Origin of the sequence: Iodidimonas gelatinilytica, assembly GCF_008579125.1 — a bacterium.
Classification (GTDB): domain Bacteria; phylum Pseudomonadota; class Alphaproteobacteria; order Sphingomonadales; family Rhodothalassiaceae; genus Iodidimonas; species Iodidimonas muriae.
This window is the reverse complement of the sequence record NZ_BKCL01000005.1, coordinates 114419-170867: the sequence shown is the minus strand read 5'-3', so window position 1 is coordinate 170867 and position 56449 is coordinate 114419. Positions and strand designations below refer to the sequence as shown.

Here is a 56449-nt window from a genome sequence, read left to right as displayed (position 1 = left end):
AAAGCCTTTTTGCCCGTGGGTTTCTAAATGCCACCCTCGATCTTCAAATTCCAGACGGGGAAAGCTGTCGTCCATGGATTTCAGCTCTTGCAGGCACACCACATCCGCTTCGCAGATGTCGAGCCACTCCAAAAGGCGGGGCAGGCGGGCTTTGACGCCATTGATATTGAAGCTGGCGATTTTCATGGGGTGCCCCTTTTATTCAACAGGATCGGCATTGAAACGATCCAGATCCAGTTCCCCTTCCGATTTGGCAACCAGAACGGAAATCGTGGCGTCGCCTGTTACATTGGTAACGGTGCGCATCATGTCCATCAGCCGGTCAATGGGGAAAAACAGAATGATCGCCCCAAGCGGCAGTCCAACGGAGGACAGAACCACAGGCATCAGGATCAAGCCGGCGCTGGGAATGCTTGCGGCCCCGATAGACGCCAAAGTGCCTGTCAAAATAATCGTTATATATTGGGCCATGCTCAGATCAACGCCAATGGCTTGTGCCGTAAACATGGCGGCTATGCCCATATAAATCGCCGTCCCATCCATATTCATGGTGGCCCCAAGGGGCAGCACAAAACTGGAGATTTTTTTGGAAACCCCCAGATTGTCTTCCACATTGGACATGGTGACAGGAAGTGTTCCGGCGCTGGTGGCGGTGGAAAAGGCCACGGCTTGGGCATCAATTATGCCACGGAAGAATTTGATGGGATGCAGGCGCCCGGCAAGAGTTAAAAGCCCCGTATAAACAAGGCCGATCTGCAAAAAACAGGCGAGATAAAGCGCCACGACAATCCATAACAGGCTGACCAGTTCATCGACCGCCAATGCGCCGATTACCCATATGATCAGGGCGAAAATGCCGAAAGGAGCCAGTTCCATAATCATATGAACCAGCTTGAAAATCACTTCCGTTGCAGAGTCGAAAAAGGCTTTGACAGGCTCGCCCTTTTTTCCGGCCAGATTGATGGACAGGCCAATGAAAATGGCGAAAACGATGATCTGCAGCACATTGCCATCAGCCATGGCGGCAACGGGATTGGCGGGGATCAGCCCAACCAGAAGATCGCGCACACTGATGGCGGCATTTGGGTCCGGTGCATTTTGCCCGCCGCTTGCCGCATCGGGCAAGGTAATCCCGGCACCCGGCTCAATGATGCCGCCAACAATAAGGCCGATCAGCACGGCAAACGCGGTTGTCAGGAAATAAAGCCCTAGCGTTTTGCCGCCCATGCGGCCCAGCTTGCGGCCATCTTGTAAGGAGGTAATGCCCGAAACGATGGTCGTGAACACGATGGGCACCATGAGCATTTTGATGGCATTGATAAAGACAAGGCCGACCGGCTGCATTGCAATGGCAATATCAGATAGCCCTGCAGCCTTCAGGCCCGCCCCGAAAATGATGGCCAGAGAGAAAGCGATCAGAATCCGCTTCCATAATTTCATGCTTTTCCAGCCGTTCCACATGGTGCATCCATCCCTTTTGTGCTTTTTTATGTTGTAGAAATATCTTCTAGACCATATAATTATACGCTTGTTTCGTTACCGGAACATTCTTTAAGGATCAATCCCTCCCCTTTTAACGCACGAGCCTAGGCGGTAAAAAGGCATTTCTTTTCCATGACAAACGATTGAGCCATGAAACGCAAGCTGACCTTTTTGAGTGTGCTTTTGGTCTGGTCCTTTCAGACAGTGGGTGCTGTGGCGCAAAATCTGGGCGACGGGATCGCGGCCTTTAGCCTGCAAGACTATGAGACCGCCCGTGCGATCTTCGAGCCTTTGGCCGAAAATGGTGATGGAGATGCCGCTTTCCGGTTGGGCTGGATCTATGAAGGTGGCTTTGGCGTGGCGCGTGATCCGGTGCAGGCGCAGGCATGGTATGGCCTCGCCGCACAGCACGGCCATAGTGAAGCAAAACAGCGCTTGCTGGAGCTTCAGATGGCCGACCCCAAGGCCATGTCCGTTGCCCGATTGGAAGAGGCTGCGGCGGAAGGGTCTGTTAAGGCAAAAATTGAACTGGCGCGGCTTTATGCGGCGGGAGATGGTATGGCCTTGGATAAGGACCGAGCCCGATCCTTGCTTTTATCTTTATGCCAAGAGCAGACTTCAGAAACTATTCGAGCCTATGCTCAGGTTGCACTTGAAGCATTTGGTGATGAAACACATGTTTGCGTAGAACAATGATAGCCATAGGAAAAAGATGTGGCTTTAAACACTTCTCTTTGTGTGAGTTCTCGATTAGGCTGAATTTGTCTCTGCTTGAGCCGCGATGGGGGGCGGCAAAAGCATATCCGGTTAAAAAAAACAACGGAGACCAAAGTGGTTCGTGGACCTAACCCCATTGATGTGCATGTCGGATCTCGTGTCCGGTTGCGCAGGACTTTGCTTGGGATGAGTCAGGAGAAACTTGCGCAAGCACTGGATCTGACCTTTCAACAAGTGCAAAAATATGAGCGCGGGTTGAACAGGATTGGATCCAGCAATCTTTACAAAATCAGCCAGGTTCTTGATGTTCCTATCGAGTTCTTTTTCGATGATATGAGCGAAGATCTGGCGACAAAGCTCATCCCGCCCAAGCCTGAAGATACCTTTGATATGCGGCAAGTCGGTAAGCGCGAGACCGTTCGGTTCGTGCGCGGATTTTATGCAATCAAAGATTCCCAGACGCGTCATCAGATTTTCGAATTGATGAAACGCTTGGGTGGCGAAGGCGAAAAAACCAGCAATTGATGAGAGTATGAAAATGGGGTTGTTGTCTTCCAACAGGAGGCATGACCCCATTTTTACCATTCCATGCCGGCTCATACCGTGAAAATGGCCGCATTTCCATTAGCCATTTGGGTAATCGTGGGATCGTCTGGTTTGTGGTTTAATATAGGCTGTTTCCATTGCATGAAGCCGATATGCCCATTGATCCTTTACATAATCGCCTGAAGCGGGTGCGCGATGCGCTTGAAACGCTGAGTCATGAAGAGCGCGAGCATATGGTCAGGCTGGCAGAGCGGGCGGGGATGCTTTCTGAAATGCGCGATAATGGAGCCTTGGGGGAAGAGCGGATTGAAGATCTGCTGGCCCGTTTTCATCCTATGGCATCAGCTCGCTTATAAAGCTGCTCTACAGCTTATTTCGATCCCGCGAATACACGGCCATTAAGAATTTATGGCCGTGCTGTTTTTCTGTCAGGTTAATGCACGCAGATTGGATCGGGAAATCCATCGGGATCATTATTCGCGGTCCCATCAAAGACCGCCGGACCGAGAAGCAAAATACCAGCCACATGTGGTGTCGCCATGGAGGTCCCGGAAATAGTGTTCAGCCCTCCATCATTCCAAGTGGATAGAATCGATACGCCTGGAGCGGCGCAATCCACCGGCGGATTGCCAAAATTGGAAAAGCTGGCAAAGACATCATTACTGTCTGTTGCGGACACCGTATAAACATTGGGATGCTCGGTGCTTCCCGGTGATACATTGTTGGTATCCTGCGCTTCATTCCCCGCGGCAATGGCAAATTTTACGCCAGTATCGGCGGCGGCGATCACTGCATCATTCAATGCCTGGCTGAAACCGCCTCCCAGCTCATATTCGCCACATCGCCGGGGGCACCATTTGCTGCCACATAATCAATACCCGCGATCACGCCGGAAAAGCTGCCCGAACCGCGATTGTCCAGCACACGAACAGGGACCACTGTAGCTCCTGCGGCAACGCCGACCACGCCAACGCCATTATCGATGGCGGCAATTGTTCCAGCCACATGGGTGCCATGGCCATTGCCATCATTGGGTGTATTCTTTCCGCTGGAAACGAAATTGGCGGCACGGGCTGTATCCACATTCAGGTCTTCATGATCGAGATCAATTCCACTATCAATGACCCAGGCCGTAAGTCCGGTTCCGTCCACGCCGCCATTAACGCGGGCGATGCCCCATGGTGTTGTTTGCGGAGGCAGATCGCTGCCACCGCCACCGGGCTTGCCCATGGTAGCGAAGACAAGGCCATCAGGCTCATAATAGGCGATTGACGGATTATTGGCCGCAAGCCGCTGTGCAGCGGCCGGTGACATTTTTGCAGAAAACCCCTTGATGGCGGACTTGTAGACATGTTGGGGCTTTGCATTGGCTTGCGCGGCAAGCATATTTGCACGCCCGCGCGCATCGGCACTGTCAACACCCGGCTTGAATACGAAGATATAATTGTCCTGGATATACTCTCGCATCTCAATGGAGACAGCGCGATTGTCGGTCTCTGATTGGGCAATGCAGGCCTGTGCAAACACAGTCATAGAGCAAGAGCCGTCCCAACGACAAAGCGTGATGATATCTTATTCATATGTCACTCCTTCTACTTGGATAGCTTATGATGCACAAATGAAGGAGACACGCAATAGGAGAATTAAATAAGACTTATTCACTTATTCCGGACTATTTTTTCCTGTTGACTATGGAATGCGTGCTATAAGAATGACCTACCTATCAGTGTGTCGTGGCATTGAATATCTATATTACGATTGTCATAATTTATGTGTGTAATTCATTCATTTTGAACAGTTAATTTAACAATATTCTAAGCACGAGAATCGTAAAATATTAGCACAATCAGTTTATTATAGAAATTTTTATATTTAAAGTTTATTCCCTAAAACAAGAATATCATATAGTATTAATCAATTTTTACGGGAAAAATATATTGCAATAGCGCGTACCAAATTCAGCATGGGACCATCGACAACACGCACTTTAGGGAGTGTCTCATGAAAAAAGAAATTGGTCTCGCTTCACTGATTGCCATTGCGGCATCCGCCGGTATGGCTTTGGCGCAAGAGGGCGAACGCCCTGTACAATATGGTATTTCTGCCGATCTTCAGCAAAAAGTGGACGGCAATTATATCTTTGTTTTGAATGATGAAATTCCGGCAAATCGCGTACGCGGCGTGGTGCGGCGCATGGCAGCCCGTGCCGGTGTCAAGGTCGGGCATATTTACGAACATTCGATCAAGGGCTTTTCCGCCAAGATGCCCGCCGAAACAGCCGCGGCCATGGAAGAAGATCCGATGGTCTCTTATTACACCCATGACGGGGTTGCCTTTTTGAGTGATACAGAGGTGGGCACCGCTGCGACCGGCGATGTGTCGGCGCAGGCCCAAAGCACACCTTGGGGAATTACCCGTGTTGGCGGCCCGGCTGATGGCAGCAATCTTGGAAAATATGCCTTTGTTATTGATACGGGCATCGATATGGATCACCCCGACCTCAATGTGGCCACGTCCCTAAGCCGCAATTTTGTTAGCGGGCTCAGTTCTCCTGAAGATCAGAATGGCCATGGTACCCATGTGGCTGGCACGATTGCCGCCTTGGATAACGGTATTGGCGTTGTCGGTGTTGCGGCTGGCGCAAAAGTTGTTGCCGTTCGGGTGCTGAATGCACAGGGCAATGGATCCTTTGCCGATATTATCGCTGGCGTGGATTATGTGGCGCAGGTGGGCCTTGCTGGCGAAGTGGCGAATATGAGCCTTGGCGGTCCGGCAAATTCCGCGCTGGATAATGCGGTTCGCAATGCGGCAGCCAAGGGCATATTTTTCTCGCTTGCTGCGGGCAATGAAGCACAGAATGCCAATAATGTGTCCCCGGCACGCACCAATGCCGCCAATGTTTACACAATTTCGGCCCATGATAGTCAGGATCGCTTTGCCAGCTTTTCCAATTTTGGCAATCCGCCGATCGATTGCGCCGATCCGGGGGTGAATATCCAATCCACATGGCTGAATGGTGGCTATAACACCATTTCCGGCACTTCTATGGCGGCTCCCCATGCGGCAGGAATTTTCCTGATCAATAACGGAACGGCGTTCAGTGGCGGGGTTGTGTCTGGCGATCCCGATGGCAATCCGGATCCCATCTGCCATCTTTAAGGCTTTGCCTAAAATCATATGGGGCGGTCTGTTCTGATCTGATCGCCTTTGGTGCCGCGCTCCGTGCTTCATGCCGGGGCGCGGTTTTCTTTTGTTTGATTTGCGGCCTCTTGCTGCCCTTAATGGAAAAGGTGTGTTTATTCGCTTTTTTTTATAATATTATGCCTTTGATCTGCAGATAAATTGCCTTAAAGATCCCAGATTCATCCTTTGGGCGATATGATTTTCTCAAGCTGGGGCCTTTTTCTTCTATGGATAATGAATTCGTCTTGCTTATGCGCTGTGCGGATCAACCGGGAATTCTGGCGCGGGTGACGGGCTTTTTATATGACCGGGAAGGGGATGTGCGCGATGCGGCGCAATTTGGCGATCCGTCTACGGGGCTGTTTTTTGTACGTATTCACTTTCGTTTGCCCGATGGTGCGGATAGTTCCGCGGTGCGACAGGATTTTGAAGCCTTTGCAAAGCCGTTCGGTATTCAATGGGTGATCCGCCGCTGGGAACGACGATTGCCGGTGATGATTGCGGTTTCGAAGGCGGGGCATTGCCTGAACGATCTGCTGCACCGGTGGCGCATTGGTGCCTTGCCTATCAAGGTGATGGGGGTGATCTCGAACCATGAAACCATGCGGCCTTTGGTGGAATGGCACGATGTTCCATTCCATTATGTGCCGGTGCAGGCGGACACCAAGCGGGAACAAGAAGCCGCCATGCTGGATGTGTTTGAAAGCAGTGGGGCAGAGCTTTTGGTTCTAGCGCGTTATATGCAGATTTTATCTCCCGAGATGTGCACGGCATTGTCGGGGCGGTGCATCAATATTCATCATTCCTTTTTGCCCAGTTTCAAAGGCGCGCGTCCCTATCATCGCGCTCATGAGTTGGGGGTGAAATTGATCGGCGCAACGGCGCATTATGTGACCCCCGATCTGGATGAAGGCCCGATCATCGAGCAAGATGTACGCCGGGTTTCCCATGCCCATTCACCTCAGGATCTTGTCGCCATTGGGCGGGATACCGAAGCCAGTGTGCTGGCGCGGGCTGTGAAATGGCATGCGGAACGCCGGATCATGCTGAATGGCCGAAAAACGGTGGTATTTACCTAAAAGCAGTGAAGAACGGCCATGCGATTTGCTGTTCAGGGCCTAAGACTTTGCGATAATCATATTTAACATATTGTTAATGTGTTATATTGCGCGAGGGTTCGGAACAGTTAAGGGTAGCCATATGTCGTTACAGGTGAAATATGTCGGTCTTGCTGGCATCGGGGCGCTTTGTTTTGCGATTTTGGCACCGGATGCCGAGGCGCGTTTGATCCGGTCGGGAGGGCTTTCCACCGGTAGCGCCATTTGCGATTATACCGGCCCCACCTTGGGCCCCTTTGTGGGGCTTTGGGCCTTGGATGAAAATGGCGCGCCCACTGGTCGTGCGGTCAGCTTTTTCAATAATGGCGTGGCCGATGTTCTCAACAGCATTCCCACGTTCGAGGATTGTGAAGGGCAATCTTACGAGTTTTTCACCAGCGAGACTTTGGAGTTTTTCACCATTGTCGATCCGGGCGTGTTCCTTTTTGCGCAAAATCCCGATGTGGACTTTGTCTTTACCTGGACGCTGGGCGGCTTCACCTTTGAAAGCAAAGACCCAACGCCGACTTTCGCTATGCCAGAGGCGTTGAAAGCGTTGAGTGATGGTTTGGGGGCTTCCCGTTCGACGAGAGCGCCCGGCCCAAGCGCCGTGGCTGCAAACCTGACGGGCGGGCACACCAGTATTTCTCTGGACCTTACCGTTCGGCTGAGTATCAATGCCAATGAAAGCTTCGGATTTTTCGATTGTGCGGGTCCGTTATTGGACCCTTGCGGCACTGTTGGCGGGAATTTGGGGACGGGATTGAATTTCGATGGTGTGGCGGCCACCAATGTGGTGATCCTCGATGTGCCTTTGGCTTCCACCATATCGTTCTTTTTGTTGGGGATCGGGGCGCTTGGCCTTAGGGCTCGGTGGACCAATTCGCTGCAATAGGCGTTAAGATCTGACGCTGGCGGCCCAGATCTGCGGTGATCTTGTCCATGATGTCTTGATAGCCGGACATGTCACGCAGGCTGAACAACAATGGGTCACGGGGGGTCCAATCCTCGCGCCAGCCATGGTCATAGGCGGTGTTCAAGGCCGAGATGGCCTCGTCATTACGGCCTTCCAAAGCATTGATACGGGCCGAAAGATAATCAAGCTCGGCAGAAACCAGACCGTATTTCCGTTCTTCAAAAAGAAGCTCTGTGCAGTGTTGAAGACGGCTTTGCGCTTCATCTTGTGCGCCGCGTTCTTGATAAATATAGGCAGCTTCAATGGCCGGCGAGCAATAGGGCATGTAAAAGCGCTCTTCATCAGGCAATGCGCTGTCGGCTGTCAGCAAGAAGTCCGCGGCTTGCTCTTGTACGCCATAAAGCAACGCATACCAGCCTGCTTCCAGCGCCACATAGCTGTCATCGGGATTGGCCTCGACGGCAAAATCGAGCTCGGCCAAGGCCTCTTTAAACTGGCCGCGGGCGAGCATCAAATTGATGCGGAAATCCTGCGATGCGTAAAGCCCGGCCATATCGGGCATCCCCAAGGACAGCAATGTTGCCGTGAGGCTTTCGCGATATTGAGTGCTGTCGGGGGAGGCAGCCAAAGCCTGTTTCCAAAATTGTGCGCTTTCGGCCAGATTGCCTTCACGCCGTGCAATATCGGCCAAACCGCGCAGGCCAAGGGGCGAACCGGGGGACAGTTCCAAAAGGGCGTTGAAATGCTTGCGGGCTTCTTGAGGATGGCCGCGCAGGCCTTTTTGGAAGCCGATATTATACAGAACCACCGGCGACAGGGGATCAAGGCTGAAGGCGGTTTCCAGACTGTCCATCGCCTCTTTGTGGCGGGATTGACGGGCCAATAACAAGGACTGCCATAAATAGGCATCGGCATAGCTGGGGTTAAGGGCAATGGCTTTGGCATAGGCATCCAGCGCGGCCGGGGCATTGCCTTCCATATCCTCGATCCGGCCCAGCACCGCATGGGCTTCTGCCATATTGGGATCGCGCATCAGGGTTTTATCCACATTGTTGCGGGCAATGGTGGCGGCAATGGCAGGGTCCAGCGTGCCGAAATTCTCCGATCCTTCCCCAAGCAGCAAAATGGTTGCGGCAAGCCCGGTATAGGCAGCGGCATTTTCCCCGTCAGCCGAGATGGCCTGATCGAAAAAAGTACGTGCCTCGCGTAGGCTATCGACGGTGCGTTTGCGCATGGCAGCGCGCCCGCGCAGATAAAGATCATAGGAATCGCCTGCCACCGGCTTTCCCAGCAAATCATTGTCGTCGTCTAAAAAGCGGTCGAGCATGATGCCAAGAATGGTGCGGGCAATTTGTTCTTCTACCGTCATCACATCGGTCAGGGTGCGGCTGAAGGCATCGGTCCAGATGGTCAGGCCATCGGCGGCATTGACCAAGGCGGCCGTTACCCGCAAACGATCGCCAGAGGTGCGCACGCTGCCTTGCAAAATGGCCGCCACGCCTAATTGTTTGCCGATGGCGCGGTTATCTGCACCAGATATGGCGGCACGGAAGGCCGATTGCGGTGCGGCGATACGAATGCCGCCGAGTTTCCCCAAGGCCACGGTCACCTCTTCGGCAATGCCTTGTGCCAGATAACCAAGATCCTGCGCCGGGCTCAGATCATCAAAGGGCAACACGGCGATGGACTTGTCTTCGGGAAGGGCCGCCAAGCGCCTTGTGCCATCACGATTCTGACCATCGATCATCAGGCCGACCGCGATATAGCTGGCGGCAAGAGCCAGCGTTACAGTTGCGCCAAATCCCAACCAGCGGGCCATGCCCAGCTTGTGCACGGGGTGTGTTTCATCAAGCTTGGGCGTTCGGACCAATCCTTGCGGCGTGATGTCGAAAAACCACGCCACATAAAGCACCACCGGAAAACCGGCGATGGACAAGATCACCACAAGGGACGAAACCCAATGGGGCATGGCCAAAGCCGGGCCAATGGTCGCTGTGATCTGGATCACCAGCCACGCAATGACTGCATAAGGTGCCATCAGACGCAGAACACGGCGTCGCCTGATTTCGGATAACAAGCGAGCGGCCATTCTTATTTTCCCCTAAATTTGATGTGAAATAATAGAAGGATCAAAGCCATAAAGCAATGAAAGCCTATGGCTATTCTGCGCATCTTGTTCGGGCTGTGTTTCAATGCACCAGCAGGCCAAGGGTTGCTGGTAAATCCGGTGCGTTACCTGTTGGTGGCGAAGGACGCTTGGGGCCCGGGACGAGGACCAGCAGCCGCGCCAGGCTTTTTATGATGAAGGCTTGTTCCATATGGCGGGCATAAGCCTTTCCCGCTGCGGCCCTTTCCAGCGCTTGCGGGGCATAAAGTGCTACGTCCATGAATTTCATCAAAGCGGCCAAAGAGGGGCAGGCATGTGTTTGCGCCCTTTTACCCCCTCCTTTTTGTGGCCTTCAAAGGTCGGGTTTTATGACCAGTTTGATCTTTATTCCTTGGAGCGCGCGACCTGTATGCATTTGCTGGCGATTTTTTCCGTTTTTTCAAGTGCATCCAACAGCTTGGGATTGCCAAAGGCCCCCCATGGCCATCACGCCGCCAGTTTCATAATCTGTTTCATAATATCGTACCTTTCCATCATATTGGTCAGGCGTGCGCAGCATTTCTTTTTGAATGTGCAATGAAGGCGACAACCCCAGCCGCAATGAGCAGCGCGGTGAAAATAAAGGTCTGTGGCGCGAAAAGCGGGGGAAGAATACCTGCGCCCAGCATCAAGCCGCCAGCGAGGGCATAGCGTTCCTTGAGCGACATGAAGGCGCCCGCAAGGCCCACGAAAAATCCGGCGATCATGATGAAGGAGGCCGTGATCATTTTGTCGAGCGAGCCGCCTTGAGCCGCGAGCTGGGCCTGTGCGGCAAAACGCTCCATCTCGTTGAGCGAGCCGAAATCGGACATCCATTTCATGCCCAGAAAGCCGACGGCCAGTGCGCCGAGAATACCGAGAATGATGCTTGCCATTTTCATCGTTCCATCTCCTGTTCATTTGCATCCTCCCGAGGGATTCAGGAGGATTGCCAACCGACAAAGAGCTTGGCACCCGCGCAGGCGGAACTCTTCACGCAGTTCTAACGAATTCCTAACGCTATGAATTCGCATGGTTAATCAGATGGTTGATATAAACATTCAATCATTGTAAAATTTGTTTCGGTCTTGTTCGGCTCGGTCTTGTTCGGCTCGGGCTTGTGGCTTGGAATACAGGGGGTCGCAGATGAGCGACTCGGCTCTGTCGCAATCTGGTAGCTTATATCTCTATCGTTTCGGTTCGGCGGAGTTCGACGAGGCGCGTTTCGAGCTGCGCATGGGTGGGCAGCCGGTGGAGCTGGAGCGCCGCCCGCTGGAGGTATTGCGCGCGCTCTTGCACCATGCGGGCGAAGTCGTCACCAAGGAAGAACTGTTCGAGACGGTCTGGGCCGGGCGCATCACCGTCGAGAATGTGCTGGCCAATGCCGTGGCCAAGCTGCGCAAGGCGCTGGGCGAGGGGAATGCCGCCTTCATCGTTACACAAGCGCGGGTGGGCTATCGCTTCGATGGCGAGCTGGAGCGCATCGCCGCAGGGCGACGACTGATCAGCCGCCTTGAACTCAAGCCCGGCGAGATCGTGCCCGGCCGTCCGCATTTCCGGCTTCTGGAGCAGCTTTCCATCACCGACGGCAGCGAGGTCTGGCTGGCGCAGCATGAAAAGACCGGTGAGCGCCGTGTCTATAAATTCAGCCCCGATGGCGAGCGTCTGGCGGCGCTGAAGCGCGAGGCCACGCTCTCGCGTTTGATGCGGGAATCGCTGGGGGAGCGCCCGGACATCAGCCGCATCATCGACTGGAATTTCGAAGCCGAGCCCTTCTTCCTTGAATGTGCCTATGGCGGGCAGAGCCTGCCGGACTGGGCGGAGGAGAAGGAACGGCTGGCCGCCATGTCAGCAAGCGAGCGGTTGGAACTGGCTTTGCAGGTGATCGACGCCATCGCCGCTGCCCATAGCGTGGGGGTGCTGCACAAGGATTTGAAGCCTGCCAATGTTCTGGTGGATGCAGATGGCCAAGGTGGCTGGCAGGTGCGGGTCACCGATTTTGGCAGTGGCCGCCTGATGGAGCCTGCCGTGCTGGCGGAACTGGGCATCACCCCGCTTGGCCAGACCATCGCGGATGATTCATCAAGCAATTCGAGTTATGGCACGCCCCTTTATATCGCGCCTGAGGTGATAGCCGGTGCGGTCCCCACAGCACGCAGCGATATTTATGCATTGGGCGTTCTTAGCTATCAGATCTTGGCGGGTGATCTGAAAAAGCCGCTGACAACCGGCTGGGAGGATGATCTGGAAGGCGCCCTGTTGCGCGAGGATATTGCGCAGGCAACGGCGGGTGATCCCACGCGGCGCATGGCTTCGGCGGCTGAACTGGCCCAACGCCTGCGTTCTTTGGAAGAGCGGCATCTTGAACGGCGACGGCTGGCGGCGGTGAAACAGCGCGCATTAAAAGCACAGGCAGCTCTTCAACGCAGCCGGGCGCGGCGGCCTTGGCTTATCGGGGTGATTTCCCTTTTGGCGTTGGGCGTGGCAGCCAGCACCGGGCTGTTCTTGCGTGCCAGCGAGGCGTGGCACAGTGCACAGCAGCAAGCAACGCGCGCCGAAGCCACCGCCGCCTTCTTGCGTGATATCATGATCAATGCCGACCCGCGCGAATCCGGTGCGGGCCATGATGCCAGCCTGCGCGATGCACTGACACAGGCCACAAAGCGCATCGAAGCGCGTTTTGCTGCCGATCCTGCCATGGAGGCCTCGGTCCGCTTGACGGCGGGGGAAATCTATACCGGCCTTCAGGATTTCCCAACCGCCGTTCTGCATCATCGCCGCGCTGCTTTGCTTCTGGCCCATATGCTGGGCGAAAGCCATCCGCGCACGCTGGAGGCTCGCTATCGCTTGGGCGAAGCGCTTAGCAATGCCTCGCTTTATGACGAAGCGGGCGAGGTGCTTGAGGCCGCCGACGGAGATGCGGGCGCGCGACTCGACGAGGATGACGCACTAGGGCTGGCCGCTGCCCGGGCGCATGGGCGCTTTGAGCTTCTTCAGGCCAAAAGCGAAACGGCAACAGACCATTATGAAGAGGCATTGCGGCGTCTTGCCCGTGTTGCGCCGGATGATGCGCGCAACTTCCATGCACTCAGCCTTGATCTGGCGCAGGGCTATGTCCGCATCGGGCGGCAGGAAGAGGCGGTGGTCCTTCTGGAAAAATTGCAAGAAGAGGCGCGCTTTGCCGATGCAGGCGTCAGCGATGCACGCCGCGCCACCGCAAAATTGCATTATGGTGCCGCCCTTCTTCATTCGGGGCGGCTGGAAAAGGCGGAAAGCGTGCTGGCCGAGGCCTTGCCGGCATTGGCCGCCGCCTTCGGGCCGGAATCGACCCAATTGGCCGAAGGGCGCGGGGTATTGGGCAATCTTTATGCCGCCAGCGGACGCTGGGCCGAAGCTGCGCCCTTGATTGCCCACGTGCGCGAGACGACCTGCGCCTCCCTTGGCCTTGAGCATCTCAATTGCCTGATGGCGGGCGGCAATGAAGGCGTCATTCTGGTGCAATTGGGAAAGGCCATGGAGGCGATTCCCCGGCTGACAGCGGCGCGCGATGCTTTCGACCGCCTGATGGGGCCAGCCTCACCCGGTGTGCATGTGTTGAATTATTATCTGGCGCAGGCCCTGCTGGATATGGGCGATGGCGGTGCCGCTGCGCCGATCGTGGAGGGGCTTGATCCCGCCTTGCTTGCAGCCGGTAGCCCCGGAGATGAATGGTCGGTACGACTGGACGCGCTGCGCGGCTGGGCAATGATCTTGAACGGCGAACCTGAAAAGGGGCGTCGCCTGATCGAGGCTGCCTTGGCGCAAATGAAAGGTGCGGCGATGCAGAGCTGGATCATTGATCCCTTCCGCCGGGTGCTTTCCTCTGAAAATCTTTGAATGAAGCGCCAGTGAGGCTGCGGCGTGCCGCTGGTCTGGGAAGGCGTTTTGTCGCCAAAATCTGTGCGGCGAGGGCTGGTTTCGGGGCGATATGGGGAAGGGGCAAAAGAAAACCCGACAGATGCTGTGCACCTGTCGGGTGATTGGCTCCCCGGGCCGGACTCGAACCAGCGACAAAGCGGTTAACAGCCGCTCGCTCTACCAACTGAGCTACCGGGGATCAGGGCCTGCTGTGTGCATATTCGTGTCTGAACACAGCTGGTCCGGAAACCGTATATCGTGCGACCGTGGCCGCGGGCGGATCGTATAGGACGAAAAATTCATCCTGCCAAGTCCTTCTTGCGAATATTTTCGCAAAATGATGACAATCCGCCGAAAGTCACCGAAAATCTGGAGGCCCGGGCCGGAATCGAACCGGCGTGCAAGGATTTGCAGTCCTCTGCGTAACCACTCCGCCACCGGGCCGCAGGTCGGTGTGGGCGGCGTAATAGCAAAGCCTTGGCTGATGTGCAACGCAATAGTTGCGATTTGTCATTTGCTTCGATTTTGTTCAAAGACGCGGCTCAAATGATATTTGAAGGCTTAGAGTGCGTCTGGCCGTTGTCAGCAGGGATTGCCATGGTTATAAGTCCAGCCTGAAACAGCTTTATCAAGGGACTGAACTGTGATGAGAAACGCAGCCATGAGCAAGGCCAGTGCCGAGGACTCTTCAAAGGCCGTGCGCCTTGCCATGATCGAAGGGCAGATTCGCCCCAATCGGGTTTCCGACGAACGCGTGCTTGATGCGATCAGGACTGTCCCGCGTGAACAGTTCGTACCCAAGTTTTTGCGTGGCGTCGCTTATCTGGATGAAGATCTGGAAATCGCCGAAGGTCGCTATCTGATGGAGCCGATGGTGTTCGCGCGTCTTGTGATGGCTGCCGACATCAAACCCGATGATGTGGTGCTCGATATTGGTGCAGCCACCGGCTATTCCACCGCTGTTTTGTCGCGTTTGGCGGAAACGGTCGTTGCCGTTGAGGAAGACGCGGACTTGGCTGGTAAAGCCTCGACCAAGCTTTCAGAGCAGGGCTGTGACAATGCCGTGGTGATCGAAGGAAAATTGGTGGTTGGCGCTCCCGATCATGGTCCATTCGATGTGATTGTCATCAATGGCGCGGTGGAGACGATTGCCGATAGCCTGATGGCGCAGCTTGCCGATCATGGCCGTTTGGTCTGTGTGCGCCAGCAAGACGGGGTGAGCCGGGGGGTGGTTTTCACCAAAACAAGTGCAGGCGACGGAGCGGAAAAGGCTGTGGGCGCGCGGGAATTGTTCGATGCATTTACACCGGTCCTGCCCGGATTTTCTAAAAAAGAGACATTCCGTTTCTGATTTTTGTGGCAAAAATGCAGAACTTTGAGGTGAATTTCTGAAAGTATGCTTGTTTATCTATATCTCTTACCGATATGGTTGAGCCACAAAAGAACACCCTTGATTATGGGGTGTTGCGACAACAAACATGACAGCGAGACGGCCCGTAAAAACAAGGGCCATACGAAGGATAGACAGGATATGAAACGCGCACGATTTTTATTGGCCACAACGGCACTTGGCTTGAGCGTGAGCTTTGCAGGGGCCGTTCACGCAGAAACCTGCGGGAGGCTTTGGCCGCAGCATATTACAGCAATCCCGATCTGGCCGCAGCCCGGGCGGAACAACGCTCGGTGGATGAAGCGATTCCGGCGGCGATTTCCAACTGGCGTCCCAATATTTCCGGTCAGATTCAATTGTTTGAATCGGATATTTCCTCCACCACCGTTCGCGGAACCGACGGCACGATCGTCAATGACAATGATTTCAACGGCAGCAATGAAGCGTATTCTGCCCGCGTGGATCAGCAGATCTTTCGCGGTATGCGGAATTTCAACCAATATAAGGGCGCCAAATCCGAAGTGATGGCCGGACGGGCCAATTTGCTGTCGACGGAACAGCAGGTGCTTTTGGATGCTGTGACCGCATATATGGATGTGCTGCGGGATATGGCCGTTGTGCGGCTCAATGATAACAATGTGCAGGTTCTCACCCGTCAATTGGAAGCGACTCAGGATCGCTTCCGGGTGGGGGAAGTGACGCGCACCGATGTGGCGCAGGCGGAAGCGGCCTTGGCCGGTTCCCGCTCCACACGTATTCAGGCGCAGGCAACCCTTGAAACCAGCCGCGCCATCTATCGCCGGATCATCGGCATGTATCCGGGTACTTTGGAAGATGCGCCCGAACTGCCGCCATTGCCGCAAAGCGAAGATATGGCTGTCGAGGTGGCTTTGGATGAAAATCCGTTGGTGGTATCCGCCCGCCATGTGGAACAAGCGGCGAAATATGATGTGAAGGAAGCCAAGGGCGGCGTTCTCCCCACGGTTAGTGCCTTTGCTGACTGGTCCCGGCGTGAAAGTCCGACACTGACTTTCGACCCGGTTCCCAATAGCTTTGTGAATGCTAGCAATGTGGGCGAAACCACCCGTTATGGTATCACCATCGATATTCCACTTTACCAATCCGGTGCGGAATATTCCACCGTGCGGCGCGCCAAGCAGGTCAACAGCCAGCGGCGTTTACAGATCGTTTCGGCGGAACGTCAGGTGATGCAGAATGTGCGGGTGGCGTGGGAAAATTACCGGGCGGCTCAAGCCAGTATCGAGGCAACATCCGCTCAGGTGCGCGCCAATGAGATTGCCCTTGAAGGAGTGCGCCAGGAAGCCTCTGTCGGGTCGCGCACCACTTTGGACGTTTTGGATGCGGAACAGATCCTGCTGGATAGCCGGGTGAATCTGGTAACGGCACGCCGTAATGAATATGTGGCGGGCTTTTCGGTTTTGGAAGCGGTGGGTCGATTGAATGCCGCATCGCTTAATCTGCCGGTTGAATTGTATCAGCCGGAAGAATACTACAAGTCTGTGAAATGGAAGTTCGTGGGATGGGGAACGGGTGATAAAGACGATTCTGAATAATAAATGGGCCTTGGCCTAAGTGTTGACAGAAATTTTTATCACAATTAACCATCTCTAAGGATATTTCGCGGCTATTCTATAGCGTAACAACAAACAGCCGCAGGGCCGGTGATTGTCGCCTATGACTGAGACGGTCGAAAAAGAACCAACGATGGAGGAGATTCTTGCCTCCATCCGCCGCATCATTTCAGAAGATTCGGCGGATGAGGGTGAGTCATCTTCCGATGAGTCGCGTCCGGTTGAAGAAACGCAACCAGAGGCAGATAGTGCGCTGGATCAGGCCGATATGGAGCCGGAGCCAGCGCCTGAACCTGAGCCTGAGCCTGAGCCCGAACCGGCCTTTGAGCCGGAGCCAGAGCCGGAAGACGATGTTCTGGAGCTGACTGACTTTGTGGAAGCGGAACCAGAACCAGAGTCCGAGCCAGACTTTGACGAGCCGGATAGCCTTGCTGAGGATCTGGCTGATAAAATCACCGAAGAGGCTTTGGTTTCCAGCAGTACCGAAGAGCGGTCCAGCGCCTCTTTTGCGGAATTGTCGGCCATGTTGGTTGGCGGGTATGAAGGGGCAGGCAATACCTTGGAAGGCTTGGTGCGGGAAATGCTCAAGCCGATGTTGCGGGCCTGGCTGGATGAAAATCTGCCCCGCATCGTCGAGGATATGGTGGAGCGGGAAGTGGCGCGCATCGCGGCGCGTGGCGGGCGTAAATAAGCCACAGTCCGGTATTCTTTCACTCTGTTTTTAAAGCTTGTCTTTTTGCATGGATTAGAGCCAATGCAGCCGTTAGAGTGCGCCAAACTCTTTTGACGCCCTTGGCAAACCTATTGAGCTGGATACATGGACAAGCATTACGATCCGTCGGATATCGAGAAAAAATGGTTCCCGCATTGGGAAAAAAGCGGGGCCTTCAAAAGTGGCCGCCGCCCCGATGCCCAGCCTTATTGCATCGTGATTCCGCCGCCCAATGTCACCGGCTCGTTGCATGTGGGGCATGCGCTCAACAATACCTTGCAAGATGTGCTGTGCCGTTTCGAGCGGCTTCGCGGCAAGGATGTGTTGTGGCAACCCGGTGTGGATCATGCGGGGATCGCCACCCAAATGGTGGTGGAACGCCAATTGGCCGCCGAGGGGCTGGACCGCCGCGATATGGGGCGCGAAGCCTTTTTGGAGCGGGTCTGGAAGTGGAAAGAGGAATCGGGCGGGACCATTGAAAACCAATTGAAGCGCCTTGGTTCATCGGCGGATTGGTCGCGCTCGCGCTTCACCATGGATGAGGGTTTGTCCAAAGCGGTTGTAAAGGTATTCGTGCAATATCACCGCGAGGGATTGATCTACCGCGATAAACGGCTGGTAAACTGGGACCCGAAATTCCGCACCGCCATTTCCGATCTGGAAGTGGAACAGCGCGAGGTAGACGGCAATTTCTGGCATTTGGCCTATCCGGTGGATGGCAGCGATGAACGCATCATTGTCGCCACCACGCGCCCTGAAACCATGCTGGGCGATACGGCTGTTGCCGTGCATCCGGAAGATGATCGCTACCGCCATCTGGTGGGCAAAATGGTGCGCCTGCCGTTGACGGATCGCCTTATCCCCATCATTGCCGATGAACATGCGGATCCCGAACAAGGCTCCGGAGCGGTGAAGATCACGCCCGCCCATGATTTTAATGATTTCGAAGTGGGCAAGCGCAATGATCTGGAGATGATCAATATCTTCGATCAACATGCCGCCATCAACGAAAACGCCCCGGAAAAATATCGTGGCATGAGCCGGGAAGAGGCGCGTAAAGCGGTGGTGGCCGATCTGGATGCCTTGGGTGTTTTGGTGAAAATCGAGCCCAAGTGTATCATGATGCCTTATGGTGATCGGTCCGGCGTGGTGATCGAGCCATGGTTGACCGATCAATGGTATGTGGATGCGAAAACGCTGGCTGGGCCTGCCATTGAGGCGGTGCGTTCTGGAAAAACAAAGTTCGTGCCGGGTAATTGGGAAAAAACCTATTATCAGTGGATGGAGAATATCCAGCCCTGGTGCATTTCGCGACAACTTTGGTGGGGCCATCAGATCCCAGCATGGTATGGCCCGGATGGGACCGTTTATGTGGCGGAATCGGAAGAAGAAGCCCAGGCACAAGCGGGAGAGGGCGTTGCGCTTACCCGCGATGAAGATGTGCTTGATACATGGTTCTCATCGGCTTTGTGGCCGTTTTCCACGCTGGGCTGGCCCGAAGATACGCCGGATGTGAAGCGTTTTTATCCCACGGCAACGCTGGTCACGGCCTTTGACATTATCTTCTTTTGGGTTGCCCGGATGATGATGTCCGGCCTGCATTTCATGAATGAAGTGCCGTTCAAGGATGTCTATATCACCTCTTTGGTCCGCGACGAAAAAGGAGACAAGATGTCGAAATCCAAGGGGAATGTGATTGATCCCCTTGATTTCATCAATAAATACGGAGCCGATGCCCTGCGCTTCACCATGGCGTCTTTGGAAACCCAGGGCCGCGATATCAAGCTGTCGGAAAGCCGTGTGGAAGGCTACCGGAATTTCGGCACCAAGCTTTGGAATGCGGCGCGTTTTTGTGAAATGAATGGGATTGGCGGCAGCCGGGATCTGGCTCCGCCGCCGGCCACTTTGTCGGTTAATCGCTGGATTATCGGCGAGATTGGCAAGGCGGCAGAACTGGTGACAAAATCGCTGGAAGCGTTCCGGTTCGATGCAGCGGCAAATGCCATTTACCATTTCACATGGGGCACCTTCTGCGATTGGTATCTGGAGCTGATCAAGCCCACTTTGATGGGGGAAGACGGCGCGGAAAAGGACGAAACCCGCGCGGTTGCCGGTTGGGTTCTGGATCAGATTCTGGTGCTGTTGCATCCTTTCATGCCGTTTATCACCGAAGAATTATGGCATGCGCTTTTTGAAGGCGACCGCGCTGATCTGATCGAAGCCCGCTGGCCGGTGGTGCGCGCCGATGCGGTGGATGCCGAGGCCGATGCGGAACTGACATGGATCGTTGATCTGATCAGTGCCACGCGCTCGGCCCGGTCGGAAGCCAATATCCCCGCTGGGGCCAAGGTTTCGGTCTTGGTGCAGGAAACCCGCGAGGAACGGCTTTCATGGCTGGCCCGTAATGGTGATTTGATTTTACGGCTTGGGCGTTTGGCCAGCATCACCCCCACCGAGCATCTGCCGAATAAAGGCGCGGTGCAATTCGTGATGGACGGGGCTTCTTTCGCTATTCCGCTTGAGGGTGTGATCGATCTTGGGGAAGAACGGGCACGCCTGGACAAGGCCATTGCCAAGACCGAGAAGGAAATCAATGCCCTGTCAGGGCGGCTTTCCAACGAGAAATTCGTTGCCAATGCGCCTGATGAGGTGGTGGCGGAAGCCCGTAACCGCTTGGAGCAAGAGAGCGATCAACTTGAAAAGCTGAAAGCGGCCAAGGCACGTCTTGGCTAAGTGAAACCGTAAAAAGGGGGCAAATATATGAGACGGATGGGACGCATAGGGATTTTGGGTGCGGTACTGTCGGCGACGATATTTGCCACCACTTGCGCGCGCGGTCAGGATGATGTGTGGCGCAGGCTGGACCCTGAAAATACGCTTTATATCGAGATGGATCGGGGGCGGGTGATTGTGGAACTTGCTCCCGATCTTGCGCCGAAAAATGTCGAGCAGTTAAAGCGTTTGGTGCGCGAAGGGCGCTATACGAACACCAGCTTTTATCGAGTGATCGAGAATTTCGTCGCCCAAGGCGGGCTTGAGGTTGATGTGGAGGATATTCCCGCACTTCCTGCAGAATTTGAATGGGAGATGGGCCGGCTAGACGGGGTGACGCCGGTAGAGAGCAATGACCCCTTTGCCGACAAAACCGGCCTTTATCAAGGCTTTGCACTGGGATATGACAGCAAGGAGGGTCGGGAATGGGCGATCCATTGTCCCGGTGTTATGGCGTTCGCGCGGGAAAATGAAGCGGACTCCGCCACGTCGGATTTTTATTTCCCCATTGGCCAGGCGCCGCGACATCTGGACCGTAATCTCACCATCGTTGGTCGGGTGCTTCAAGGGTTTCGCTTTATCCAAGGGGCCTATCGCGGTGATCGGGATATTGCAGGCGGGGTGATCGGTAGCAAAACCTTGCGCACGGCGATCAAATCCATGGCCATTGCCGCCGATCTTGATCCTGCCGATCGAACAAGGCTGGAAGTGATCAATACCAGCCATCCAAGATTCCTCGAACAGCTGGATGCGCAAAGGAATCGCAAGGGGGCTTTCTGGCATCACGGTCCCACGTCTTTTGTTGACGTTTGCACCGTGCCGGTTCCTGTCCGCCCCGGAAATTGATGGCCGGTTCCGTGGTTATGCGGCCTGTTTGGCTTTTTGAGCCACCTTTGAAATGCCAAGTGCCAGTTGCTTGACCACCTTCAGGCGCCGTTCCACGCTGTCGATCCGCGCCAGATAGACCAATTTGTGATCGGGCCGCAATTTGGCGGTGACTTTTTGTTTGGAAATAAACTCCACCAGTCCGCCGGGATTGGCGAAGCGATCGCGGTGGAAACTTACCGTGATGCCCTTTGGTCCGGCATCGATCTTGGAAATTCCAGCGGCCATACAGGCTATCTTGATCTCGATCACCGATAGCAATTGGTCTACTTCGGTGGGGATGGGGCCAAAGCGGTCAATCAATTCGGCGGCGAATCCTTCGATTTCCGGCTTTGAGTCAAGGTCTGCGATGCGCCGATAAAGGGCCATGCGCAGATTGAGATCTTCCACATATGTTTCGGGGATCAAGACGGTGGCCCCCACATTGATCTGCGGTGACAAGGCTCCGTCATCCTGCGCATCTTCGGCCCCGCCATCGCGGGCGGCGGCCACGGCTTCTTCCAGCATTTGCTGGTAAAGCTCTACCCCCACTTCCTTGATATGCCCCGATTGTTCATCGCCCAAAAGATTGCCAGCACCGCGGATGTCCATATCGTGGCTGGCAAGAGTAAAGCCGGCCCCCAATGTGTCCAGTGATTGCAGCACTTCCAGCCGCTTTTGCGCACCAATGGTCATGATGCGGTTGGCGGGGTGGGTCAGATAGGCATAGGCCCGCACCTTTGAGCGCCCGACGCGGCCCCGCAATTGATAAAGCTGGGCCAGTCCAAACATATCGGCGCGGTGAATGATCAGCGTATTGGCCCGCGGAATATCCAGCCCCGATTCCACAATAGTGGTGGATAAAAGTACATCATAACGCCCCTCGTAAAACGAGGTCATGGTGTCTTCGATCTGGGCGGGCGACATCTGCCCATGGGCGGTGATAACTTTCACTTCCGGAACGCTATCGCGCAGAAAGGCTTGGGCCTCTTCCAGATCAGCGATGCGCGGCACCACATAAAAGCTTTGCCCGCCCCGGAAATGTTCCCGCAACAGGGCTTCGCGGATCACCACATCGTCAAATGGCATAACAAAGGTCCGCACCGCCAAGCGATCCACCGGTGGCGTGGCGATCAAAGACAGGTCGCGGATGCCCGACATGGCCAATTGCAAGGTGCGCGGAATGGGGGTGGCGGTTAAGGTCAGTACATGCACATCGGCCTTCAATTGCTTGAGCTTTTCTTTATGGGCAACACCGAAATGCTGTTCTTCATCGATGATCAAAAGGCCCAACCGCTTGAATTCAATGGTCTTTCCCAATAGTGCATGGGTGCCCACCACAATATCCACCGTGCCATCGCGCAGGCCATCCTTGGTGGTGCGGGCTTCTTTGGGGCTGATAAGCCGTGAAAGCTGTTCGATACGCACCGGCAGGCCGCGGAATCGTTCGGTGAAATTTTGGGCATGCTGGCGGGCGAGAAGGGTCGTGGGTGCGACGACAGCCACCTGTTGTCCAGCCATTACAGCGATAAAGGCGGCGCGAAGCGCCACTTCGGTTTTGCCAAAACCCACATCGCCGCAGACCAGACGGTCCATGGGTTTTCCCGAGATCAAATCGCTGGACACATCTTCAATGGCGCGCAGTTGATCATCTGTTTCCGTATAGGGAAAGCGCGAGGCAAATTCATCATAAAGCCCGGCGGGGGCAGAAAATGTTTCGGCATGCTTTAAAGCGCGGGTGGCGGCGATTTTGATCAGCCCTTCCGCCATATCGCGGATGCGCTTTTTCATGCGGGCTTTTTTGGCCTGCCAGGCATGGCCGCCCAATTTGTCCAACTCGTTGTCGGTGCCTTCCGAGCCATAGCGCGAGAGAACGTCGATATTTTCGACCGGCACAAACAGCTTGTCGCCATCGCGGTAGGTGAGTGCCACACAATCATGGGGGGCGCCGGATACCTCGATGGTTTCAAGGCCTTCAAAGCGGCCAACCCCGTGATCCACATGCACCACCAGATTGCCGGGTGACAAGGCAGAGGCATCGCGCAAGAAATCATCACCGCGCCGGGCTTTGCGGCCTTTGCGGATCAATCGGTCGCCCAAGATATCCTGTTCGGTGACCACCGCCAGATCGGGGGTGTCAAAGCCGTGCTCCAAAGCCATGACAGCAAGGGCAACGGTTTGTTTGGGCAAAGCGCGGGCCTCGTCCCAGTTTTGCGCCGGGGCGGTTTTGTGTAATTTGTGATCGGCCAGCACCGTTTGCATACGTTGGCGCGCCCCATCGGAATAGGTGGCCAAAACGACACGTTTTTTGTCTTTTAAAAGCCCGGACACATATGTGCGCAGGGCATCATAGATATTGATGTCGCGATTTTGCCGTTCCGGTGCGAAATTGCGGCCCACCTTTCCATCGAAATTCACCACGATGTCGGACGAAGGGGCGGCAAAGGGCGAGAAAGTGCGGGCCGCCCTTTCTCCCAAAAGATCATCCCATTCATCATGGTCAAGATAAAGGGTGCCGGGCATCAAGGGTTTATAGGGGGAAGACAGCGCCGTCTTGACCTTGGCCTTTGTGGCTTCCTTGCGCGTTTCATAATAATCGCAGATGGATTCAATGCGCTGGGTGGCGGCTTCCGATGCCTGATGGTCAAGGCTGACAAGGGCATCGGGCAGATAATCGAACAGGGTTTCCATGCGGTCATGGAATAAGGGCAGCCAATGCTCGGCCCCTTGATAGCGCCGCCCTTCGCTGATGGCTTCATAAAGCGGATCAGAGTCGGTCACCGCCCCGAATGTTTCCACATAAGTCTTACGGAAGCGGCGGATTGCGGTTTCATCCAGAGCGAACTCGCCAACCGGACGAAGGTCGATCCGGTCCAGTTTGCCCGTGGTGCGTTGGCTCAAAGGATCAAAACATCGCAGTTGATCCAGTTCGTCGCCAAACAGGTCCAACCGGATAGGGCTGCGCGCATCGGGCGGGAAAATGTCGATCAAACCGCCGCGTTGGGCAAATTCGCCGGGTTCGGTCACTTGGCTGGAACGGCTATAGCCGCCTTTGGTCAAGAAGGCGGTAAGGGCCGATATGTCGATGCTGTCACCGGGCTTTGCGCAAAAACTTTGCGAGGTGACAAAATCGCGCGCAGGAACCCGCTGCAGGGCCGCCGAAATAGTGGTCAAAACAATGCGCGGGCCAGACGGCTTCGTGGTGGCAAGGCGGGTGAGCGCTGCCATGCGCCGGGCCATGATTTCGCCATTGGGAGAAACCCGGTCATAAGGCAGGCAATCCCATGCAGGGAGGGCGATCACCTCTATTTCCGGCGCGAAAAAGGCGATTTGCTCCGTCAGTTCACTGATGCGGCGATCTTCGCGGGCAATATGCAGCAAAGGCACGGCGCCAAGGCGCGATTGGGCGGCCTGTGCAAGATCGCCGAGCACCAACGCATCAAAGCCTTCCGGCACGCCCGCAAGGGTTTGAGGACGGTCGGCTTTCAATAATGTAGCCAGATCCGCCATGGCCTAATCCCCGATGCTCACATAATCCAGCTTTTGCATGTCGTGAAGGCAGGGGGTGTCAAAGATGTCAGGCACCGGTTCGGATTTCATGATCCAGGCCAGAATATCACGGTCGCTTTCTTCCAAAAGCCGCTCAAACCATGCAATCTGTTCGTGATCCCAGCTTTCCACATGGGTGCGCACGAAGGTGCCGATGATGATATCGGCTTCCTTCACCCCCCGGTGCCAGGCACGAAAGACCAGCCGTTTGCGACGGTTTTCGAGATCGATATTGGCAGTTGGCAGATTTTCAGACATGGGGATCTCATCAAGAAAAGAAGGGGCCAAGGACGAAGCGTCAGGATCAAAGACGCGGCGGACTATAAAAGCGCGAAGGCCGCCGGTCCAGCGCCAAGGGGGCAATATGGTCTTGCAGCTTGCCAAGACGGGCATGGCGTTTCAGGATAGCCGCCAATTGCGGTACAGGCCGTTTGATCATTTGATGGGATAGGACACGCCATGACCACCCGAACGCCAACACTTGAAAAAAATGCCCGGCTGCTTTTACGGCCTGTGGATGACTGCGACATAGACGCTTTGGTGGCGGCCCGCACCGGCGTTGAGGCCAATCGCTATACCGGCTGGGAGAATCCCGATACCGAAGGATGGGCGCGGGATGTGGTTTTGGAAATGAAAACGAAAAAACCCGGTGAACAAGGGCCTTCAGGCGGCTGGTATCAATATGCCATCGTCGATCGACCCACAGGAAAAACGGCGGGAGACATAGGCGTGGGCTTTGGTATTCCCGGTCCCCAACAAGCGGAAATCGGCTATCGGCTTTTGGATGAATTTCAGGGCCGTGGGATGGCGGGCGAAGCGGTGGGGATCATGGTGGATCATTTGTTTGGCGATCATGGCCTGCACCGCCTTGTGGCCACTATTGCCGCTCCCAACCGGGCATCGAGCCGCCTTGTGGAGGCTTTGGGCTTTCGCCGCGAAGGCATCTTCAAGAAAAGTTTTCTATGCTATGGCGAATGGCTCGACGATCATTATTATGCGCTTCTTGAAGAAGAATGGCGCAATCGGCCGGGTCGTCGCTAAGCCACTATAGTCTTTGGATCGACCGCTCATGCGCCCCACCATCCTGTTTCCCTTGTTTGCCGATGTCACAACGCTGCCGGGTGTTGGCCCGCGCAATAAAGCTTTGTTCGAGCGCCTGACCGGCGGGCGGGTGGTGGATTTGTTGTGGCATTTGCCCACCGGCCTTGTGGACCGTCGCGCCCGGCCAAAAGTGGCGCAAGTGAAAGAAGGCGAGGTGGTCACATTATCGCTGGTGGTGGATCATCATCAGCCGCCCACACGGCACCGCGGGCCATATCGGGTCATCATGCGCGATGACAGCGGCTTTTTAACGCTGGTATTCTTTCATGCCCGCGCCGATTGGCTTGTCCGCACCTTGCCCGAAGGCAGCACCCGGTTGATTTCGGGGCGGGTGGAACTGTTTCAGGATCGCCCGCAGATCACCCATCCCGATTATATCGTCAAACCCGAAGAAGAAGACAGCCTCCCTGCTTTGGAGCCGCTTTATCCGCTCACGCAAGGATTGGGGCAAAAGCCGGTGCGCCGGGCGGTGGAAGGGGCGCTTTCTTTGGCACCCGATCTGCCGGAATGGTCGGACCCGGATCTGGTGGCACGGGAAGGCTTTCCTAGCTGGAAACGCGCCCTTGACGCCGCCCATGCGCCGCAATCCCAAGCAGAGCTTGAAGCGGATACCGCCACTCGGCGGCGCTTGGCTTACGATGAATTGCTGGCCAATCAATTGGCATTGGCACTGGTCCGGCATCGGGCCCGTAAAAGCCGGGGGCGGTCCTTGCAGCCTTCGGGTAGGCTGAAACGCGCTATTCTTGATGCCTTGCCATGGCAACTGACCAATGATCAGGTCCGTGTCTTGGCAGAGATCGAAGCGGATATGGCCGATCCCTCTGCCATGTTGCGCTTGGTGCAAGGGGATGTGGGGTCGGGTAAAACCATCCTTGCCTTGCTGGCGATGGCGGGGGCGGTAGAGGCAGGCGGGCAGGCGGCCTTTTTGGCTCCCACGGAAATTCTCGCCCGCCAGCATTTCGACACATTGAAATCCATGGCCGATAAGGCGGGCCTGCGGATGGAGATTCTGACAGGGCGCATCAAGGGTCGGGCGCGCGCCGATATTCTGAGCCGCTTGGCGGGCGGTGAGATTGATATTTTGGTGGGCACCCATGCGCTGCTGACGGGGGATGTGGATTTTGCCGATCTGGCCTTTGTCGTGGTGGATGAACAGCACCGGTTCGGAGTGTTTCAAAGGCTGGCTTTGGCGGAAAAATCAAAGCGTGGGGCCGATGTTCTGGTGATGACGGCCACCCCCATTCCGCGCACCCTGACCATGACCATTTATGGCGATATGGATGTAAGCCGGATCATGGAAAAACCGCCCGGCAGAAAGCCGATCGATACGCGGGTGGTATCGTTGGACCGCTTGCCAGAGGTGATCGATGGCATTGTCCGCGCCGTGGGGGCCGGTGCGCAGATATATTGGGTATGCCCTTTGGTGGAACTGACGGAAAAAAGCGATCTGGCCGCCGCCGAAGATCGTTTTGTCCAGCTGCAACAGCTTTTGGGGCCAAAAGTCGGGCTGGTGCATGGCCGCATGAAAAGCGCCGAAAAAGATGCCGTGATGGCCGCGTTCAAGGCGGGGGATTTGTCCGTTCTGGTGGCCACAACGGTGATCGAGGTGGGGGTGGATGTGCCCAATGCCACCATCATGGTGATCGAACATGCAGAGCGCTTCGGCCTTGCCCAATTGCATCAATTGCGGGGCCGGGTGGGGCGCGGGACGGGATCGTCCACATGTATGCTGTTGCGCGCGGCTGATGCGGGGGAAGTGGCACGGTCGCGGCTTAATATCATGCGCGAAACCGAAGATGGCTTTCTTATTGCGGAAGAAGATTTGCGGCTGCGCGGGGCGGGGGAAATGCTGGGAACCCGACAATCGGGGATGCCGGAATTCCGGCTGGCGGATCTGGAAGCCCATAGCGATCTGATGGAATTCGCCCGCGATGAAGCGCGTCTTGTGATTGCCCGCGATCCTGATCTGAAAGGCCCCCGCGCCGATGCTTTGCGGGTCTTGCTTTATTTATTCGAACGCGATGCGGCGGTGAAATATCTCAAAAGCGGCTGAGGCTGTCCCGAAGGTACCCCAGCCGCTTTTCCTCGCTGCTATTTGTTTTCCTTATTCGATGCGTAGCACCTGATATCCTTTTTCCGCCAGCATCAAGGGTAGGGCATCTTTCCCCACCAGATGACCGATGCCCACCGCGACAAGGGGCGTCCCTTGCTGGTTTTTCATGACGGCGTCGATCTGGTTGGCCCAATCCCTATTCCGCTGTACCACCATGGCCTGATATACTGCTTCATCGGACCACACACCATTTTCGCCGTGAAGAAAATCCGCCAAGGTTTCCATATCGCCTTTGGACCAAAGGTCGATGATCCTGTCATTTTGGAACTCGGTTTTGCGGATTTCTTCCACGCTGCGCATCAGCATGCCGATTTGAAGCGGCTCGGACAGATCCGCCAAAACATGCAATTGGGCACCTGCCGTTTCCAAAAACTTCAGGGGCGTATTGGCTTTTGTCGCTGTTTCCACCAGCGTTTCTGCAACACCTTGCCGCATCATATAGCCGCGCTTCATTGCTGCCATGGAGCCAAGCTGGATGGAGGCCAGCCAGGGTTTCAATGGATTCATGGCGGGCAAGGGAATAGAAAGCTCTGTGGCCAAGTCATAAACAGCCGCCGCCTGCTCTTCGCTCAACAGGTCAGTCAGGGTACGGCCATCCCTCAGCACGCCCAATTGGGGGATCAATTTTTGAAGGTCGGTACGGGCTTCTGGTCTTGGATCGCTCTCTAGAATCAGGCTGTCAGCTGTGCTTAGCGCATGATCAAAGGTGGCAGAGCGCCAGCTTAGATCTGGCGGCAAAAGCTGAACCGTGCCCACCAGATAAAGCGTTACATCGGCGTTTCTCACCGTCCAGATCGGAGGTGTTCCAGTGCTTTGAGCCTCCTCGGCGAGAGCGGGCGCAGGATTGATAAAACCATAAACCAGAACAATGGCGCTCAAGATAAAAAGAGACATGAGGGCAAGAACAGCTGATCGGTGCGGTGTAGACATAATTCGGGCGGCGGTTGCCTTAAGCATGAGATTTATCCTTCTATGTCAAAGAGATCAGGCGCTTTGCAGCCGCGCTTTGCGCCATAAATGATAGGAATTGAGATAGACCACCAGCTTCAATCCAATGATCGTACCAATATGGACAAAGATCACCGTTTTTGGATCCATGAAGGCCAGTAAAACAAGCGCCAGAAAAGAAATGACCACCAGCCCACGGCCTAAAATCCGGTGAGATTTCACCCAGACCTGCTCGCTTTTCATGGTCCATGGCGAGCGAAAGCCGATGCGGCTTTGCCATGTCACCGTGGTCATATAATTTCCCATGAACAAAAAGAACAGCACATCAAGGATGGCAAGGCCCATCATCATGCCATTTTTATCAATCAGATCAAATTGTTGAAGTCCTGAATAGGTTTGCAGCAATAAGGCGAGCAGCGGCCCGAACAATAAGCCCATCACCATAGGCATTCGGGATTTGCTGACCCCGCGGGACAAGCCATCACCTTCTGGCCAACCATGTTTCGACAGGCTGACAAGCAGCAGATAAAGGCCCCCGAACACCGGGAAAATATAAGGCCCGAAAGCAGGGGAAAGGCCCAACTTGGCGGCGCTTTTGGCTGCAATGCTGTCACCTGTGCCGGTGCTTAGCCACAGCCCTAGAATCAAGGCAACAACAACGATGGTCGCAGCAAGGCCTATGATGCGTTTCATATCTCATTCTCCGTTTCTTCGGGGGCAGGGGGCTGCTCTTGCACTGAAGGCATATGTTGGGTTCCGAACAAACCCATCAGCATGCCAATGGCTTCTTCAGCCACAGTGGCGTTCAGGCGATAATGGATCGTCACGCCGTCGCGCTCCGCCGTGATCAACCCAGCCTCTTTCAGGGCGGCGAAATGGGTGGACATGGTGGGTTTGGAGACATCGAACTTTTCGGCCAATGCACCCGCTGTCATGGAACCATTGCGCAGATGAGCAATGATATCTCTGCGGATTGGGTGCGACAGGGCTTTGAGGACGTGATTTATTTTCATGCTTATCTAATTAGATAATTAGCTAATTAGAGTCAAGGCTAAATTAAAAAAATGAAGCATTATGGCTTTTGGGTGCGAACAAATCACATATAAAAATCGTATATAGGGCATAGAAACAGAATAAGGACTCTGAAATGACCTATGCCGAGATTATGCGCCGCTATGGAATGCTTGTCGCTTTGACGCTGTTGGGTGGGCTGAGTGTAGCCGCATGCAACACCATTGAGGGCGCGGGCGAGGACATTGAATCTGTTGGTGAGGAAATTGAGGACGACGCAAGCTGAGCTTTTTAGCATAAGAGCTGATTTTAAAGCTCTTGGGACAACCCCTTAACAAAGGAACAGGGATATGTTCGGTTGGGCGATTTTCTTTCTCCTTCTGGCACTGGTCGCCGCATTTCTTGGCTTTGGCGGCATCGCCGACCTTTCCGCAGATTTTGCGGTGATTATTTTGATCGTCGCGCTTGTGCTGGCGGTTGTGACAGGCGTTCTTGGCTGGCGTGGACGCGGACGCATGTAGGGTGATGCTGTTAGGTAGCGGTGTTAACGCCTCAATGGGTGGCAGGCGGGCCGCACGGCTGGCGAGCTATTGCCCTGCGATGATGCCGATCACTGCGCTGCAGGCCATGTCGCCCGCACCGCTGGATCAAATCCGGGGATGACTGGTGGTAATAGTCTATCCCCGCAGGTGCGGGGGAGCCTTTTGATTGATTGATTTTGTTGTAGTCTGGACAGGTCTATCCCCGCAGGTGCGGGGGAGCCGTCGTAACTTGCCGCGCGGGACGGTATTTCTCGGGTCTATCCCCGCAGGTGCGGGGGAGCCGCATGGCAGGATGCCCGGTTGACCTCAAAACAAGGTCTATCCCCGCAGGTGCGGGGGAGCCCGTGCAATCAGGTTCTTCGGCCTCTCCCCAAGGGGTCTATCCCCGCAGGTGCGGGGGAGCCCTGCAGCCCATAACACTTTTCATCGCTGGCGGAGGTCTATCCCCGCAGGTGCGGGGGAGCCGGTGTCAGGTCAGTGAGTTTCAGTTTCTTCTCGGGTCTATCCCCGCAGGTGCGGGGGAGCCATCACGGAAATCGACCCAGACGATCTCAGCGGGGGTCTATCCCCGCAGGTGCGGGGGAGCCCCTGACAGCCTGCCTTTGATCCCATCGTCAAAGGGTCTATCCCCGCAGGTGCGGGGGAGCCCATGACGCGACCGGGCTTGCACATCAGCAAGCGGGTCTATCCCCGCAGGTGCGGGGGAGCCGATGAGAGCTTTAGGTGCAGCGTCGCCAAATGGGGTCTATCCCCGCAGGTGCGGGGGAGCCAAGGCGCTCACGCCAAGCGCTCCGACAGGTCCAGGTCTATCCCCGCAGGTGCGGGGGAGCCACAACATTCTCACGATCCATGCCGGACAATACAGGTCTATCCCCGCAGGTGCGGGGGAGCCTTTCGTTCTTACGACACAGGAGGTGGGTGATGAGGTCTATCCCCGCAGGTGCGGGGGAGCCGCATCTCTTGAGCGTCTGAGCATGATTGACATGGGTCTATCCCCGCAGGTGCGGGGGAGCCGCCACCGGAAAAGGTCCAAAGCCTGAGCAAAAGGGTCTATCCCCGCAGGTGCGGGGGAGCCCGAGGGCGCAGAGGTCGGCGCGACGCCTACCCGGGTCTATCCCCGCAGGTGCGGGGGAGCCTGCCGCCCTGTCTTCATTCGGCAGGTCAATAAAGGTCTATCCCCGCAGGTGCGGGGGAGCCAGGATGCACCTAACTCCGATTGACCACAAATCGGGTCTATCCCCGCAGGTGCGGGGGAGCCTGCATCCTAACGGTTAGATGCAACGTAACTCGGGGTCTATCCCCGCAGGTGCGGGGGAGCCCGCTTCCGCTCGCTCGTGTCTGAGAAACACCAGGGTCTATCCCCGCAGGTGCGGGGGAGCCGATAAAAGCCGCGCCCGGTTTGGATCAGCCGAAGGTCTATCCCCGCAGGTGCGGGGGAGCCCCGGGTGATCGCGTGGACCACCAAGCGCGAGGAGGTCTATCCCCGCAGGTGCGGGGGAGCCGCGTCCCGTGCAGCCCGGCCATTTGCTGATCAAGGTCTATCCCCGCAGGTGCGGGGGAGCCCGCTTTATGTGGGCGGAACAGGGGGCGTGATTGGGTCTATCCCCGCAGGTGCGGGGGAGCCAGTGCATCGAGCGTTTTCATCGGATCGGAAAAAGGTCTATCCCCGCAGGTGCGGGGGAGCCCCTCGGACGAAAGCAGACCCTCACCAGTCATATGGTCTATCCCCGCAGGTGCGGGGGAGCCCGCGACCTGCGCGGGCTGCGCGATCCGCGTAAGGGTCTATCCCCGCAGGTGCGGGGGAGCCACAGCAGGCCAGCCAGACTGCTGTCAATAAGGCGGTCTATCCCCGCAGGTGCGGGGGAGCCAGTGCTCGGCTCTTTGAAACGCTTTTTAAACCAGGTCTATCCCCGCAGGTGCGGGGGAGCCCTTTTGCCTGATCTAAATACGCATTGATATCCAGGTCTATCCCCGCAGGTGCGGGGGAGCCCATGATGGCAAGGCTCTGTTGTCCTACGGCGCGGGTCTATCCCCGCAGGTGCGGGGGAGCCTGGCATCAGCCGGGAAAAGCGCCGCTCGGATCGGGTCTATCCCCGCAGGTGCGGGGGAGCCCATCATCATCGCCATCGCGGGCGGCGCGATTATGGTCTATCCCCGCAGGTGCGGGGGAGCCGCGCTGCAGGCGCTCTATTTGGATTGCGACACGGGTCTATCCCCGCAGGTGCGGGGGAGCCCGGGATACCGGCCGTCCGAGGGATGCGCGCTGGGGTCTATCCCCGCAGGTGCGGGGGAGCCTGTCGATGGCATCCTGACGGCAGCGGCATCGTAGGTCTATCCCCGCAGGTGCGGGGGAGCCTGATGGCCCGCGAGATCCTGATCAGCTACGGCGGGTCTATCCCCGCAGGTGCGGGGGAGCCGTGAAAAACAGCGTCCAGACCTTATTTTGAGACGGTCTATCCCCGCAGGTGCGGGGGAGCCAGTAAGGGGGGCAATGCAGGTGCCACCTAACAGGGTCTATCCCCGCAGGTGCGGGGGAGCCAAAGGACGACCCTCTGGCACCCGGCTATTGCGGGGTCTATCCCCGCAGGTGCGGGGGAGCCGCACCCGCAGTGATGACCGGCTGGAATGGCTGGGGTCTATCCCCGCAGGTGCGGGGGAGCCTTGACATTGACAAAAACGCAAGCTCGCGAATTGGGTCTATCCCCGCAGGTGCGGGGGAGCCGGCGTCGGCAATACTTTCATCAATGCTGACTGAGGTCTATCCCCGCAGGTGCGGGGGAGCCGTCAAAAGCGATTTTGACGGAAAAAGGAATCGAGGTCTATCCCCGCAGGTGCGGGGGAGCCAAATCGAGCGCCGGCACGGACCGCACACCCCAGGGTCTATCCCCGCAGGTGCGGGGGAGCCGAAGCAAAGCCCCGACACTTTTTCAGTTCTCGGGGTCTATCCCCGCAGGTGCGGGGGAGCCGCGCTGGATAGCCTGCGGCCCGTCAATGCAGAGGGTCTATCCCCGCAGGTGCGGGGGAGCCCGGTGGTTTTGGGTGTTCTGATCGCGGGGATCAGGTCTATCCCCGCAGGTGCGGGGGAGCCTGAAGGCGGGATTGGCGAGGCGCATCCGCCAGCGGTCTATCCCCGCAGGTGCGGGGGAGCCTCGTGTCGTTGTCTTGCAAACGCTGGGTCATAAGGTCTATCCCCGCAGGTGCGGGGGAGCCCGGCTGATGCCAGGGCCGCCGCTCTGGATGTGGGGTCTATCCCCGCAGGTGCGGGGGAGCCGCGGAAAAGGGCTTTTCCCTCAATCCGGTATGGGTCTATCCCCGCAGGTGCGGGGGAGCCTCGGTTCGCCCGGCTGTGGTGCCGGTCGGCGTGGGTCTATCCCCGCAGGTGCGGGGGAGCCCTGGCATGGGACAGTCCTTCGGTTTGATCACGAGGTCTATCCCCGCAGGTGCGGGGGAGCCCTGGAGATGATCCCCCCCGCCCATGTGCGTACAGGTCTATCCCCGCAGGTGCGGGGGAGCCATTAGGGCCCACACAGCATCCCTGAGCGATGGGGGTCTATCCCCGCAGGTGCGGGGGAGCCTGCCGATGTGCAGGCCCGGTCACGTCATGCCCAGGTCTATCCCCGCAGGTGCGGGGGAGCCTCCTCACCAGCGCCGGGGCGGATGGTGATATTGGGTCTATCCCCGCAGGTGCGGGGGAGCCGCCACTCACCAAGCTGCCAAGCGCCATCGGCGGGGTCTATCCCCGCAGGTGCGGGGGAGCCCTTTGGCGGTCGCATTGCGCTTCATTTCTTTAAGGTCTATCCCCGCAGGTGCGGGGGAGCCCGACCCGGCTGTCGCTGGCTCTCCGCCAATCGAGGTCTATCCCCGCAGGTGCGGGGGAGCCTGAGCACAGGAATCCGCCATGATCCAGAATGAGGGTCTATCCCCGCAGGTGCGGGGGAGCCTCTGGTCACTAAACCACTCTAGATATTCACTTATCAAAGATCAAGGTAGTGTGAAAGTATCTTTAATATCTCGTTTTACGAGTAGGGCGCCATCAGTCTCGACAAGGGTACGAGACGGTTCGCCAAGACTGCGCAGGCCCTGACCGCCCGGCTCATTCGGATCGCGCCATGTCATTATGATCGCGCCGCGCCCTAATGAATTGTGCCAATCGGTCAGCACCGCCCAAACCCGTTCGCGCACCGCTTTGGAGATATGGGGGCCGGTATAGACGCCGGTGGCCACTTCCAGCATCACCGAGGATAAAAAGCCTCGATAGCGATTTTCCACATCGCGGGTGATGATGACGGTCATTGGCATGGTTTAACCTTCCGTTTCGCCATAGCCGAATAGGTCTTTGATCTTGCCGATCATGTTGGAAACAGTGTCCAGGCGTTTCATTTCACGGGCAGCACGGCGGCGGGTCAGTCGCTCGATGGATTGTGCGGGGTTTTTCTGTGCTTCTTTTACGGCTCCAAAAGCGATGGGTAAAAGCGTATCCACACGGAACAGATCGGCAATATCAAGAACAAAGGCCTGCCCTGCATCTTCATGGATAAAGCCCAATTGCGGAATCGCTCCGCACGCTGTCACGGCGATGACGGCGGCGGCCTCTACAGCCGATGCGGCGTGATTGATGGCTTGATTGGGCAGGTCGGCGGCATTGGGATTGGAACGATCATAACGCCGCCCGCGCCATGTTATGCCATAACGTTCCGCTGCCAGCTTGTAGCTGGTTTTCATGCGGGCACCTTCAATGCCGCGCAGGATGGCGATATCCTTATGGGGTAGCACTTCTCCCAACCGCCAAGCATAAAGCCGCCTTGCAATATCAAGCCGCATGGTTTCATCGGCCCAGACCCGCGCCTGACGCCGCGCCAGATCGGATCGATCGGGGCCCAATGGCGGCGCCGTATAGGCCCTGACACCATCCTCGCCCACAGCACATAACAAGGTGTTGTGCCGGGCCAGCAGGCGCAAGGCATCCTGACTGACACTGGACCCCGGCCCCAAAAGAATGGTGGAGACGCTTTGATGGGGGATTTGATAATCGCCCGGGCCAAGCGCACCGCCGCCGGTGATGAAGCGCAGACAGCCATTTTCGACACTGAGCTGGCCACGATCCAACCATAAAAGGCCATGCCTGTTTTTATGGGGAATTTGCGCTTTTTCCAGCCCGAGGCGACCATGCAACATCAGAGGTTCTCGCTTGGCCGTAAAAGGATCATGCCATAGCCATAGGCTTTGTGGCGGCCAATGCCGTTGATCAGGCACTGTGCGAACAGATCCGGGTCACCGACGGTCAAATCCCCTTGCAGAACTATATCGGGGCCTTCGCTGGCTTTGCCATTGCGCACCGCATGGTGGCGTTTGAAATGCACAAGCCTTGCCTTTACAAGCGTTGCCGCATTTCCCAAACGTTCCGCCAACCAAGCGCCATAAACGGTTTCACGGCTCGGTTTCGGTTCGGTGCTGTGGGGATCGGGGAAACGCGTTTCCATTTCATGTTGGAAGGCATCCATTTCAAAGATGGCTGCACTTTGTGCCAAGCGGCGTGATCGGCGCACCGGGCGCAGGCGGATGTCAAACCCCAATCGCCGCTGCGTTGCAAACTGCACCGGCATGTCCTTGGCCATAAGGGCGTCAAAGTCGAACAGATGGGCATATTCCGGCCCGCTAAGGGACGCGGTGTCTTTCAGCTCGGCAAGACTTGTTGTGCAATAGGCGTAAATGATGCCGGTCTTTTGCCCCGGCGTCACCATAAGTCGAAAGGGTTGAAGCCGGCCTTTGCCGAACGTTTCCGCCAAGGCGTGATGCAATGCCAGGCCTTCATCCATCACCATCTTGGGGGAGGACATCCAGTTTCGTTGCCCGGCAAGCATCCACAATTGGTCGAGCTTAATGGGAAGGCGAATAAAGCGCAGGCTTTTGGTCATTGGCTTTCCCCTGCTGTGGCTGGCGCCTCTATCCGGCCTTCATTAATAGGGCGGCGGCCCGCATGGACGCCGGATCGCCAGTTGCGTCGGTCGCTAAGGGTTTGCGCGCGATCCCCTTGCGGGCCTTCCCCTTGTGGCCATTGGGCACGATATGCTTCCTGTTTGGGCATATGGGGGGCAAGGGAGGTGGTTTTGCACAGGGCTTCATAAACCGTATTGGCAAAAACCCAGCGATCCGCTTCGGGGTCCAGCAGCGGGCGCGACGGAAGACAGGATTTGCGCCCCAGAAAAAGCGGTCGGGCCGGATGATCGAAAGCCTGTGCGATGTCTTCCAGATTGGGATGCGCGGCATCTGGCTCCAGCCTTAAAGCTATGCTGATGCTGGCATCCGCATGGTAATCGCGGTATCGGCGTTGCAAAAGATATTTGCCTCTTTGCGGCGTTTCATCGTCTATCCCCTTATAGGACGGGCTGTTTTCCCGCCCTTCCGGGGTGCCCCATGTGGTCCAACCCTGATCCTTTTGATAGATCTGGGCATTTTGCGTGTCGTGCAAAATGCCGGGCTCTTTATCCAAGCGCGAGGCAAAAACCAACCGGTCTTGCAAGGCCTGAAGCTGCTCGCTATCGCGGCGATGCCAGCCCAAAGCGTTGGCTATCAACCCGGTAAGCATGGATATGGCGGGGAAATCGCGGGTCACGCCGTAATTATCCACCAATACCCCGCCAAAGGCCATCAAGGGCGCTTCCAGTCTAAGGATTAAATGTCTTTTCATGGCTCAATCACCGGACGAGGCGTTTAGCTGTTTCGCTGCCCATTGAGCCATATTCTCCAAGGATACGCGCTCGGCCATGTTCAATTCGCCGTTCCAAAGCGTCAAGGCGCGGCGGTCTTCACCGGTAGCATATGTTTCATCCAAACGCTTTACATGGTCTTGCAGTTTGGCGATGGCATCTTCGAGTTTTGGCAAAGCTGGCGTTTGGAAGGCATTGGCAAGGCTGCGCGGTTGGCGGTTGCCTGCTTCCACAAGCATCAGATCGGCGCGACCATAAGGGGCTGTGGAGCCGCGTTTCGCGCCCGGTGAAATTTCGGCGATCAGATAAACAAGATTGTGGATCACCTTTGCTGCAAGATCGGTGTCGCCGCCAAGATTATCGACCAATGCCGGAATATCCACCACAACATAGCCATAAAACAGGCCGGAATTCAGTTCGGTCTCGCCGATATGGCTGGCCCCTGCCTCTTCGTCTTGTCCCTGAAGATCGTCGACAACGGTGAAATAATCGCTTTCGGATTCTTCTGGATGCACGGTGAAGGCATGCGCCACATGGATCGCCGCGTCGATATTGGCTTCCACATCGGATGTGATCATGCGGCCGAACAGGGCGGCGCTGATGCCGCCGGGTAGTTTTGTCTGATCGCGCATGGCTTTGGTGTTTTTCTTATAGTCCTTGGCCCATGCTTCAGCCAATGTTTTGGCTTGCTTGGCATCGCCTTGCGCCTCTTGGGCAATCTTGCTGGCTTGATCCTTCAGCCAAGTGATTTCCGGCTCGCCCAGCAATAGCGGCTGCCTATTGCTTTGGTCCTCGCCTTTGTCGCCATAAACCGCTTTTTGGAACGGCCCGGAAAGGGCATCCACCAGATCGTTCTCAAAAGAAGAACGCAAGCTGTTGAGGACGCGTTTTTCCACAATGTTCCGCGAGCGTACATCCAGTTCCACACCAGCAATATTGGCAAGAGCATGGGGATCGTCTTTGGCCATCCGCCAATGGCGTTTCAGGCACTGCGAGGAAATGCGGGTGCGCATCACACCGCCAAAAGGCAGACGTTTGGCCAATCCGGAATCGTCGCGATTCAAAAGGCTGGCTGTGTAGCTGTGAAGGGTATGAATTTGCAAAAAGCGTGCGGATGTCATTGGTTTTCCTTTGATGTTTTGGTTTTGGAGGTGTGTTCAGCGCCGTCTAGCCGGGCATAATATGTTTGAGCAATTTTTTGGGCCGGCCAGTCTTTTTTGTCGTTCAAAAGAAACTGGGCAAGCTCTACACAGTTCAGCGAAGCTGATGTGGGGGCGAGGACGCGCATAGCCCTTAAAACGGCGGTTTGCCGGGATGAGCCGCGTTCATTGAGAAGCCTGGTCAGGCGCAATTCCGAAAATTTGGGGCGTGGGGTTTCCCCCGCTGCCGGCCAGTTCCGGTTGCCGCCATCGCACAGTACGCGGCCCAAGGGCCTTTGCGGATCATGGGGCGAGGCTTTGTCAAAGGCGCGGCCCTTATCGGTCAGGATGGCCATGGCGGTAATGATTGTCGCCCATATGTCGTCTTGACTGTCCGCCCAATTGAACTGCGCTTTCCAGCGCCAAAAATGGGGGGCGCGTAAGGGGCTGTCTGACATGCGTCGCAATTGTGCCATGTCTCCGGGAGGAAGGCGGCACATCGTATCGCCGATCTTTGCGATGATATCCTTCACATCCTTCGTGTTGCCCGATGCGGTGTTTTTAGCGGTATCAAGCGGCGGCATCATTGGCCTCCTTGTTGTCGTTGGAGAAATACCAATCGAAGTGTTTTCCAATGCGGGCCCTGAACACGCGTTCGGCCCGGCTGCGGGCGCGCAAGTGGAACTGGGCCGCCGATACAGTTTCAATGGCGGTGTTCAGCAATGTTTGCGCTTCTTTGATGAGACGGCGGAAAAAACGGTGTTTCGCTTCGTCTTGAGCGGCGTAATCCTTATGAAGATAGGCAGGCAGCATATCCCATAGGGCCGGGAAAAAATGGCGGTCAGCCATAAGGTCCAGACCGTCCTGCCACGGCTTGGCTGCTGCGTATTTATCCTTGTCAGGGCTGGTGCTGCGCCCGTCGATTGCGGCGATTGCAATGGCATGGCCAAGGATTTTTTTCAGCTCACCGATATCTTTGATCAAGTCCTGCGACAGGGTGTGGAGGGCTTGTGCGTCTGTGATAAGACGGGCGGCGCTTTGGCGCGGTAGCACAAGGGTTCGTTCATGATAGCCATATGTTTTGCAATTGCCCCGGCCCAATGCCTGAATGATCAAAGCCCAATTTTGGTTTGTGTCGCTCATGTCGGCTTTGCGGATCATGGCGGGGGCTTGCCAATTGCCGCCAAACAACCAGTCGCAGATATGGTGATAATCCAATTTTGATGGGCCTAATGTCAGGCTTTTGCGGTCTTTTACATTGACCGGCGCCCATGGATCGCCCACCACCCCTTTTTGTGTTTTGGCATCCACACGGGGCGCTTTGCTGGTGCCTGTCTTTGCAATCAGCCTGTCGCCTTCCCCGTGCAAGCGAATGCGGCGGCAAATTTCAATAAACCAGATATCCAAGGTGTTCAGGCATAAGCCTGCCGTTCTTCCAATGGCCAAGGGGTAAGCCACAACAGGGTCTTGCCGCCACGTTCAGGAAAGTCCAGCGCGGCCATGTCCGATAATTGGCTGGCTCTGGTTGATAATAACAAGGTGATGTCATGGGTCAGGCGCGCCCCTGGCGTGGGGGCCGATGTCTTGTCAGAAAGTGGGCACAGACCCATGGAAAAGCGGCTGGATGAACCGCCATTCATGCGGGCGATGCCATAATTGCCCGCACCGTTAAAGCCATCGCCCGTCTGTTTGGAAATCAGTGCAAATATCCAGTCTTCCGGGCGGCTTTCTTGGTATAATTTTTCTTTCACATCATGATTTTTCTGGCCGATCAGCATGTCAAGGGCGTCGGGTGTTTCGGCGCGTCCGGTATAGACGATGCCCACTGGTTCCGGTGGTTGTAAGAAAGCGGGCTTGTCGGCGTCGGCCCCAACAAGATGCCACGGCGCGTCATTGAGAAAATCAGATGTAAGGCCGCGTAAAAGCGTTTCCCATTCTTGCATTGTGTGCGGTGGGATGTTCTGTTCGGCGCGGTGCAGGGCCAAGGCGCCAAGCTGGGCAAGAAAACAATGCCAGGCTTGTGCCTGATGGGGGCGCAGTGCGGGAAAATCCGCTATTTCATCGCGGATCAGCGCGGCGAAAATGGCTGGCAAAGAAAGGGCGGTACGCCCTGATTTTACCATATCCGCTGTGATAAGCGGCTCTGTGAGAAGGTTGTATTTCATTCTGTTATGTCCTTTTCCAGTCCATAGCGGCCATAGCGGAATTTTTGTCCCGAGAAGGTGAAATGGAGGCATTCATTGCAGCCGGTGTTGGTAATAAGCGGGCTGGCCATGGGATCGAGACCTTGTGACCAGTGCTCTGGCAGGATCAGTTGCCTGATGTTTTTGCCAAAGGGCCCTTGGGGGGGATCATCGAACACAAGGGTGATGCCTTCGCCGCCCAATCTGGTGCGGATGGCTTCGTCATCGGGATAGTTGATCTTGTGATAGGGGGTGTCGGTGTCGGTGCGGAGAAGGCGTGCATGTTGGGCTTGGGCGCTAAGGGTGCCGAACATGGTGTTGTTATAGTGTCGCCAGCTCTCGTTATCGTCCAAGGCGTCAAGCAGGGCTTCATGCGCCTGCGGATGTGTGGCCTGTTCCACCAAAAAGCGGTTCATCTTTGGTATGTTCCAAATCGGATAGGACTTTATCAATTGTCTGGTGGCGAGAATGGTGACAAGATCGGTATAAATACCTGCAAGGCTTCCATCTTTTTCAAAGGCGCCAAGGCCATTGGTCATAGAGGGTTTGGTGCCGGACACGCATGACGCCAACCCATCTTGCGGTTCCAACACAAGGCACTGCGGTCCATCAAGAGGACGGCTTGTGCGGTTCGCATGTCGGTACAGGCGGCCAAGTCTTTGCAAAAGCACGTCCATTGGACACAGATCGGTCATAAGAAAATCCGCGTCGATATCAAGGGATTGTTCCAATGTCTGGGTGCCGACAAGGATTTTTCCGCCTGCCGGACGCTCTTTCCCCATAGCCTGCTCCACCGCTTTGTCCAGCAAGATGCGGTCTGAAGGAGCAAAGCGGCCATGATGCAGGGTAGGAATGCCGTTCAGGCTTAAAAGCACAGATGGATCTTGAAGCCTGCTTTCCAGTGCTTTCATGGTTTCCACCGCCAGAGCAACGGTATTGCGGATAATCAACACCTTGCCGCCCTTTTCCGCTGCGGTGATGGCGGCATCCAGACAATCGGTGGCGGTTTTTGTCGCTTGCAATGACAGGGATATCTGTTTTTGCGGGTGGCTGTTCGGGCCGGATTGCGGAGAAATATGGCCGCCATCACCGGTCCATATGGCCGGATAGGGCGCATCAATGGCTTCTTGCAAAGGCTTTTCCGGTTGATCTAACCAGTGCCTTCGAGCCCGCTCCCCAAGGGTTGCAGACATCAGCATGGCATGGCCGCCGACGCCGCAATGAAGGTCGAGCAATTCCTTTTGAATTTCGGTCATATAGCGGTCAGAGGCGTGAACCTCGTCGATCACCAGTAAGGATTTTGCAAGGCTGGCGCTGCGCAGTTGGCTGTGTTTCACGGGCAAGGCCGCAAGCATGGCTTGATCTATTGTGCCGACGGCGATCTGAGCCGCCAGATAACGCTTGCTGTTTTCCGCCGCCCAGCGCCGGGCGATGTGGTCTGGTGAGCTGTTTTTTTCATCATCCCATAGAACGCGGTATCCGGGCAGGGCTTGCCCGGTTGCATCTCCGGCCCTGAAATACCCGGGAACGGCCAGAATGACTTGAGGGGCATGGTCTTTGAAAAAATTTGTGGCAAGCGTTTGAACGCGTTTGTGTAATTGCACCGCTGCAGACCGGGTGGGAACGGCGAAAAACAGGCTTTCCACCTTTCCCGCTTCCCAAAGGCGCACGAAGCGTAACAGCGCCGCTTCGGTTTTTCCCGAGCCGGTTTCCGCTTCCAATATCACCAGCCTATGCTCCGGCGACAGGGTGTCGATGGCGGCTTGCGCCGAATTGGGATGGCTGTAGCCTGTCAGGTCGCAAAACTGTGCGGGGCTGCTAGCACGGGCATTTTGTGCTTTATTGGTAAAGCCAAAAGCCTCAAGTGCCAGCGCAGCCCGCTTTTTTGCCTCGGTGATATAGCTGGCATCATAAGCGGTGCTATAAGGGAAATACGCTTGTGCCGAGCCGATCCAATCGGCAAGGGAGACAATGCCTGCAAACAATCGGATGAACCGCTGGCTTTGGGGAAGGGGCGCGGCGTTCTCAACATCAAAGGCAGGGCTGAACCATTGGCTTAAAGCCTCACCCATCTGCTTGGCGGCACTTTCAGGGTCATAGCCTTGTACGGCCAGCCAAGGCGGAAGACTTTTCCCGCCGTCGGCAGTCCCCCATCCGGCAGGTGTGCCATGATGGGAAATGCTGGCACACAGATAATCGCTGATCTTGTCTTCCTCGCCCCATGTATAAATGGCGTCAATCTTGAGATGTTCGGGGATATTGGAGCGCCGAAAATCTCTATGCAGAGCGTCGAGGCCTTCTTTAACATGCCCGGCGGGTCGGATATTTTGTGAAGACGCCGGCCAGATTTTGCTTTGAAACCCGGTATTGAGCTTGCCCAGATCATGCAAAAAGGCAATGACCGCAAGGCGTTGAATATCGATTTCACTAAGGGCGCGGCCCGCCGCATGCTCTAGCCTGTTGGCAATCACCGAATTTGTGCACAAATGCATGAAGACAGCCGCTACATCGGCGCAGTGATGGGCCAAAGGATGGGTCAAAGGATAAGTCTGTGATGGGGCGTTTCTCGATGCTTTTCCCCATGCCTCCAAAGTGCTGGGCGTTCCGCAGGCCTTTTGCTCTGCTGATCCACTGGATTGCACGATTGCGGTCATGGCCGCTTCCCTCCGTTTCCCCGTCCCTCTGAGACGGCGCAGAAAATGCCCTCTCTCAAACAGGTGACTAACAACTTCTAGATGAAGCAGAAATGAACGGAAAAGGAGATAAGATCTTGCGATCTTCTTTTTTTCTATCTGGGGTACAGTGCGTGGCCCGATGCTACGCTAAGAGTCTGAAAGGGGGAGGCACAGTAAAATGGCGACCCCGGCAGGACTCGAACCTGCAACAACCTGCTTAGAAGGCAGGTGCTCTATCCAATTGAGCTACGGGGCCTTTGGGGCGTGACCAAAGCGCGGCTTATTTGAAATTATCCGCATAGGGCTTGATGATACGCATTCTGTTGTGCTCGGGCAGAATTTCGGCAGCAATACCATATTTTTTGGCATAGGCCAGTGCCTCTTCCTTGGTGGGGAAGCGCAGCTTGATCTGCTTTTTGGTATCTTTGTTGCCTGTCCAACCCATCAAGGGATCTATGACCTGTGGTGTCGTGGAGACGAATTCCAAAACCCATTTGTGGGTGTTGCGTCTGCCTGATGTCATGGCTGATTTTGAAGGGCGATAAATTCGGGCATGTTGCATAGTCATTCGTCTCCGCCAAAATCCGATTCACTGCCACGCACAGAGATGCGGTGTGCCTGCCGGTTCTATAACCGCCTACGGCCCCTTCATGCAATCCCCCACAGATATGGGGCGGCGCAAATAATGCGGAAAGACGAGGGGCCATGCACAGTCTCTATCCATTGTCCAGACGATAGAGTGCTCTGCGAGAGAGGCTTTTTTGCAGGTTTATTTGTGTAGATAAAGTCAGTCTTGCGGCAATTGGTAATTGATCATCCAGTTGATGCCGAATTGGTCGGTCCACATGCCGAAATAAGCGCCCCAGAAGGTTTCATCGAGCGGCATTTTCACCTCACCACCCTCAGACAGCTTTGCAAACAGCGTGTCGCAATGGTCTTTGCTTTTGCCGGTGATGGAAATGGCGAAATCATTGCCTTTAACCAGAGCCGGGCCACAGCCGGGAACATGGTCGCTGGCCATCAGCGTGCTGTCGCCAATGGCCAAAGACACATGCATCACCCGGTTTTTATAGCTGTCTGGGACATTCATATCGGCGGGTGCCTCTGCAAAGGTGGCAAATTCGGAAAATTCTCCACCGAAAACGGATTTGTAAAAGTCGAAGGCTGCTTTCGCATTGCCATCGAAGGTGAGATAGATGTTGAGCATGTCTGCCCTCCCAAGCTGTTGATAAGAGAGAATATTCATTGAATTTTCGAATAATAATCTATGCGGCTTTGCCTGTCAGATTTTATGGTGGCAAATACATTATACAGAAAAAAATAGCGAAATATGTGGTAATACGATAAATTTATTGGGGTTTTTCGATGATTGTCACAGGCAATGGGAGAGGGTCATGAGCGCGGGAAAACGTGGCTTGAAGCGGGTGGAGGATACAAAAAAAGAACTAGAGCGTATCAAGAAGAAAATCGAGATCGCTCAGGAGTTGAACCCCGATATCGATCTGGGGCAGGTGGATGATCGAATCGCGCGGCTTGATGACTTGATTGCCGAAGGAGCAAAAGAAGAGGCACGGCGCGAGGCAATCAATCTGGAGAAGGAAGCGCGTCGGCTTCGGGATGGTAAGAAAAAGCCCGGCGGTAATCATCCCGGCAATGATTGCGACGAGCCCGATGATAAGGACGATGACGACGACGATGATGATGATGATGGCGGAAATGGCAATGGCGGAGATGGCAATGGGGGCGGCGGATCTTCAAAATGTTGCTGCTGTTGTTCCTCTGCGCCCTCCGCACCGGCCAGCGGATCAGGAGTGCCGGATGCCACCTGCGTTTATCTGCAAACCCGTACCACTGTTGCCGCATGGAACAGGGGCGGGCAGCGCTGGGAAGTGTTTGATGCCAAGTCGGAAATAATCAAGGTAACCTTCATCACCGGCGGTATTCTGGCCATCGGCAAGGATAAGGGGGCACTCTTTGATTGCAAGCTGGGTACGTGGCTCAAAGCTTTCGATCCTGCCGAAAATCTCGTGGATGGCGATGGGCAGTAGTTGGTTGCATCTGTTTGGAGTGCGCGCATTGTCGCAATGGGTGGCGGGTGTTGACCAAAGCCTGCGCGGGCGTTACAGCCAAGGCTTCACCATTGGATAGAGTGAGAATCAGATAAGGAACCGCCATGACGGATGCGGGCGATGGCGCCTATGTTTATGATGAAGCAACGGGGGAATGGCTTAGCCTGAAGAGGCTGCTGAAAAAGCCGCCAAGGCCCGTGAAGTGCGCGATGCCGTGGGCAATGTGCTGGCCGATGGCGATAGCGTCACCCTGATCAAGGATCTGAAGGTAAAAGGCGCTGGCCAAACCTTAAAGCGTGGAACGGTGATCAAATCCATCCGCCTGACCGATGATAATCAGGAAATCGATTGCCGCCATGAAGGCATCAAGGGCCTCGTTCTGCGCGCCGAGTTTGTGCAAAAACGATAAGTTCAAAATTCGGCAACAGTGAAAGAAAAAACGGCAGGAAGCGCGATGCTCCCTGGCCGTTTTTCGTTTTCTCGGCTTTATGCTGCGCTGAAATCAATCCTTGGTTTCAAGGTAAATTTCAGAGCCTTTCTTTTTGAATTCGGCCGACATTTCCTGCATTCCGGCTTGGGCATCTTCAATGCTTTCGCCGTTATCATTTTGCAGCTTGGCGAAATCGCGGATTTCTTGCGAAATGGCCATGGAGCAGAATTTCGGCCCGCACATCGAACAGAAATGTGCTGTTTTATGCGCTTCTTTGGGCAGGGTTTGATCGTGGAATTCTCGCGCCCGTTCGGGATCAAGGCTGAGATTGAACTGATCTTCCCATCTGAATTCAAAGCGCGCCCGGCTTAGGGCATCATCGCGGGCTTTGGCCGTGGGATGGCCTTTTGCCAGATCGGCAGCATGGGCGGCGATCTTGTAGGTGATCACGCCTTCTTTCACATCATTGCGGTTTGGCAAGCCCAGATGCTCTTTCGGGGTCACATAGCACAGCATGGCGGTGCCGAACCAACCGATCATCGCCGCCCCGATACCGGAGGTGATATGATCATAGCCCGGTGCAATATCTGTCGTGAGCGGTCCAAGCGTATAGAAAGGTGCGCCGTGGCAAGCCTCCAGCTGCTTGTCCATATTTTCCTTGATTTTGTGCATCGGCACATGGCCGGGGCCTTCCACCATCACTTGACAGCCGTGTTTCCATGCCACTTCCGTCAGCTCGCCCAGTGTTTTCAGTTCGGCGAATTGGGCGGCATCATTGGCATCGGCAATGGAGCCGGGGCGCAGACCATCTCCCAATGAGAAGGAGACATCATAAGCCGCCATGATCTCGCAAATCTCTTCGAAATGCTCGTAAAGGAAGCTCTCCTTATGATGGGCCAGGCACCATTTAGCCATGATCGAGCCACCGCGCGACACAATACCGGTGACGCGTTTTGCCGTGAGCGGGATATAGGGCAGCCGCACGCCTGCATGGATGGTGAAATAATCGACGCCTTGTTCGGCTTGTTCGATCAAGGTGTCGCGGAAGATTTCCCATGTCAGGTCTTCTGCCACGCCGCCAACTTTTTCCAAAGCCTGATAGATAGGCACCGTTCCCACCGGCACCGGCGAATTGCGGATAATCCATTCGCGGGTATTGTGGATATTGCGGCCCGTGGACAGATCCATAATGGTATCGGCACCCCAGCGGATGGCCCAGACCATTTTGTCCACTTCCTCTGCGATAGAGGACGACACGGCGGAATTGCCGATATTGGCGTTGATTTTCACCAGAAAATTGCGGCCGATGATCATCGGTTCGGCTTCTGGATGGTTGATATTGGCGGGGATGATGGCGCGGCCCGCCGCTACTTCCGAACGCACAAATTCCGGCGTGATGAAATCGGGAATATGGACGCCGAAGCCTTCGCCATTATCGCGGTCGCCCGCTGGCATGGTTTCGGAACGGCCCAGATTTTCACGGATGGCGATATATTCCATTTCTTCCGTGATGATGCCCGCGCGGGCATATTCAAGCTGGGTCGGGCGCTTGCCGGAAAGCGCGCGCAAGGGGCTGTGTTTTTTAGGAAATTCTCGCGCCAGATGGCGTTCGGATACATTGCCATTGTCTTCGGGTTTTACCTCGCGCCCGGGATAATCTTCCACATCTTTGCGGGCGCGAATCCATGGCTCGCGGATGCGCGGTACACCTGCTTCAATGTCGATGGATTGGTCGGGGTCGGTAAATGGGCCAGAGGTGTCATACACCATGACCGGCGGTTCTTTGGCGGTGGGGTGCAGCGTGATTTCACGCATAGGCACGCGCACACCGTTTAGGGTGCCGTCCACATACACACGGCGCGAGGCTGGCAAAGGGCCAGTGGTTACCGTAATCGGGGCTTGGCTATCGGGCATCGCTCAGTCTCCAGGTCACAAGGCGCAGCATCGCTGCTTGGTTCGACGAGGGGACCAGGCGCTCAGGGAAGCATATGCGGGCAGTATTGGCCAAAACCTATGCCTGAAGCATATTGTTTCGGCCCCGTAACCGTCCGTTCCCTTCGCAGGTTTGAACCTGGTCAGGTTCGAAGGGTCGCCGCGCGGCCGCAAAATTGGCGGCTATCGGCCTCTCAGCTTCTAACGTGAAGCTCCCCCAGGAACGTGGGACGGAGTGTGGCCATTTGGCGCAGGTTTTTCAAGGGAAAGCGGCACGCCGATGCGAATATTTCATGAAATCGGCGGGAAGATCCGGTGGAAGTGGTGTTGAAGGGCGTTATCCATATCTTCCATGCTGGCTTTTACCCCCAGCGCGTGCAGGGATGTGACTCCGTGTTCCGTGATGCCGCAGGGCACGATACCGGAAAAATGCGCGAGATCAGGCGACACATTCAGCGAGATTCCGTGAAAGCTGACCCAGCGTCGCACGCGCACCCCGATGGCGGCGATTTTTTCTTCCCGCCCGTCGGGACGGGTAACCCATACGCCAACACGGCCTTCGCGCACATCGCCCTGAACGTCAAATTCCGCCAGACTGTCAATGATCCAGTGCTCCAGATCCTTTATATAGCGCCGCAGATCGGCCCCGCGTTGTTTCAGGTCCAGCATCACATAGGCAATGCGCTGCCCCGGTCCGTGATAGGTATATTGCCCACCGCGCCCCGCTTGATACACAGGGAAACGTTTGGGGGCCAAAAGATCGCTCTCCCGTGCGCTGGTGCCTGCCGTATAAAGCGGCGGGTGCTCTAGTAGCCACACCTGTTCGGGGGCGCTGCCCGCCCGAATGGCGGCCACGCGGTCTTCCATGGCGGCCAAGGCATCCGGATAGGGCACAAGGCCTGTATCGGAGCGCCACTCGATTTTGGTGGAAACCATAGATTGGGGGCTTTTCACTTTGGTCTGTTCCATGGCATTTCGATACGCCTGAATGGGGGCGGGATGCAAGCCTTGGCGGCGCCCTTAACGGAATAGAAACCATGACCTGCAAATATGGGGAAAATAAATGGAGCCAAGCACAAGATGAGTGCCGTCAAACGCGTACAAGTTGATATATCGGTGGTTCTGGGTCGGGCGGAAATGCCGATCCGGCAATTGCTGAAAATGGGCCGCGGGGCGGTGATCGATCTGGATGCCAAGCATGAAGATGAATGCTGGATCTATGCCAATGGCGAGCTTGTGGCGCGGGGCGAGATCATGATGGTGGGCGAAAAAATTGGCGTCTCCATCACCCGTATGACCTCTGAAGCAGAGCTTTAGTCGCCAGCGATCAGACGCTTATATCACGTTTTTTTAAACGGGCTGTGCTCCCCCAGATAAGCGACGGTTTCCTCCACATCCATGCGTTCCGTTTCAAGATAACGCGCCACGGCCTGACGGAATCCGGGGTCGGATATCCAATGGGCCGACCATGTTTTGACGGGCGTATAGCCCCGTGCCAGCTTATGCGGGCCTTGGGCGCCGGCTTCCACAAATTGCAGGCCATGGGCGATGGCATAGTCGATGGCCTGATAATAACAGGTTTCAAAATGCAAGAAGGGGTGATCTTCCAGACAGCCCCAATAGCGGCCATAAAGCCGCTCCGGCCCTAGAAAATTCAGCGCACCGGCAATGATATTGCCCGCCTTGTGGCAAAAAAACAGCACAATCTGTTCGGGCATCTTTTGGCCAATGGCAGAGAAAAACGCCCGATCAAGATAGGGCGTGCCCCATTTGCGGCTGCCCGTATCCATATAAAAGCGGTAAAAGACATCCCAATGGCTTTCGGTGATATCTTTGCCTTCTACCATCTGGATGCGGATGCCGCCCGCCAGCGCTTCGCGGCGTTCTTTGCGGATCTGCTTGCGCTTTCTTGAGGATAGATCCTTCAAAAAGTCTTCAAAGCTGCCATAGCCCTTATTGGTCCAGTGGAACTGCTGGTCCGTGCGCAGCAAATAGCCCTGCGCTTCCGCCTTTTGTGCCTGATCCTGTGGCAGAAAGGTCAGATGGGCGCTGGAAAGTCCTTGTTGATCGGTAAGGGCTGCCAAGCCATCCAATAAATGCGCCTGAATGGTTTCAACCGGCTGTCCGTCTGCCACAAGCAATTTGGGCGCGGTGACGGGGGTGAAGGGAATGGAGACTTGATATTTAGGATAATAGCGCCCGCCAGCCCGTTGCCATGCATCGGCCCAGGCATGGTCGAACACATATTCGCCATATGAATGCCCCTTTACATAACAGGGCATGGCCCCAAAAAGCGTTGCGCCGCTTTCGTCATAAAGGCCCATATGGCGGGGCAACCAACCGGTTTCGGCACGGACACATCCCGTCTCTTCGAGGGACGCTAAAAAAGCATGACGCAAAAAGGGATGGCCATCCGTCATGCCATCCCAAAGGGCCGCATCAAAGTCCGTGATACGGCTATGCAGTTTAAGAGATGTGCCCGACATGCTCACCGCTTGATGGTCAGTCGATTTCTACCAAGGCATCAATTTCCACAGGCACATTCAAGGGGAGAGCATTCACTCCCACAGCCGAGCGGGAATGGCGGCCTTTATCGCCAAACACCTCAACCATCAGATTCGAGGCACCATTGACGATTTGTGGCTGTTGATCGAAGCCGTCGGTGCAATTGACGAATCCGCCCAGCTTTACGATGCGTTTGACGCGCTCAAGATTGCCCCCGCAGGCGGCTTTCAGTTGGGCGATGATATTGATGGCGCACAGCCGTGCGGCCTGTTCGGCCTCTTCAACATCCAGATCGACGCCCACTTTTCCTTTTTTGGGCCCGTCTTTTGTCATGGGCAATTGGCCGGAAATGCTGACCAGATTGCCGCTCACTACGAAAGGCACATAATTGGCAACTGCCTTTGCGGGGGTGGGCAGGTCGATGCCCAGTTCCAAAAGCCGTTTTTCTATAGTCATCACAGCACTCCCTTTTAATCCGGAAAGAAGGTTCAGAGCAGTGATTAACAGGCAAAAGGCCGGTGAGCCAGAGTCTTCCTGTTTATGTGAGAACGGCTTCAGGATCTGCGGGGCAAACGCTTCAAACGGCTTGGCACAGGTTTTTGTTCGCCAGTTGTTTACGCATGCGCTTGTTTTGATACATGGCCCGGTCTGCTTGAAACATCAGATCACGCAGGGTGCTTTTATGGTCAAAGACATGAAGACCAAGGCTGGCACCAACTGTCAGGCTGTGCCCGTTATAGGAGATGGATTGTTGTTCGATGGCATGTTGTAGCCTTTGTAAGGCGCGGGTGCCGCCCAATGGCTTGCATGGGCTTAAGAGGATCGCAAATTCATCGCCCCCGAGCCGCGCCGCGCAATCAATGGAGCGCACGCTGCTGGCCAGCAAATTGGCGATGGTTATCAACACCAGATCACCGGCTTCATGGCCGTGCTGATCGTTTATGTCCTTGAAACCATCCAGATCGAACAGCGCAATGATGCCATGTTGATCGAAGCGCTTGGCATGGCCAAGGGCTTGCTCCAGCGCGATTTCAAAGGCGCGGCGATTGGCCAGCTTTGTCAGGTCATCGGTGTGGGACAGGGCTTCCAGATAGGCGATGCGTTCTTCCTGTTCGGCCAGTTTTTGTTCGGTGGCCGCCGCATAGGTCAGGAATTCGGCAATCAAATCCACATTCTGGCTTTTCGCTTTCCTGTCAACTTTCGGCTGTGCCTTGCCCAATATCCGCTTTTGAAACAGGCTGGAGGCAAGGGGAGATGAGGCAATCTGACCCGGCAGGTGATCTGTGATCGGGGTCGGGTTCTTGTCGATTTGTACATTTGCCATAAGTGCGTGGCTCATAATCGAATATCCTCAATCGGCAGGCTGTCCATCTTGTCCGGTTTACAAAGCAGCTTTCATGCCAATTCAATATTCTGGCACTTTCTACGGTCAAAACATTGAAAGATTGCCAAAAATTAACCGTGCTTTGGAAAGTTTTGCCGGGCGCAAGGCCAAGCTTGCCGAGGCGGCCTGTGGACTAGGGCTTTAAACAGAGCGGCCTTTTTTGACCATTTGGGTGCCAAAGCGCGCATTGATCTGGTCCATGGTTCGCTCGGCTTTGGCGCGGCGATCTTTTTCCGGCTGCAAGAAATCGGGGGTATCCCCCATTTGGGCCGGGGTGAAATTGGTGCCCGTTATGCCCAATAGGCGATAGGGGATCTGGTCCCGACATTCCGGCTTCAACAGGGCCTGGCCCATTTCAAACAAGCGGTCGGCCAATTGACTGGGGGTGAACAGTGCACGCGACCGGGTAATTTGCCGGTGCCGGGCGGTTTTCAGTTTCAAGGTGACGGTGCCCGCGGCCAGATCCTTTTTCTTCAAGGCTTTGGACAGGCGTTCACATTGCTTCCAAAGATGGATTTCCAATGTTTCATAATCGGCTATATCATGCTCGAAAGTGGTTTCCGCAGAGACGCTTTTCGGGGCGGTGCCGGTAACGATCTGGCGGTCATCTATGCCCCGTGCCAACCGCCAAAGCTTTCCGCCAAAGCTGCCATAGCGCCGCAACAAATCGGCTTCTTCCATCTGTTGTAATTGGCCGATATGGGTGATGCCGTCATTGTGCAGCCGGTCGCACATGGCTTTGCCCACCCCCCAAATCAACGACACCTTCTGGCGGGCCAGAAAGTCCAGCGTTTCGGCCTTTCCGATGATGGAAAAGCCGCGCGGCTTTTTAAGATCGGAGGCGATTTTAGCGAGAAATTTATTGTGGCTAAGGCCTACGGATAAGGAAATCCCTATGGTTTTTTCAACATCGCTGGCAAGGTGTGCCAGTTGTTCGGCGGGGCTCAGGCCGTGCAGGGCTTCGGTGCCGGTCAGATCCAGAAAGGCTTCATCCAGTGATAAAGGCTCCACCAAAGGGGTCAGCGCATCCATCAAATTACGCACGGCGCGGCTGGCAATGCGGTAGCGCTCCATATCCGGTTTCAAGATCACCGCATGGGGGCAGAGTTTGCGTGCCTGAACCATCGGCATGGCGGAATGGACGCCATAAGTGCGCGCAATATAACAGGCGGTGGACACCACGCCGCGATCACTGTTGCCGCCAATGATCAGCGGTTTGTCTGCAAGGCTTGGATCGTCGCGTTTTTCCACCGCCGCATAAAATGCATCGCAATCCACATGGGCAATGCCGAGACTGTCGATTTCCGGATGGTGGATATGCCGGGGGCTGCCACAATCGGGGCACCGCCTTGCCGCGATAAACCGGTGATGGCAATCGCGGCATAGCGCCTTGTTTATGAGTCCACCCATAGCCATGCTGCACCCCGCACGCCGGAGCTGTCGCCGTGAACATTGGGTTTCAATTGGGTTTCCACATGATCGGAAAACACCCAATCGCCCCAATATTTCGGGACATTATCATATAACCGTTCGATATTGGAAAGCCCACCACCCAAGACAATCACCTGCGGGTCCACCAGATTGATCACCGAGGCCAAAGCCTTTGCCATGCGCTGTTCATAGCGCACCATCGTCTGTTCTTTCTGGGGAGTATCGGCGGCAGCGATTTCCGGCGCTGTCAGCGTTTCGCCAAACACCCGTTTATAATCATGCACCAACCCGGCGCCGCACAAAAACGCTTCGATGGTGCCTTCGCCGCCATCATAATGGGAAAAGCCTGCGCGTTCACTGTCATCGGGGGCGGGCAGAGGATTATGGCCCCATTCTCCGGCGATGGAATTGACCCCTTCCAGAACATGGCGATGGACCACAAGGCCGCCGCCGCAACCGGTGCCCACAATCACGCCAAAGACCACATCCGCATCCTTGCCCGCGCCATCAATGGCTTCGGAAAGCGCAAAGCAATTGCCGTCATTGGCCAGCTTGATGGGACGGCCCAGCATGGCTTCTATATCGGCTTTGAACGGGCGGTCATTGAGCGCTGTGGCATAGGCGTTTTTCATCAATCCCGTGCGGCGTGAAACGGTTCCGGGCGTACCGATGCCCACAGTGCCGGGGCGTTCCAGTTTTTGCTGCACTTCCCCCACCAGATCGGCAATGGTGCGCACCGTCTGGTCATAATCCGCGACGGGGCTGGCTTGCGCATACGCAGCAGTTCTGTGCCATCAGGGGAAAGTGCGGCGATTTCGATTTTGGTTCCGCCAAGGTCGATGCCAATATGCATGGTCATAGAATTTTACTGTCCGCTAAAAGTGAGATGAGTTTCGATATAATCAACACAGGCATCCCATCGGTCAATGCGGTGATGGCTGTCGGGTGCGGGGTCGATCATGCGGGCCAAACGCATATCGGCAACGAAATGGATGCGATGGGCGTGATTGGCATATTTCGCCACCGAGCTATGGTGGCCGGGCATATCATCAACAAACAAGACCGGGCCTTTGTGATTGTGGATCAGCTTTGCGACCATGGGGCCTTTTTCACCGACATTGGACAAGACGGGAAGGTCGATCCCGGCGGCTTTCATAGCCAGTTGCCGCCGGTGGCGCAAATGATGGGGAATGTTGGTCAGGACCACCATAGAACAGGATTCTCGTAAGCGCCGGACCGCTGATGTTGCTCCCAGTGTGGGCTTGGCGCGATCCACCACATGGTCAAGAAAATCATCGACCAATGTGCGAACCTCTTCTTTGGAAAGGGGGCTTTTGTCGTCAAGGCGGCGGATATTGCCTTCAAGGGCGAAGCTTTTCAGCTCCAGATAAAGTTCGCGGTCGTTTAGCCAGAGTTCAAGTGGCTTGGCAAATTCCAAAAGCACTTCATCCGCATCGCAGATAATCAAAGGCTTATGGGGATCGTGCACAAGGCGTTCGATGGGGGGGACTCTGTTCAAATCTTGCAGGGGATCTGTGGTCATTTGATCGCTTTTGGATCCGGATTCATGAAAGACAGGTTTGCAACAGGCCGGAAGGGAGCTCAAGCCTAATCCATTGGAGGAGGCGATAAAAGTGTGGCGCGTGCGTTTTTCGCTATTCGCCCATTAAAATATGGCGGGCATGGACCGCGGATTCCGGCGGCAGATTTTGCTCTTGCGCAAAGGCCAAAAGGTCTGGCTCGTGCCCCATCAGGAAATCAAGAACGGCACCCAAAAACCGTGGGTCCGCGATGCGGGCGCGCACATCTTCGCCTTCAAGGCCGGTCAGATCCAGAAAGCGAAGACGCAAAGAGTCTTCGGACAAGATAAATGTTAAAGCATTCAAAGCGATAACAGACGCCTCCTCCTTATTGGCAGGTCGGGCGGTCTTGTAATGTTTCGGAATGGAAATTATGGGATAAACCTTTCTTTAGGATTGCACCACTAGTATAGAATATTGTCGTCCGGGGTCGGAATTATAATAGAATAATCAGGGGCGACGATATTTATGGTGCATATGATTGTAGCTTGATGGGATATTGATCGGAACGTAATGTCGAAAAAAATTCTCGTGGTCGAGGATAATGAGCTGAATATGAAGCTCTTTTGCGACCTGTTGGAAGCTCACAATTATGAGACGATCCAGACCCGCGATGGTATGGCGGCGCTTGAACTTGCGAGGGAGCATGCGCCGGATCTGATTTTGATGGACATCCAGCTTCCTGAAGTATCCGGATTGGAAGTGACCAAGTGGATCAAGGAAGATGAAGATCTGTGCGGAATTCCCGTGGTTGCCGTGACGGCTTTTGCAATGAAGGGTGACGAGGAAAAAATCCGTGAAGGTGGGTGTGAAGCCTATATTGCAAAACCCATTTCTGTTGGGCAATTTCTAGAGACGATCAAGCAATTTACAGGTGGAAATGAATGACAGCACGTGTGCTGGTTGTGGACGATGTCCTTCCGAATGTAAAACTTCTGGAAGCCAAGCTCACCAGTGAATATTTTGATGTCCTAAGTGCTACCTCCGGGCTTGAGGCTCTGGAGATTGTTCAGCGTGAGCAGCCGGATATCGTCTTGCTTGATGTGATGATGCCCGGCATGAACGGGTTCGAGGTGTGCCGAAAAATCAAGGAAGATCCTGTCACCAACCATATTCCGGTGATCATGGTCACAGCCCTGGATCAGATGAGCGATAAAATCGCCGGTTTGGAAGCGGGGGCCGAAGACTTTTTAACCAAACCTATTGATGATATTTCCTTGTTCGCCCGCGTGAAGTCGCTTGTCCGTTTGAAAGTGATGATGGACGAGCTGAAAAACCGTGAAAATACGGGGGCGATGCTTGGGTGGAGCAAGCCTGAAGATGTGGCTGAGACGTTTGTACCGTCCAACACCTCGATCCTGTTGGTAGATGACAATGAAAAAGTCGCCAAGCGGGTGGGCAGATGCTCTCTGAAATCGCCACCGTTACCCATTCTACCGGCGGTGAAAATGTGGCGGAACGGGCGCGGGAGAAAAATTACGATCTGGTGATCGTGTCTTTATCCATGCGGGAAACCGACGGCTTGTGGATTTGCTCGAAATTGCGGTCCTTTGAAGAAACACGCCATGTTCCCATTCTGGTGGTGGTGGATGATTGCGAACGCGGTTCAAAGCAGCTTGTCCGGGCGCTTGAAATGGGTGTGAACGATTATCTGATCCCGCCTGTCGAGCGGTTGGAGCTGACCGCCCGTGCCCGCACACAGGTGCGTCGAAAGCGCTATTCCGACCGGCTGTGGGAAAATTTCCATTTGTCCATGCAGCTTGCCACCACCGATGCGGTGACCGGGCTTTATAACCGCCATTATATGAACAGCCATCTGGAAACGCTGCTGCGCCATGCGCGGCAGGCATCAAAGCC

Annotated in this window: 51 protein-coding genes, 3 tRNA genes, 3 pseudogenes, 1 CRISPR repeat array and 1 riboswitch (2 of these 59 cut by a window edge); of the genes and pseudogenes, 22 read left to right on the top strand and 35 right to left on the bottom strand. The window is 55.6% G+C overall.

Going from position 1 to position 56449, the window contains the following annotated elements:
* Together xth and JCM17844_RS08700 are read right to left on the bottom strand one after the other, a co-directional pair.
* Positions 1 to 186: the start of an exodeoxyribonuclease III gene (gene xth, locus JCM17844_RS08705; protein WP_150000594.1), read on the bottom strand. It extends 585 nt beyond the left edge of the window; the window shows 186 of its 771 coding nt (coding positions 1-186); it begins with the start codon at positions 184 to 186; its stop codon lies off the left edge, out of view.
* A gap of 12 nt (positions 187 to 198) precedes the next feature.
* Entirely contained in the window at positions 199 to 1440 is a 1242-nt protein-coding gene (locus tag JCM17844_RS08700) for a dicarboxylate/amino acid:cation symporter (RefSeq protein ID WP_150000593.1), read from the bottom strand.
* Positions 1441 to 1632: 192 nt separating this feature from the next.
* On the opposite strand from JCM17844_RS08700, the gene JCM17844_RS08695 reads away from it, so the two are divergent.
* The 3 genes from JCM17844_RS08695 to JCM17844_RS08685 all read left to right on the top strand — a co-directional run bounded on the left by JCM17844_RS08695 (position 1633) and on the right by JCM17844_RS08685 (position 3101).
* Positions 1633 to 2178, top strand: a complete 546-nt coding sequence (locus JCM17844_RS08695) for a tetratricopeptide repeat protein (protein ID WP_150000592.1) — start codon at positions 1633 to 1635, stop codon at positions 2176 to 2178.
* 75 nt (positions 2179 to 2253) lie between these two features.
* Entirely contained in the window at positions 2254 to 2724 is a 471-nt protein-coding gene (locus JCM17844_RS08690; protein ID WP_210431668.1) for a helix-turn-helix domain-containing protein, read from the top strand.
* A gap of 173 nt (positions 2725 to 2897) precedes the next feature.
* Positions 2898 to 3101: a hypothetical protein gene (locus JCM17844_RS08685; RefSeq protein ID WP_150000591.1), complete on the top strand. Its 204-nt coding sequence runs from the start codon at positions 2898 to 2900 to the stop codon at positions 3099 to 3101.
* Positions 3102 to 3178: 77 nt separating this feature from the next.
* On the opposite strand, the pseudogene JCM17844_RS15995 reads toward JCM17844_RS08685, so the two are convergent.
* Positions 3179 to 4278: pseudogene (locus JCM17844_RS15995) on the bottom strand (S8 family serine peptidase).
* A 468-nt stretch (positions 4279 to 4746) separates the two neighbouring features.
* Here JCM17844_RS15995 and JCM17844_RS08675 point away from each other — a divergent pair.
* From JCM17844_RS08675 to JCM17844_RS08665, 3 genes are all read left to right on the top strand, one after another.
* Positions 4747 to 5904 (top strand): S8 family serine peptidase, encoded by a 1158-nt coding sequence (locus tag JCM17844_RS08675; protein WP_150000590.1) that lies wholly within the window; start codon positions 4747 to 4749, stop codon positions 5902 to 5904.
* A gap of 251 nt (positions 5905 to 6155) precedes the next feature.
* Positions 6156 to 7007 carry a formyltetrahydrofolate deformylase gene (purU, locus tag JCM17844_RS08670; RefSeq protein WP_150000589.1) on the top strand — a complete coding sequence of 284 codons (852 nt, stop codon included), beginning with the start codon at positions 6156 to 6158 and terminating at the stop codon, positions 7005 to 7007.
* A 121-nt stretch (positions 7008 to 7128) separates the two neighbouring features.
* On the top strand, positions 7129 to 7920 hold the full coding sequence (locus JCM17844_RS08665; protein ID WP_150000588.1) for a hypothetical protein: 792 nt from the start codon (positions 7129 to 7131) through the stop codon (positions 7918 to 7920).
* Here the strand turns inward: JCM17844_RS08665 and JCM17844_RS08660 are convergent.
* From JCM17844_RS08660 to JCM17844_RS08650, 3 genes are all read right to left on the bottom strand, one after another.
* Positions 7889 to 10030 (bottom strand): tetratricopeptide repeat protein, encoded by a 2142-nt coding sequence (locus tag JCM17844_RS08660; RefSeq protein ID WP_150000587.1) that lies wholly within the window; start codon positions 10028 to 10030, stop codon positions 7889 to 7891. The two genes, JCM17844_RS08665 and JCM17844_RS08660, sit on opposite strands and share 32 nt — an antisense overlap.
* A gap of 100 nt (positions 10031 to 10130) precedes the next feature.
* Entirely contained in the window at positions 10131 to 10337 is a 207-nt protein-coding gene (locus JCM17844_RS08655) for a hypothetical protein (protein WP_150000586.1), read from the bottom strand.
* A 253-nt stretch (positions 10338 to 10590) separates the two neighbouring features.
* Positions 10591 to 10968, bottom strand: coding sequence for a hypothetical protein (locus JCM17844_RS08650; RefSeq protein WP_150000585.1), 378 nt, complete (start codon positions 10966 to 10968; stop codon positions 10591 to 10593).
* A gap of 244 nt (positions 10969 to 11212) precedes the next feature.
* Between JCM17844_RS08650 and JCM17844_RS08645 the strand changes: the two genes are divergently transcribed.
* Complete coding sequence (locus JCM17844_RS08645; protein ID WP_150000584.1) at positions 11213 to 13942, top strand: protein kinase domain-containing protein; 2730 nt, start codon at positions 11213 to 11215, stop codon at positions 13940 to 13942.
* A gap of 144 nt (positions 13943 to 14086) precedes the next feature.
* Here the strand turns inward: JCM17844_RS08645 and JCM17844_RS08640 are convergent.
* Both JCM17844_RS08640 and JCM17844_RS08635 read right to left on the bottom strand, forming a co-directional pair.
* Positions 14087 to 14162, bottom strand: a tRNA-Asn gene (locus JCM17844_RS08640).
* Between the two features lie 171 nt (positions 14163 to 14333).
* Positions 14334 to 14407, bottom strand: a tRNA-Cys gene (locus tag JCM17844_RS08635).
* Between the two features lie 202 nt (positions 14408 to 14609).
* Between JCM17844_RS08635 and JCM17844_RS08630 the strand changes: the two genes are divergently transcribed.
* The 5 genes from JCM17844_RS08630 to JCM17844_RS08610 all read left to right on the top strand — a co-directional run bounded on the left by JCM17844_RS08630 (position 14610) and on the right by JCM17844_RS08610 (position 21275).
* Entirely contained in the window at positions 14610 to 15314 is a 705-nt protein-coding gene (locus tag JCM17844_RS08630) for a protein-L-isoaspartate O-methyltransferase family protein (RefSeq protein ID WP_235898961.1), read from the top strand.
* A gap of 194 nt (positions 15315 to 15508) precedes the next feature.
* A complete protein-coding gene (locus JCM17844_RS08625; protein WP_150000583.1) occupies positions 15509 to 16927 on the top strand; it encodes a TolC family outer membrane protein in 1419 nt (472 codons plus the stop codon).
* A 151-nt stretch (positions 16928 to 17078) separates the two neighbouring features.
* Positions 17079 to 17636, top strand: a complete 558-nt coding sequence (locus tag JCM17844_RS08620; RefSeq protein WP_235898957.1) for a DUF2497 domain-containing protein — start codon at positions 17079 to 17081, stop codon at positions 17634 to 17636.
* Between the two features lie 126 nt (positions 17637 to 17762).
* Positions 17763 to 20390 (top strand): valine--tRNA ligase, encoded by a 2628-nt coding sequence (locus JCM17844_RS08615; protein WP_150000581.1) that lies wholly within the window; start codon positions 17763 to 17765, stop codon positions 20388 to 20390.
* Positions 20391 to 20417: 27 nt separating this feature from the next.
* Complete coding sequence (locus JCM17844_RS08610) at positions 20418 to 21275, top strand: peptidylprolyl isomerase (protein ID WP_150000580.1); 858 nt, start codon at positions 20418 to 20420, stop codon at positions 21273 to 21275.
* A 15-nt stretch (positions 21276 to 21290) separates the two neighbouring features.
* Here the strand turns inward: JCM17844_RS08610 and mfd are convergent, their stop codons facing one another.
* The 3 genes from mfd to JCM17844_RS16615 are packed head-to-tail and all read right to left on the bottom strand — an operon-like array spanning position 21291 to position 25281.
* Positions 21291 to 24803 (bottom strand): transcription-repair coupling factor, encoded by a 3513-nt coding sequence (gene mfd, locus JCM17844_RS08605; RefSeq protein WP_150000579.1) that lies wholly within the window; start codon positions 24801 to 24803, stop codon positions 21291 to 21293.
* 3 nt (positions 24804 to 24806) lie between these two features.
* Positions 24807 to 25100, bottom strand: coding sequence for an FAD assembly factor SdhE (locus JCM17844_RS08600; RefSeq protein ID WP_210431663.1), 294 nt, complete (start codon positions 25098 to 25100; stop codon positions 24807 to 24809).
* A gap of 46 nt (positions 25101 to 25146) precedes the next feature.
* A complete protein-coding gene (locus JCM17844_RS16615) occupies positions 25147 to 25281 on the bottom strand; it encodes a hypothetical protein (RefSeq protein ID WP_268885110.1) in 135 nt (44 codons plus the stop codon).
* Between the two features lie 20 nt (positions 25282 to 25301).
* Here JCM17844_RS16615 and JCM17844_RS08595 point away from each other — a divergent pair, with 20 nt between their 5' ends.
* Together JCM17844_RS08595 and recG are read left to right on the top strand one after the other, a co-directional pair.
* On the top strand, positions 25302 to 25883 hold the full coding sequence (locus JCM17844_RS08595; RefSeq protein WP_150000578.1) for a GNAT family N-acetyltransferase: 582 nt from the start codon (positions 25302 to 25304) through the stop codon (positions 25881 to 25883).
* A 28-nt stretch (positions 25884 to 25911) separates the two neighbouring features.
* Complete coding sequence (gene recG / locus JCM17844_RS08590; protein ID WP_150000577.1) at positions 25912 to 27996, top strand: ATP-dependent DNA helicase RecG; 2085 nt, start codon at positions 25912 to 25914, stop codon at positions 27994 to 27996.
* Between the two features lie 51 nt (positions 27997 to 28047).
* On the opposite strand, the gene JCM17844_RS08585 is transcribed toward recG, so the two are convergent.
* From JCM17844_RS08585 to JCM17844_RS08575, 3 genes are all read right to left on the bottom strand, one after another.
* Entirely contained in the window at positions 28048 to 28950 is a 903-nt protein-coding gene (locus JCM17844_RS08585; protein WP_210431662.1) for a TraB/GumN family protein, read from the bottom strand.
* Between the two features lie 90 nt (positions 28951 to 29040).
* Positions 29041 to 29697 carry an SdpI family protein gene (locus JCM17844_RS08580; RefSeq protein WP_150000575.1) on the bottom strand — a complete coding sequence of 219 codons (657 nt, stop codon included), beginning with the start codon at positions 29695 to 29697 and terminating at the stop codon, positions 29041 to 29043.
* Positions 29694 to 30017: a metalloregulator ArsR/SmtB family transcription factor gene (locus tag JCM17844_RS08575; protein ID WP_210431661.1), complete on the bottom strand. Its 324-nt coding sequence runs from the start codon at positions 30015 to 30017 to the stop codon at positions 29694 to 29696. Before JCM17844_RS08575 ends, JCM17844_RS08580 begins: the two co-directional genes overlap by 4 nt.
* A gap of 134 nt (positions 30018 to 30151) precedes the next feature.
* Here JCM17844_RS08575 and JCM17844_RS08570 point away from each other — a divergent pair, with 134 nt between their 5' ends.
* Entirely contained in the window at positions 30152 to 30301 is a 150-nt protein-coding gene (locus JCM17844_RS08570) for an entericidin A/B family lipoprotein (protein WP_210431660.1), read from the top strand.
* Between the two features lie 64 nt (positions 30302 to 30365).
* On the top strand, positions 30366 to 30536 hold the full coding sequence (locus JCM17844_RS08565; RefSeq protein ID WP_150000574.1) for a DUF1328 family protein: 171 nt from the start codon (positions 30366 to 30368) through the stop codon (positions 30534 to 30536).
* Between the two features lie 153 nt (positions 30537 to 30689).
* A CRISPR array of direct repeats spans positions 30690 to 34498; the repeat unit is 28 nt; unit sequence GGTCTATCCCCGCAGGTGCGGGGGAGCC.
* Positions 34499 to 34538: 40 nt separating this feature from the next.
* Here JCM17844_RS08565 and cas2e read toward each other — a convergent pair.
* From cas2e to JCM17844_RS08505, 12 genes are all read right to left on the bottom strand, one after another.
* A complete protein-coding gene (gene cas2e, locus JCM17844_RS08560) occupies positions 34539 to 34856 on the bottom strand; it encodes a type I-E CRISPR-associated endoribonuclease Cas2e (RefSeq protein WP_150000573.1) in 318 nt (105 codons plus the stop codon).
* A gap of 3 nt (positions 34857 to 34859) precedes the next feature.
* The gene (gene cas1e / locus JCM17844_RS08555; protein WP_150000572.1) at positions 34860 to 35732 is read right to left on the bottom strand and encodes a type I-E CRISPR-associated endonuclease Cas1e; all 873 of its coding nucleotides are present in this window, start codon (positions 35730 to 35732) and stop codon (positions 34860 to 34862) included.
* Positions 35732 to 36472, bottom strand: a complete 741-nt coding sequence (locus JCM17844_RS08550; protein WP_150000571.1) for a type I-E CRISPR-associated protein Cas6/Cse3/CasE — start codon at positions 36470 to 36472, stop codon at positions 35732 to 35734. The genes cas1e and JCM17844_RS08550 overlap by 1 nt, the downstream gene beginning before the upstream one ends.
* A complete protein-coding gene (cas5e, locus tag JCM17844_RS08545) occupies positions 36469 to 37245 on the bottom strand; it encodes a type I-E CRISPR-associated protein Cas5/CasD (RefSeq protein ID WP_150000570.1) in 777 nt (258 codons plus the stop codon). Before cas5e ends, JCM17844_RS08550 begins: the two co-directional genes overlap by 4 nt.
* A 3-nt stretch (positions 37246 to 37248) precedes the next feature.
* The gene (cas7e, locus tag JCM17844_RS08540) at positions 37249 to 38385 is read right to left on the bottom strand and encodes a type I-E CRISPR-associated protein Cas7/Cse4/CasC (RefSeq protein WP_150000569.1); all 1137 of its coding nucleotides are present in this window, start codon (positions 38383 to 38385) and stop codon (positions 37249 to 37251) included.
* A complete protein-coding gene (locus tag JCM17844_RS08535; RefSeq protein WP_150000568.1) occupies positions 38382 to 38990 on the bottom strand; it encodes a type I-E CRISPR-associated protein Cse2/CasB in 609 nt (202 codons plus the stop codon). Before JCM17844_RS08535 ends, cas7e begins: the two co-directional genes overlap by 4 nt.
* Entirely contained in the window at positions 38974 to 39861 is an 888-nt protein-coding gene (locus JCM17844_RS08530) for a hypothetical protein (RefSeq protein WP_150000567.1), read from the bottom strand. Before JCM17844_RS08530 ends, JCM17844_RS08535 begins: the two co-directional genes overlap by 17 nt.
* Positions 39816 to 40568: a hypothetical protein gene (locus JCM17844_RS08525; RefSeq protein WP_150000566.1), complete on the bottom strand. Its 753-nt coding sequence runs from the start codon at positions 40566 to 40568 to the stop codon at positions 39816 to 39818. Before JCM17844_RS08525 ends, JCM17844_RS08530 begins: the two co-directional genes overlap by 46 nt.
* Positions 40565 to 43240, bottom strand: a complete 2676-nt coding sequence (gene cas3, locus JCM17844_RS08520; RefSeq protein ID WP_150000565.1) for a CRISPR-associated helicase Cas3' — start codon at positions 43238 to 43240, stop codon at positions 40565 to 40567. The genes JCM17844_RS08525 and cas3 overlap by 4 nt, the downstream gene beginning before the upstream one ends.
* 200 nt (positions 43241 to 43440) lie before the next feature.
* Positions 43441 to 43517: transfer RNA gene (locus tag JCM17844_RS08515), tRNA-Arg, on the bottom strand.
* 24 nt (positions 43518 to 43541) lie between these two features.
* A complete protein-coding gene (locus tag JCM17844_RS08510; protein ID WP_150000675.1) occupies positions 43542 to 43823 on the bottom strand; it encodes an ETC complex I subunit in 282 nt (93 codons plus the stop codon).
* Positions 43824 to 44048: 225 nt separating this feature from the next.
* The gene (locus JCM17844_RS08505; protein ID WP_150000564.1) at positions 44049 to 44468 is read right to left on the bottom strand and encodes a VOC family protein; all 420 of its coding nucleotides are present in this window, start codon (positions 44466 to 44468) and stop codon (positions 44049 to 44051) included.
* Positions 44469 to 44655: 187 nt separating this feature from the next.
* On the opposite strand from JCM17844_RS08505, the gene JCM17844_RS08500 reads away from it, so the two are divergent.
* Positions 44656 to 45309: a hypothetical protein gene (locus JCM17844_RS08500; RefSeq protein WP_150000563.1), complete on the top strand. Its 654-nt coding sequence runs from the start codon at positions 44656 to 44658 to the stop codon at positions 45307 to 45309.
* Positions 45310 to 45434: 125 nt separating this feature from the next.
* Positions 45435 to 45739, top strand: a pseudogene (locus JCM17844_RS08495) (alkylphosphonate utilization protein).
* A gap of 93 nt (positions 45740 to 45832) precedes the next feature.
* On the opposite strand, the gene thiC reads toward JCM17844_RS08495, so the two are convergent.
* Both thiC and lipB read right to left on the bottom strand, forming a co-directional pair.
* Positions 45833 to 47674 (bottom strand): phosphomethylpyrimidine synthase ThiC, encoded by a 1842-nt coding sequence (gene thiC / locus JCM17844_RS08490; protein WP_150000562.1) that lies wholly within the window; start codon positions 47672 to 47674, stop codon positions 45833 to 45835.
* Between the two features lie 121 nt (positions 47675 to 47795).
* Positions 47796 to 47921: riboswitch (TPP riboswitch) on the bottom strand.
* A 62-nt stretch (positions 47922 to 47983) separates the two neighbouring features.
* Entirely contained in the window at positions 47984 to 48661 is a 678-nt protein-coding gene (lipB, locus tag JCM17844_RS08485) for a lipoyl(octanoyl) transferase LipB (protein WP_150000561.1), read from the bottom strand.
* 111 nt (positions 48662 to 48772) lie between these two features.
* On the opposite strand from lipB, the gene JCM17844_RS08480 reads away from it, so the two are divergent.
* A complete protein-coding gene (locus JCM17844_RS08480) occupies positions 48773 to 49009 on the top strand; it encodes a FliM/FliN family flagellar motor switch protein (RefSeq protein WP_150000560.1) in 237 nt (78 codons plus the stop codon).
* Between the two features lie 23 nt (positions 49010 to 49032).
* Here the strand turns inward: JCM17844_RS08480 and JCM17844_RS08475 are convergent, their stop codons facing one another.
* The 3 genes from JCM17844_RS08475 to JCM17844_RS08465 all read right to left on the bottom strand — a co-directional run bounded on the left by JCM17844_RS08475 (position 49033) and on the right by JCM17844_RS08465 (position 51536).
* Positions 49033 to 50178: a GNAT family N-acetyltransferase gene (locus JCM17844_RS08475; protein ID WP_150000559.1), complete on the bottom strand. Its 1146-nt coding sequence runs from the start codon at positions 50176 to 50178 to the stop codon at positions 49033 to 49035.
* 16 nt (positions 50179 to 50194) lie between these two features.
* Positions 50195 to 50653 carry a RidA family protein gene (locus JCM17844_RS08470; protein WP_150000558.1) on the bottom strand — a complete coding sequence of 153 codons (459 nt, stop codon included), beginning with the start codon at positions 50651 to 50653 and terminating at the stop codon, positions 50195 to 50197.
* 121 nt (positions 50654 to 50774) lie between these two features.
* A complete protein-coding gene (locus JCM17844_RS08465; RefSeq protein WP_150000557.1) occupies positions 50775 to 51536 on the bottom strand; it encodes a GGDEF domain-containing protein in 762 nt (253 codons plus the stop codon).
* Between the two features lie 58 nt (positions 51537 to 51594).
* Between JCM17844_RS08465 and JCM17844_RS16610 the strand changes: the two genes are divergently transcribed.
* Positions 51595 to 51726, top strand: a complete 132-nt coding sequence (locus tag JCM17844_RS16610) for a hypothetical protein (protein WP_268885109.1) — start codon at positions 51595 to 51597, stop codon at positions 51724 to 51726.
* Here JCM17844_RS16610 and JCM17844_RS08460 read toward each other — a convergent pair.
* From JCM17844_RS08460 to JCM17844_RS08445, 4 genes are all read right to left on the bottom strand, one after another.
* The gene (locus tag JCM17844_RS08460) at positions 51723 to 52997 is read right to left on the bottom strand and encodes a DNA polymerase IV (RefSeq protein ID WP_150000556.1); all 1275 of its coding nucleotides are present in this window, start codon (positions 52995 to 52997) and stop codon (positions 51723 to 51725) included. The two genes, JCM17844_RS16610 and JCM17844_RS08460, sit on opposite strands and share 4 nt — an antisense overlap.
* Positions 52976 to 53749 (bottom strand): ROK family protein, encoded by a 774-nt coding sequence (locus tag JCM17844_RS08455; protein ID WP_210431657.1) that lies wholly within the window; start codon positions 53747 to 53749, stop codon positions 52976 to 52978. The genes JCM17844_RS08460 and JCM17844_RS08455 overlap by 22 nt, the downstream gene beginning before the upstream one ends.
* Positions 53750 to 53877: 128 nt before the next feature.
* Positions 53878 to 54555, bottom strand: coding sequence for a hypothetical protein (locus JCM17844_RS08450; RefSeq protein ID WP_150000555.1), 678 nt, complete (start codon positions 54553 to 54555; stop codon positions 53878 to 53880).
* 112 nt (positions 54556 to 54667) lie between these two features.
* Complete coding sequence (locus JCM17844_RS08445; protein WP_268885118.1) at positions 54668 to 54958, bottom strand: DUF3572 domain-containing protein; 291 nt, start codon at positions 54956 to 54958, stop codon at positions 54668 to 54670.
* Between the two features lie 147 nt (positions 54959 to 55105).
* On the opposite strand from JCM17844_RS08445, the gene JCM17844_RS08440 reads away from it, so the two are divergent.
* Both JCM17844_RS08440 and JCM17844_RS17265 read left to right on the top strand, forming a co-directional pair.
* A complete protein-coding gene (locus JCM17844_RS08440) occupies positions 55106 to 55480 on the top strand; it encodes a response regulator (protein WP_150000553.1) in 375 nt (124 codons plus the stop codon).
* A pseudogene (locus tag JCM17844_RS17265) lies at positions 55477 to 56449 on the top strand (PleD family two-component system response regulator) (it continues 406 nt past the right edge of the window). The gene JCM17844_RS08440 and the pseudogene JCM17844_RS17265 overlap by 4 nt, the downstream one beginning before the upstream one ends.

Bases quoted from the DNA above. Each gene is read 5' to 3' on its own strand.
- JCM17844_RS08695 (WP_150000592.1), top strand. From the start codon at position 1,633: ATGAAACGCAAGCTGACCTTTTTGAGTGTGCTTTTGGTCTGGTCCTTT.
- JCM17844_RS08575 (WP_210431661.1), bottom strand. From the start codon at position 30,017: ATGAAAATAAATCACGTCCTCAAAGCCCTGTCGCACCCAATCCGCAGA.
- lipB (WP_150000561.1), bottom strand. From the start codon at position 48,661: ATGGAACAGACCAAAGTGAAAAGCCCCCAATCTATGGTTTCCACCAAA.
- JCM17844_RS08660 (WP_150000587.1), bottom strand. From the start codon at position 10,030: ATGGCCGCTCGCTTGTTATCCGAAATCAGGCGACGCCGTGTTCTGCGT.
- JCM17844_RS08600 (WP_210431663.1), bottom strand. From the start codon at position 25,100: ATGTCTGAAAATCTGCCAACTGCCAATATCGATCTCGAAAACCGTCGC.
- JCM17844_RS08650 (WP_150000585.1), bottom strand. From the start codon at position 10,968: ATGAAAATGGCAAGCATCATTCTCGGTATTCTCGGCGCACTGGCCGTC.
- cas7e (WP_150000569.1), bottom strand. From the start codon at position 38,385: ATGACATCCGCACGCTTTTTGCAAATTCATACCCTTCACAGCTACACA.
- JCM17844_RS08475 (WP_150000559.1), bottom strand. From the start codon at position 50,178: ATGTCGGGCACATCTCTTAAACTGCATAGCCGTATCACGGACTTTGAT.
- JCM17844_RS08595 (WP_150000578.1), top strand. From the start codon at position 25,302: ATGACCACCCGAACGCCAACACTTGAAAAAAATGCCCGGCTGCTTTTA.
- JCM17844_RS08470 (WP_150000558.1), bottom strand. From the start codon at position 50,653: ATGACTATAGAAAAACGGCTTTTGGAACTGGGCATCGACCTGCCCACC.
- JCM17844_RS08655 (WP_150000586.1), bottom strand. From the start codon at position 10,337: ATGAAATTCATGGACGTAGCACTTTATGCCCCGCAAGCGCTGGAAAGG.
- JCM17844_RS08465 (WP_150000557.1), bottom strand. From the start codon at position 51,536: ATGAGCCACGCACTTATGGCAAATGTACAAATCGACAAGAACCCGACC.
- JCM17844_RS08685 (WP_150000591.1), top strand. From the start codon at position 2,898: ATGCCCATTGATCCTTTACATAATCGCCTGAAGCGGGTGCGCGATGCG.
- JCM17844_RS08450 (WP_150000555.1), bottom strand. From the start codon at position 54,555: ATGACCACAGATCCCCTGCAAGATTTGAACAGAGTCCCCCCCATCGAA.
- JCM17844_RS08565 (WP_150000574.1), top strand. From the start codon at position 30,366: ATGTTCGGTTGGGCGATTTTCTTTCTCCTTCTGGCACTGGTCGCCGCA.
- thiC (WP_150000562.1), bottom strand. From the start codon at position 47,674: ATGCCCGATAGCCAAGCCCCGATTACGGTAACCACTGGCCCTTTGCCA.
- JCM17844_RS08525 (WP_150000566.1), bottom strand. From the start codon at position 40,568: ATGAAATACAACCTTCTCACAGAGCCGCTTATCACAGCGGATATGGTA.
- purU (WP_150000589.1), top strand. From the start codon at position 6,156: ATGGATAATGAATTCGTCTTGCTTATGCGCTGTGCGGATCAACCGGGA.
- JCM17844_RS16610 (WP_268885109.1), top strand. From the start codon at position 51,595: ATGCCAATTCAATATTCTGGCACTTTCTACGGTCAAAACATTGAAAGA.
- JCM17844_RS08505 (WP_150000564.1), bottom strand. From the start codon at position 44,468: ATGCTCAACATCTATCTCACCTTCGATGGCAATGCGAAAGCAGCCTTC.
- JCM17844_RS08460 (WP_150000556.1), bottom strand. From the start codon at position 52,997: ATGGCTATGGGTGGACTCATAAACAAGGCGCTATGCCGCGATTGCCAT.
- cas5e (WP_150000570.1), bottom strand. From the start codon at position 37,245: ATGAAAAGACATTTAATCCTTAGACTGGAAGCGCCCTTGATGGCCTTT.
- JCM17844_RS08585 (WP_210431662.1), bottom strand. From the start codon at position 28,950: ATGTCTCTTTTTATCTTGAGCGCCATTGTTCTGGTTTATGGTTTTATC.
- JCM17844_RS08550 (WP_150000571.1), bottom strand. From the start codon at position 36,472: ATGACCAAAAGCCTGCGCTTTATTCGCCTTCCCATTAAGCTCGACCAA.
- JCM17844_RS08500 (WP_150000563.1), top strand. From the start codon at position 44,656: ATGAGCGCGGGAAAACGTGGCTTGAAGCGGGTGGAGGATACAAAAAAA.
- JCM17844_RS08535 (WP_150000568.1), bottom strand. From the start codon at position 38,990: ATGATGCCGCCGCTTGATACCGCTAAAAACACCGCATCGGGCAACACG.
- JCM17844_RS08620 (WP_235898957.1), top strand. From the start codon at position 17,079: ATGGAGGAGATTCTTGCCTCCATCCGCCGCATCATTTCAGAAGATTCG.
- JCM17844_RS08615 (WP_150000581.1), top strand. From the start codon at position 17,763: ATGGACAAGCATTACGATCCGTCGGATATCGAGAAAAAATGGTTCCCG.
- JCM17844_RS08675 (WP_150000590.1), top strand. From the start codon at position 4,747: ATGAAAAAAGAAATTGGTCTCGCTTCACTGATTGCCATTGCGGCATCC.
- JCM17844_RS08700 (WP_150000593.1), bottom strand. From the start codon at position 1,440: ATGAAATTATGGAAGCGGATTCTGATCGCTTTCTCTCTGGCCATCATT.
- cas1e (WP_150000572.1), bottom strand. From the start codon at position 35,732: ATGTTGCATGGTCGCCTCGGGCTGGAAAAAGCGCAAATTCCCCATAAA.
- JCM17844_RS08570 (WP_210431660.1), top strand. From the start codon at position 30,152: ATGACCTATGCCGAGATTATGCGCCGCTATGGAATGCTTGTCGCTTTG.
- JCM17844_RS08645 (WP_150000584.1), top strand. From the start codon at position 11,213: ATGAGCGACTCGGCTCTGTCGCAATCTGGTAGCTTATATCTCTATCGT.
- JCM17844_RS08665 (WP_150000588.1), top strand. From the start codon at position 7,129: ATGTCGTTACAGGTGAAATATGTCGGTCTTGCTGGCATCGGGGCGCTT.
- JCM17844_RS08440 (WP_150000553.1), top strand. From the start codon at position 55,106: ATGTCGAAAAAAATTCTCGTGGTCGAGGATAATGAGCTGAATATGAAG.
- JCM17844_RS08510 (WP_150000675.1), bottom strand. From the start codon at position 43,823: ATGCAACATGCCCGAATTTATCGCCCTTCAAAATCAGCCATGACATCA.
- recG (WP_150000577.1), top strand. From the start codon at position 25,912: ATGCGCCCCACCATCCTGTTTCCCTTGTTTGCCGATGTCACAACGCTG.
- JCM17844_RS08580 (WP_150000575.1), bottom strand. From the start codon at position 29,697: ATGAAACGCATCATAGGCCTTGCTGCGACCATCGTTGTTGTTGCCTTG.
- cas2e (WP_150000573.1), bottom strand. From the start codon at position 34,856: ATGCCAATGACCGTCATCATCACCCGCGATGTGGAAAATCGCTATCGA.
- JCM17844_RS08480 (WP_150000560.1), top strand. From the start codon at position 48,773: ATGAGTGCCGTCAAACGCGTACAAGTTGATATATCGGTGGTTCTGGGT.
- JCM17844_RS16615 (WP_268885110.1), bottom strand. From the start codon at position 25,281: ATGATCAAACGGCCTGTACCGCAATTGGCGGCTATCCTGAAACGCCAT.
- JCM17844_RS08610 (WP_150000580.1), top strand. From the start codon at position 20,418: ATGAGACGGATGGGACGCATAGGGATTTTGGGTGCGGTACTGTCGGCG.
- JCM17844_RS08630 (WP_235898961.1), top strand. From the start codon at position 14,610: ATGAGAAACGCAGCCATGAGCAAGGCCAGTGCCGAGGACTCTTCAAAG.
- mfd (WP_150000579.1), bottom strand. From the start codon at position 24,803: ATGGCGGATCTGGCTACATTATTGAAAGCCGACCGTCCTCAAACCCTT.
- cas3 (WP_150000565.1), bottom strand. From the start codon at position 43,240: ATGACCGCAATCGTGCAATCCAGTGGATCAGCAGAGCAAAAGGCCTGC.